At 64.5% G+C, this 57,252-nt stretch carries 50 protein-coding genes and 2 tRNA genes (1 of these 52 only partly in view); 30 read left to right on the top strand and 22 right to left on the bottom strand.

The window, feature by feature from the left end:
• The 4 genes from Y882_RS01465 to Y882_RS01450 all read left to right on the top strand — a co-directional run.
• Positions 1–20, top strand: the 3' end of a protein-coding gene (locus Y882_RS01465) for a tetratricopeptide repeat protein (protein ID WP_046970092.1). It extends 1,030 nt beyond the left edge of the window; 20 of the gene's 1,050 nt are visible here — the last part of the coding sequence; its start codon lies off the left edge, out of view; its stop codon occupies positions 18–20.
• A complete protein-coding gene (metX, locus tag Y882_RS01460; RefSeq protein ID WP_046970091.1) occupies positions 17–1,120 on the top strand; it encodes a homoserine O-acetyltransferase MetX in 1,104 nt (367 codons plus the stop codon). Before Y882_RS01465 ends, metX begins: the two co-directional genes overlap by 4 nt.
• A gap of 68 nt (positions 1,121–1,188) precedes the next feature.
• Complete coding sequence (locus Y882_RS01455) at positions 1,189–1,767, top strand: cysteine dioxygenase family protein (RefSeq protein ID WP_046970090.1); 579 nt, start codon at positions 1,189–1,191, stop codon at positions 1,765–1,767.
• Between the two features lie 25 nt (positions 1,768–1,792).
• Positions 1,793–1,878: transfer RNA gene (locus Y882_RS01450), tRNA-Leu, on the top strand.
• 209 nt (positions 1,879–2,087) lie between these two features.
• Here Y882_RS01450 and Y882_RS18695 read toward each other — a convergent pair.
• Both Y882_RS18695 and Y882_RS01440 read right to left on the bottom strand, forming a co-directional pair.
• Positions 2,088–2,861: a class I SAM-dependent methyltransferase gene (locus Y882_RS18695; protein ID WP_052949579.1), complete on the bottom strand. Its 774-nt coding sequence runs from the start codon at positions 2,859–2,861 to the stop codon at positions 2,088–2,090.
• A 168-nt stretch (positions 2,862–3,029) separates the two neighbouring features.
• Entirely contained in the window at positions 3,030–3,746 is a 717-nt protein-coding gene (locus Y882_RS01440; protein WP_162207379.1) for a DUF2968 domain-containing protein, read from the bottom strand.
• 341 nt (positions 3,747–4,087) lie between these two features.
• Here Y882_RS01440 and Y882_RS01435 point away from each other — a divergent pair, with 341 nt between their 5' ends.
• Both Y882_RS01435 and Y882_RS01430 read left to right on the top strand, forming a co-directional pair.
• Complete coding sequence (locus Y882_RS01435) at positions 4,088–4,309, top strand: hypothetical protein (RefSeq protein WP_046970089.1); 222 nt, start codon at positions 4,088–4,090, stop codon at positions 4,307–4,309.
• Between the two features lie 49 nt (positions 4,310–4,358).
• On the top strand, positions 4,359–4,538 hold the full coding sequence (locus Y882_RS01430; protein WP_046970088.1) for a hypothetical protein: 180 nt from the start codon (positions 4,359–4,361) through the stop codon (positions 4,536–4,538).
• Positions 4,539–4,584: 46 nt separating this feature from the next.
• On the opposite strand, the gene Y882_RS01425 is transcribed toward Y882_RS01430, so the two are convergent.
• Both Y882_RS01425 and Y882_RS01420 read right to left on the bottom strand, forming a co-directional pair.
• Entirely contained in the window at positions 4,585–5,103 is a 519-nt protein-coding gene (locus tag Y882_RS01425; protein WP_046970087.1) for a 2'-5' RNA ligase family protein, read from the bottom strand.
• A gap of 136 nt (positions 5,104–5,239) precedes the next feature.
• Entirely contained in the window at positions 5,240–5,560 is a 321-nt protein-coding gene (locus Y882_RS01420) for a hypothetical protein (protein WP_046970086.1), read from the bottom strand.
• A 1,099-nt stretch (positions 5,561–6,659) separates the two neighbouring features.
• Here Y882_RS01420 and Y882_RS01415 point away from each other — a divergent pair.
• The gene (locus Y882_RS01415) at positions 6,660–7,301 is read left to right on the top strand and encodes a response regulator (RefSeq protein WP_046970085.1); all 642 of its coding nucleotides are present in this window, start codon (positions 6,660–6,662) and stop codon (positions 7,299–7,301) included.
• A 41-nt stretch (positions 7,302–7,342) separates the two neighbouring features.
• Positions 7,343–7,690: a hypothetical protein gene (locus tag Y882_RS01410; RefSeq protein WP_046970084.1), complete on the top strand. Its 348-nt coding sequence runs from the start codon at positions 7,343–7,345 to the stop codon at positions 7,688–7,690.
• Between the two features lie 197 nt (positions 7,691–7,887).
• Here Y882_RS01410 and Y882_RS01405 read toward each other — a convergent pair.
• Positions 7,888–7,964, bottom strand: a tRNA-Arg gene (locus tag Y882_RS01405).
• Positions 7,965–8,079: 115 nt separating this feature from the next.
• Between Y882_RS01405 and amaB the strand changes: the two genes are divergently transcribed.
• The 6 genes from amaB to murB all read left to right on the top strand — a co-directional run bounded on the left by amaB (position 8,080) and on the right by murB (position 13,287).
• The gene (gene amaB, locus Y882_RS01400) at positions 8,080–9,615 is read left to right on the top strand and encodes an L-piperidine-6-carboxylate dehydrogenase (RefSeq protein WP_046970083.1); all 1,536 of its coding nucleotides are present in this window, start codon (positions 8,080–8,082) and stop codon (positions 9,613–9,615) included.
• A gap of 93 nt (positions 9,616–9,708) precedes the next feature.
• Complete coding sequence (locus Y882_RS01395) at positions 9,709–10,038, top strand: hypothetical protein (protein ID WP_046970082.1); 330 nt, start codon at positions 9,709–9,711, stop codon at positions 10,036–10,038.
• Positions 10,039–10,115: 77 nt separating this feature from the next.
• Complete coding sequence (locus Y882_RS01390) at positions 10,116–10,424, top strand: DUF4190 domain-containing protein (protein ID WP_046970081.1); 309 nt, start codon at positions 10,116–10,118, stop codon at positions 10,422–10,424.
• A gap of 25 nt (positions 10,425–10,449) precedes the next feature.
• On the top strand, positions 10,450–11,217 hold the full coding sequence (locus tag Y882_RS01385; RefSeq protein WP_046970080.1) for a class I SAM-dependent methyltransferase: 768 nt from the start codon (positions 10,450–10,452) through the stop codon (positions 11,215–11,217).
• Positions 11,218–11,219: 2 nt separating this feature from the next.
• Complete coding sequence (locus Y882_RS01380) at positions 11,220–12,257, top strand: quinone-dependent dihydroorotate dehydrogenase (RefSeq protein WP_046970079.1); 1,038 nt, start codon at positions 11,220–11,222, stop codon at positions 12,255–12,257.
• Between the two features lie 10 nt (positions 12,258–12,267).
• On the top strand, positions 12,268–13,287 hold the full coding sequence (gene murB / locus Y882_RS01375; protein WP_046970182.1) for a UDP-N-acetylmuramate dehydrogenase: 1,020 nt from the start codon (positions 12,268–12,270) through the stop codon (positions 13,285–13,287).
• A 184-nt stretch (positions 13,288–13,471) separates the two neighbouring features.
• Here murB and Y882_RS01370 read toward each other — a convergent pair whose 3' ends face one another.
• Positions 13,472–14,704 (bottom strand): MFS transporter, encoded by a 1,233-nt coding sequence (locus Y882_RS01370; RefSeq protein WP_046970078.1) that lies wholly within the window; start codon positions 14,702–14,704, stop codon positions 13,472–13,474.
• A gap of 127 nt (positions 14,705–14,831) precedes the next feature.
• On the opposite strand from Y882_RS01370, the gene Y882_RS01365 reads away from it, so the two are divergent.
• From Y882_RS01365 to Y882_RS01355, 3 genes are all read left to right on the top strand, one after another.
• Entirely contained in the window at positions 14,832–15,614 is a 783-nt protein-coding gene (locus Y882_RS01365) for an AraC family transcriptional regulator (RefSeq protein ID WP_046970077.1), read from the top strand.
• Between the two features lie 312 nt (positions 15,615–15,926).
• A complete protein-coding gene (gene ppk1, locus Y882_RS01360) occupies positions 15,927–18,107 on the top strand; it encodes a polyphosphate kinase 1 (protein WP_046970076.1) in 2,181 nt (726 codons plus the stop codon).
• A gap of 186 nt (positions 18,108–18,293) precedes the next feature.
• Complete coding sequence (locus Y882_RS01355; RefSeq protein WP_046970075.1) at positions 18,294–18,617, top strand: hypothetical protein; 324 nt, start codon at positions 18,294–18,296, stop codon at positions 18,615–18,617.
• Between the two features lie 146 nt (positions 18,618–18,763).
• Here the strand turns inward: Y882_RS01355 and Y882_RS01350 are convergent, their stop codons facing one another.
• Complete coding sequence (locus Y882_RS01350; RefSeq protein ID WP_046970074.1) at positions 18,764–19,321, bottom strand: NADPH-dependent FMN reductase; 558 nt, start codon at positions 19,319–19,321, stop codon at positions 18,764–18,766.
• 330 nt (positions 19,322–19,651) lie between these two features.
• On the opposite strand from Y882_RS01350, the gene Y882_RS01345 reads away from it, so the two are divergent.
• Positions 19,652–21,388, top strand: a complete 1,737-nt coding sequence (locus tag Y882_RS01345) for a GGDEF domain-containing protein (RefSeq protein ID WP_052949575.1) — start codon at positions 19,652–19,654, stop codon at positions 21,386–21,388.
• Between the two features lie 76 nt (positions 21,389–21,464).
• On the top strand, positions 21,465–21,899 hold the full coding sequence (locus Y882_RS01340) for a VOC family protein (RefSeq protein WP_046970072.1): 435 nt from the start codon (positions 21,465–21,467) through the stop codon (positions 21,897–21,899).
• Between the two features lie 13 nt (positions 21,900–21,912).
• On the opposite strand, the gene Y882_RS01335 is transcribed toward Y882_RS01340, so the two are convergent.
• Positions 21,913–22,797: an AraC family transcriptional regulator gene (locus Y882_RS01335; RefSeq protein WP_052949573.1), complete on the bottom strand. Its 885-nt coding sequence runs from the start codon at positions 22,795–22,797 to the stop codon at positions 21,913–21,915.
• A 196-nt stretch (positions 22,798–22,993) separates the two neighbouring features.
• Here Y882_RS01335 and Y882_RS01330 point away from each other — a divergent pair, with 196 nt between their 5' ends.
• The 5 genes from Y882_RS01330 to Y882_RS01310 all read left to right on the top strand — a co-directional run bounded on the left by Y882_RS01330 (position 22,994) and on the right by Y882_RS01310 (position 28,685).
• Entirely contained in the window at positions 22,994–24,919 is a 1,926-nt protein-coding gene (locus Y882_RS01330) for a CocE/NonD family hydrolase (protein WP_046970071.1), read from the top strand.
• Between the two features lie 107 nt (positions 24,920–25,026).
• A complete protein-coding gene (locus tag Y882_RS01325; protein ID WP_244466152.1) occupies positions 25,027–25,695 on the top strand; it encodes a TetR/AcrR family transcriptional regulator in 669 nt (222 codons plus the stop codon).
• A complete protein-coding gene (locus Y882_RS01320; protein WP_046970070.1) occupies positions 25,692–26,660 on the top strand; it encodes an HlyD family secretion protein in 969 nt (322 codons plus the stop codon). Before Y882_RS01325 ends, Y882_RS01320 begins: the two co-directional genes overlap by 4 nt.
• A 7-nt stretch (positions 26,661–26,667) precedes the next feature.
• On the top strand, positions 26,668–27,597 hold the full coding sequence (locus Y882_RS01315; protein ID WP_046970179.1) for an ABC transporter ATP-binding protein: 930 nt from the start codon (positions 26,668–26,670) through the stop codon (positions 27,595–27,597).
• A complete protein-coding gene (locus Y882_RS01310; protein ID WP_046970069.1) occupies positions 27,594–28,685 on the top strand; it encodes an ABC transporter permease in 1,092 nt (363 codons plus the stop codon). The genes Y882_RS01315 and Y882_RS01310 overlap by 4 nt, the downstream gene beginning before the upstream one ends.
• Positions 28,686–28,736: 51 nt before the next feature.
• Here Y882_RS01310 and Y882_RS01305 read toward each other — a convergent pair whose 3' ends face one another.
• The 9 genes from Y882_RS01305 to Y882_RS01265 form a co-directional block, all read right to left on the bottom strand.
• Positions 28,737–29,231: a DUF3761 domain-containing protein gene (locus tag Y882_RS01305; protein WP_046970068.1), complete on the bottom strand. Its 495-nt coding sequence runs from the start codon at positions 29,229–29,231 to the stop codon at positions 28,737–28,739.
• Positions 29,232–29,493: 262 nt separating this feature from the next.
• Positions 29,494–29,907, bottom strand: coding sequence for an RcnB family protein (locus Y882_RS01300; RefSeq protein WP_046970067.1), 414 nt, complete (start codon positions 29,905–29,907; stop codon positions 29,494–29,496).
• Positions 29,908–30,173: 266 nt separating this feature from the next.
• On the bottom strand, positions 30,174–31,682 hold the full coding sequence (locus tag Y882_RS01295; protein ID WP_082120888.1) for a chemotaxis protein CheW: 1,509 nt from the start codon (positions 31,680–31,682) through the stop codon (positions 30,174–30,176).
• Positions 31,683–31,696: 14 nt separating this feature from the next.
• The gene (locus Y882_RS01290; RefSeq protein ID WP_046970065.1) at positions 31,697–32,173 is read right to left on the bottom strand and encodes a chemotaxis protein CheD; all 477 of its coding nucleotides are present in this window, start codon (positions 32,171–32,173) and stop codon (positions 31,697–31,699) included.
• Entirely contained in the window at positions 32,166–33,011 is an 846-nt protein-coding gene (locus Y882_RS01285) for a CheR family methyltransferase (RefSeq protein WP_244466150.1), read from the bottom strand. Before Y882_RS01285 ends, Y882_RS01290 begins: the two co-directional genes overlap by 8 nt.
• A complete protein-coding gene (locus tag Y882_RS01280; RefSeq protein WP_046970064.1) occupies positions 33,011–34,708 on the bottom strand; it encodes a methyl-accepting chemotaxis protein in 1,698 nt (565 codons plus the stop codon). Before Y882_RS01280 ends, Y882_RS01285 begins: the two co-directional genes overlap by 1 nt.
• A 284-nt stretch (positions 34,709–34,992) precedes the next feature.
• Positions 34,993–36,615 carry an alpha/beta hydrolase gene (locus Y882_RS01275; protein WP_046970063.1) on the bottom strand — a complete coding sequence of 541 codons (1,623 nt, stop codon included), beginning with the start codon at positions 36,613–36,615 and terminating at the stop codon, positions 34,993–34,995.
• A gap of 90 nt (positions 36,616–36,705) precedes the next feature.
• Positions 36,706–37,980, bottom strand: coding sequence for an alpha/beta hydrolase family protein (locus tag Y882_RS01270; RefSeq protein ID WP_052949571.1), 1,275 nt, complete (start codon positions 37,978–37,980; stop codon positions 36,706–36,708).
• 71 nt (positions 37,981–38,051) lie between these two features.
• A complete protein-coding gene (locus Y882_RS01265; RefSeq protein ID WP_156171296.1) occupies positions 38,052–39,707 on the bottom strand; it encodes a serine hydrolase in 1,656 nt (551 codons plus the stop codon).
• A gap of 137 nt (positions 39,708–39,844) precedes the next feature.
• On the opposite strand from Y882_RS01265, the gene Y882_RS01260 reads away from it, so the two are divergent.
• A complete protein-coding gene (locus tag Y882_RS01260) occupies positions 39,845–40,633 on the top strand; it encodes a phosphatase PAP2 family protein (protein ID WP_046970062.1) in 789 nt (262 codons plus the stop codon).
• Positions 40,634–40,761: 128 nt separating this feature from the next.
• On the opposite strand, the gene Y882_RS18690 is transcribed toward Y882_RS01260, so the two are convergent.
• The 5 genes from Y882_RS18690 to Y882_RS01235 all read right to left on the bottom strand — a co-directional run bounded on the left by Y882_RS18690 (position 40,762) and on the right by Y882_RS01235 (position 46,180).
• Entirely contained in the window at positions 40,762–41,286 is a 525-nt protein-coding gene (locus Y882_RS18690) for an Ivy family c-type lysozyme inhibitor (RefSeq protein WP_052949569.1), read from the bottom strand.
• An 86-nt stretch (positions 41,287–41,372) separates the two neighbouring features.
• Positions 41,373–43,640 (bottom strand): thiamine pyrophosphate-dependent enzyme, encoded by a 2,268-nt coding sequence (locus Y882_RS01250; protein WP_046970061.1) that lies wholly within the window; start codon positions 43,638–43,640, stop codon positions 41,373–41,375.
• Between the two features lie 191 nt (positions 43,641–43,831).
• Positions 43,832–44,326, bottom strand: a complete 495-nt coding sequence (locus Y882_RS01245; protein WP_244466148.1) for a nucleotidyltransferase family protein — start codon at positions 44,324–44,326, stop codon at positions 43,832–43,834.
• Complete coding sequence (locus Y882_RS01240) at positions 44,323–44,862, bottom strand: GNAT family N-acetyltransferase (protein WP_046970059.1); 540 nt, start codon at positions 44,860–44,862, stop codon at positions 44,323–44,325. The genes Y882_RS01245 and Y882_RS01240 overlap by 4 nt, the downstream gene beginning before the upstream one ends.
• Before the next feature lie 148 nt (positions 44,863–45,010).
• Positions 45,011–46,180 (bottom strand): acyl-CoA dehydrogenase family protein, encoded by a 1,170-nt coding sequence (locus Y882_RS01235; protein ID WP_046970058.1) that lies wholly within the window; start codon positions 46,178–46,180, stop codon positions 45,011–45,013.
• A gap of 261 nt (positions 46,181–46,441) precedes the next feature.
• Between Y882_RS01235 and Y882_RS01230 the strand changes: the two genes are divergently transcribed.
• The 5 genes from Y882_RS01230 (at position 46,442) to Y882_RS01210 (ending at position 56,734) form a co-directional block, all read left to right on the top strand.
• The gene (locus Y882_RS01230; protein ID WP_046970057.1) at positions 46,442–47,317 is read left to right on the top strand and encodes a DMT family transporter; all 876 of its coding nucleotides are present in this window, start codon (positions 46,442–46,444) and stop codon (positions 47,315–47,317) included.
• Positions 47,318–47,624: 307 nt separating this feature from the next.
• Positions 47,625–48,854, top strand: coding sequence for an efflux RND transporter periplasmic adaptor subunit (locus Y882_RS01225; protein ID WP_046970056.1), 1,230 nt, complete (start codon positions 47,625–47,627; stop codon positions 48,852–48,854).
• 19 nt (positions 48,855–48,873) lie between these two features.
• A complete protein-coding gene (locus tag Y882_RS01220; protein WP_046970055.1) occupies positions 48,874–51,984 on the top strand; it encodes an efflux RND transporter permease subunit in 3,111 nt (1,036 codons plus the stop codon).
• The gene (locus tag Y882_RS01215) at positions 51,981–55,274 is read left to right on the top strand and encodes an efflux RND transporter permease subunit (RefSeq protein WP_046970054.1); all 3,294 of its coding nucleotides are present in this window, start codon (positions 51,981–51,983) and stop codon (positions 55,272–55,274) included. Before Y882_RS01220 ends, Y882_RS01215 begins: the two co-directional genes overlap by 4 nt.
• Positions 55,271–56,734, top strand: a complete 1,464-nt coding sequence (locus tag Y882_RS01210) for an efflux transporter outer membrane subunit (protein WP_046970053.1) — start codon at positions 55,271–55,273, stop codon at positions 56,732–56,734. The genes Y882_RS01215 and Y882_RS01210 overlap by 4 nt, the downstream gene beginning before the upstream one ends.
• The last annotated feature ends 518 nt before the right edge of the window (positions 56,735–57,252 follow it).

Here is a 57,252-nt window from a genome sequence, read left to right as displayed (position 1 = left end):
TCGACAAGGTTCACGAATGACACACGACGCCCGCCGCTACTGCGCCCTCCCGTCGCCCTTCGCGATGAAACGGGGCGGCGCATTGCGCGAGGCGCGCGTGGCGTACGAAACCTGGGGCGAGTTGAACAGCGCGCGCGACAACGCCGTGCTTATCCTCACCGGCCTCTCGCCCAGCGCGCATGCCGCGTCCAACGCGGAGGATCCGTCCGACGGCTGGTGGGAAGCGATGATCGGCCCGGGCAAGGCGATCGATAGCTCGCGTTGGTTCGTCATCTGCGTGAACTCGCTCGGCAGCGACAAGGGCTCCACCTGCGCCCGGTCGATCAATCCGGCGACCGGCGAACCCTATCGCCTGGATTTTCCCGAGCTGTCGCTGGAAGACGTGGCCAACGCCGCACACGTGGCCGTCACAAGCCTCGGCATCGACCAGCTCGCGTGCCTGATCGGCTGCTCGATGGGCGGCATGAGCGCGCTGGCCTACATGGTGCTGCACCCGGGCAGCGTGCGCGCGCACATCAGCGTGGACACGGCACCGCAGGCGCAGCCGTTCGCCATCGCCATCCGCTCCTTGCAGCGCGAAGCGATCCGGCTCGATCCGCATTGGAACAACGGCCGCTATGCCGATGACGACTATCCCGTCGACGGCATGAGCATCGCGCGCAAGCTCGGCGTGATCACCTACCGCTCCGCGATGGAATGGAATGGCCGCTTTGCGCGCATCCGGCTCGATCCCGAGCAACGCGACGACAATCCGTTCGGTCTGGAATTCGAAGTGGAGTCCTACCTCGAAGGACATGCGCAGCGTTTCGTGCACACCTTCGACCCGAACAGCTACCTCTACCTCTCGCGCGCCAGCGACTGGTTCGACATGGCCGAGTACGGCAACGGCAACGTGATGGAAGGCCTCAAGCGCATCAGCGTGGAAAAGGCCATGGTGATCGGCGTGAGCACCGACATCCTGTTCCCGCTGGAACAGCAGGAGCAGATCGCCGACGGCCTGCGCGCGGCCGGCGCCGCGGTGGAATTCGTGGCGCTCAATTCGCCGCAGGGGCATGACGCATTCCTGGTTGACATCCCCAACTACAGCCGTGCCATAGGCGGCTTCCTCGGCGGACTCTGAACGGGCCGCCTGCGGCGCCCCGCCGGCACTGCTAAGATGGCCGCGTAGCACGAACCTCGAGAATCACCATGCTTACCCTGGACTTCCCCGGCTCCCGCAAGCTCATCGACGCCATCGACGCGGCTGTGTCGCAGGACACCACCCGCGCCGTCACCGACAGCCTGCGCAACAGCCTGTGCAGCCTCATCCGCAGCCAGCAGGTGAAGCTCCCCGATTGCGTCTTCGAGACCGCCGAAGGCCGCTATGCCCGCCGCGAGCTCTACCGCAGCGAAGACCACGGCTATTGCGTGGTCGCCATGACCTGGGGACCCGGCCAGGGCACCCCGATCCATGACCACTGCGGCATGTGGTGCGTGGAAGGCGTCTGGAGCGGCGCGCTGGAAGTGGTCCAGTACGAGCGCCTCGCCGACGAAGACGGCAACTACTGCTTCCAGCCCGTGGGCTCCATCCAGGCCGGCCCCGGCTCCGCCGGCAGCCTGATCCCGCCGCACGAGTACCACACCATCCGCAACCCCAGCGACGACGCCGTCGCCGTGAGCCTGCACATCTACTCGGGCGCCATGACCCACTGCGCCGTGTTCCAGCCCCTGGGCCACAATCAGTACCAGCGCTCCGACCGCCAACTGGGGCTCGACCCGGTCCACTGAACCCGGCATAATGCGTCGCTGCAATGCCGGTGTGGCGGAATGGTAGACGCGGTGGACTCAAAATCCACTGGCAGCGATGTCGTGTAGGTTCGAGTCCTATCACCGGTACCAGATTTGAAAAGAAAAGGCCCGACTATGTCGGGCCTTTTTTTTGACTTGATGGCGATCTGGCTGCGTTGGGGTTTGCGATCGCCGGCCGGCGCACTGCCGCGACTACCGCCGCGCGGAATCGCGCGATGCCATTCAATCAATCCATGCAGAAGTGCACTCCGACCTCGCTTTCGTCCTGTGCGAAAGCGAGGGCGTACCAAAGCAAAAATCTATCCTGAGCGCTTCTGAGCGGCCACTATCAGGCTGGATCCAAACGCCTGGGGCTTGAGCGTGGCGATGCGATGCACTTCAGGCTGCAGCAGCAGAGTCAGCGCGCGGCTTGAGAGGCCGTTGTCCGTGCCGTGCTCGCGCGACGCCTTGGCTTCGGTGGTTTTGGGGCGAATGCCAAATCGATAGGGAATCGACCGGAAGGCGAGGATGGGAAGGACCAGGGCCCCGAAGAAGTAGCTGATGAATTTCACGTCGAAGTGCGGCGCCAGGAGTGAGGCGTAGTTGTCCGACGTATAGCGTCGAAAGTGCCCTGCTTCATCGTCTGCGCCCGACCACATCCAGGTATGTGCCGGCACCGTCGAGAAGAAATAGCCACCGGCGCTCAGCGATGCCGCAATCTGTCCCACAAAGGCCGCGTCATCCTCGATGTGCTCGACGACATCGAACGCGCCAACGGCGTCCAGCGGGCCAAGTTCCGGCGCTGCATCGCTCAACGTGCCACAGACGACTCGATGAATGCCACGGGCCTGAGCCATGCGCGCACCATCTGGACCGGGTTCGACCAGGACAACATCATGCCCGTCATCCTGAAGACGACGGGCAACGAATCCGTTGCCGCCGCCTACATCGGCGAAGTGCGAACCCTGCGCAAATCGAGATACGAGTGCCGAGATGCATTCGTTCCTGTGCTTGAACCAGAACGAGTGATCCTCGACCTGCGCGCAGGATGCATTGCCGTGTTCGGGGTAGGAGATGTCGGAGTGCTCGCTCATCGTCCTAGGCTAAATTAACGGGTCGCCAAGTCAATCCCGAGCCGAAACCAGGGCCAGAGCCCCCCCGCTGATTGGAACTCTGCCGATGTCTCAGGCGACCCAAAGCAAGAGAAATCGTTTCAGGGGCAATTTGTCAGGATGATGGCCAATGCCAATCGCCACGTCTGCTCACTTCTTCCGCAACCCCACCCATCCCCCACGATACCGCGGCAACTGCGCCGCACACGTCGAGTGCAGCTGCCCGATCTGGCGGAACGTGCGGTTGGCGTAGAGCTGCGCCTGCAGGCGCGCGGCGTCGAGTTGCTGGATGCTGTGGCGCAGTTCGGTTTCGCGGTCCATCGCACGTTGCTTTTGCGCGGCGTTGCGTTGGATGTTGACGCGCAGGCGCTCTGCCCTTGCTTCGGACTCGGCGATTACACGCTGCAGCTGCCTGTTGGCGGCGTCGAGCTGGACGCGGCGCACTTCGCTGCGGGCGCGGTGATTGGCCTGCGCCACGAATTCTTCAAAGGCCCTCTCGGCGGCGTCGAAGTCGGAGGACTTCATCGCTCGCCACAACAGGTCATCCATGTAGATGGTGGCGTAGAACTTCAGCGTTGCGGCGTGGAACAGGAGTCGGACGGAGTGGCTGAAGCTGTGCAGTTCACGCACTTGCGTCACCGTGTCCTGGTACACCAGCGCTTCGACTTCTTCGACGTCCGCCACTTCGACGACATCGCCTTCGGTGTCATGGCGCGTCCAGACGGGATGCGCCAGATCTGGGACCGCAGGGTCGCCATGGTCGTGGACGGCCATCGCGTCGCCAGGCGCGTCGGCGCTGACGATGTCGTCCTCGTCATCGCTGCGAAACACCACGGCAAACTCCCTCATCGATGATGTTTCACTCATGACTGCCTCTGTGCACGACGGCGTGGCGCGGGACCACCGACCCACTCCTGGCTTCGCTTGAGGAAGACCAGGCCTACCGCCAACAAGCGGCTCCATGCTCGCTCGCGGCATCGCCATTGGACGGGGACCCATGCTAGCGAGGTCGGCTGGCACGAATACATCAGACGCTTCTTGAAACGCCGCGCCGGGTACGGGCTGAGGGGTTCCGCCTTGCACCGATACGCGTGGAGTCATCCCATCAGCCCACAAGGTCCGGCCAACAGCCTGCCCTGCCGAATCATTCACACGCGGCGCAGCCAAGGAGAGTAGTGTCAGGTCGAAGGGCTGCGGAGGACGCGATCATGGCTGAGGTCGCCGGCATGACCAGCAATGGTTTCAATTACACGGCGGAGTATCTCGGCGCCGTGCACGACAGCGTGTACTGGTCGGCTACGTTCCGCCTCAACGGCATTTACCGCGGCATGCGCCACGGCAGGGTTTTCGAGGTTTCCGAACTGTCGAGCACGGAACTGCAGGTCGCCATCCAGGACGACATCGAAGATACCTGGGTCAACGAACACTAAATCGGCGGTCACACGCCACTCTCACGCCATCCAGGTATCCCTCGTCACCATGTGGACGTGCATACGCTGCCAATCCGAGCTGACGGCCAAGGACACCCTGCCGTCAATCGACAGCTTTGGCGTGTATTTCATGTGCCCGGTCTGCGGCAGGCGCAACAGTCTTCGCAACATCGGCCGCCGCGCACAGGATGTGCCGCTGGTGCTCGCACCGCTGGACGAAGCGGACTAGCTCGACGTCGGCCCTGCCTGGGCATGCCTTGAAATGCATGCGCGGATCAATGCAGAAAGGGAAACTCCCCTGCCCCATGCCAGCGCCGATGATCGTTGACGAGCAACGACAGCGATTCGCACCAGCCGTAGACGGGGCCATGATCGGCCAGCCGTGCTTCCAGTTCGTTGATCAGCGCCGCCTTCTCATGCTGCACATGCCGTGCGACCGAGAGATGGGGAACAAAGTCGGGAAAGGCGCCGCCGCCCTTGGGATGATCGGGAAAGGCGCGCTCCAGCGCGTTGGCGATCTGGGCGATGGGTTTGGCGGGCTCGGGCGCCAGCCACACGACGGAAGGAAACGTATCCACATGCGCCAGGCGAAACATTGGCGCGGGGATCTCCGCCGCCACCTCGCGCAAGCGCGCCAGCAGGGTCGGCGTGAGCAGTTCGCTGTCGATGAAGGGATAGATCAGGGTGATGTGCGCCCCGAGGCCACGACGCGCGGAAGGGTCGTACTGATCGCGGAAGCTGCCGATCAGCGGCTCGGCCTCGGGCACCATCAGCGCTAGCAGGGTACGCGCCATGAGTGGCCCGTCGCCTTCCTCTCGTCCGGCGGATCGCCGTGTCTGCGCATTATGGCGTGCGCACCGAGGGGAACGACACTCGGCCGTTGGGCCATGCGATGGCCAGGGTTCCACGTGATGCCGCAGGCAAGCCCGATCAGTGCCGGCCGCCACCGCAGGCGCGCTTGAGCGGCACGCTCGAGGTGACTGGCACCGGCGCCCATGTCATGGGCTCCAGCCCATCGTCACCCTGCAGTTCGCGGGCGAACGCCACGCCCTCTTCTTCGCCCGCCTGCATGGCGAGCTCAGGACTGTCGAAGCAGGCCGCGGTCTCACCGCTGGTCAGCGCTTCCCAATCCGCGCGATTCATCCAGGGGGAACGGAACAGCGTCCACGTGCCAGTCCAAAGGGTTCCGCCATCGCGCACGATTTCGAACAGGTCGCCCTGCACCAGGTAAATGCCGACGAGTACCGCCATAAGAACTCCCTTTCGCGCCCTGCGCCATGCGGGGAACCGGCGGTGGGGCGCCGGCAACATGGAACGCTGAAATCGTTATGCGAGACCAAAGCTTACGCATGACTTACATTCAGCGAGCGTGGCAAAGGTCATGCTTTCCAACCGCATGTTTTTGCGAGGTTTTTGCGATGCACCAGGAGGGAGACTTTGCACCAGACCGCGCCCGGCATGCGCCGATCAGCGGCCTGGAACAAACCGCCAGGCGGCTAAGTGCCCGCCGTGACCTCAGCCATGCTGCGAGACAACATCTTTCGGCGTCGGGATCGATCACCCACCGTCGCGTCCGGGCATCAACCTCAGGGATGGCAGTCGTAGCGCAGCAAGGTCCACACGCGTTGAGTGAACTGTCAGACCAGGCTGGGCGAAACGCTGCAGCCCCACCTCGACGAGCGCCATGCGAAGGCGTTCGAGATTTCGATGCAGGCGGACAGGTTGGAGCCGGTCAGCAGCCTGTAGTGCTCGTTGTCCAGCCAGGCATAGAAGCACTGAGGTTGTAGTCGCCGCCACTGCAACAGAGCTTGTCCTTGCAGACCACGCGCAAGAGGCCGCCATCCAATTCGCCGCGGAAATCCGTGCGAAAAATGCATTGCCGATAGAGCTTCACGGGCCTGCTTCTGTAGACGCCGACAGCAACAGGAACGGCGATGAGTCGCCGCACTCCCGTCTCGACGATTTCACGCTAGGCCTGCGCCGGGAAACACCCGATTGCCGCATCTGGCTGATCTGCATCGAGCGTGGCCGCCGCGCCCGATGCGCGCGCGTTGATGAAGCAGCCGGCAAGCTAAGTAGATTTTCGCTATGACGTAACAGTCGCGATCGGACTTAGAATGGCAGCGCTTCCCCTCGCTGCGCGGGGTGCATGCCACTGGCCGATGCCTCGCTGATGTCCAGGCGTTCGCGTCTGCATCGAACACTTACTCACGATAGAAGACGTGACAAGCTTCATGAGCGCCATCTGAAGACTACAAGCGTGGCGTAGGCTCAAACCTACAATGCATTAGGCATCTAGCAGCTACCCTAGCCCAGCTCTACAGACACAGACACTCGGGACGGGCACACCGTGACCCTTCGCATCATCCTCGCTGACGACCATCCCATTTTTCGCAGCGGCGTACGCGCCCTGCTGGAAAACCATACGACGGCCAAAGTGGTGGCCGAGGTCGGCTCGCCGGTCGAGCTGCTCGATGCCGTGGACAAACATCCCTGCGAGCTGTTGATCACCGACTTCAGCATGCCCGGCGGTCAAATGGCCGACGGCCTGCAGATGCTCGGCATGATTCGCCGTCGCCGCCCCGAGCTGCCGGTGGTGGTACTGACCATGGTGAACAACGGTGGCGTGCTCAAGGCGATCCTGGAAACCGGTACGCGCGGCCTGATGAGCAAGACCGATGCGCTTTCGGAGTTGACGCTCGCGGTGCAGGCCGTCACGCATGGACGTCTGTTCCTGAGCACCAGCATCAGCCAGGTGCTCGATGATGGCGGCGCGGGTAGTCCGGCCGACGGCCATCCGGCCCTGTCCAAGCGCGAAACCGAAGTGCTGCGCCTGTTCGCTTCGGGCTTCACCGTGACCGAGATCGCCGGTCAGCTCAACCGCAGCGTGAAAACCATCAGCCGCCAGAAGATGGATGCCATGAACAAGCTGGGGTTGAAGAACGACCTGGACGTGTACGCCTACGCACGCGAGCACGGCATCCTCGCCTGATCCGACCAGGGCGCACCAAGGCCCGCCCGCTTACTGGCGACATGGCACGTTCCTTGATTGCGCTTGGCTTGAACAAAGGCGCCTCGAAGAACCAGACACTCGATGAGGACCTCGCGATGGCATCGCCATCGCCCACCGTTTGGCCGTTTCGCGGGCGTCAGGGGCGCCCACGCATGAACATGAATTTTTGCGTCGTGGATGAGACAGAGCACGAACTTCAGGTGCTTTGTGAAGTGGATCAGCTGCCCGGCCGGGTGGCCTGGCGCGCCCACATCTACGGCACGGTCTGCGCCCAGCAGGAGCTCAGCGGCGAAGCGATGGACCACGATGCGGTGGCCGGCCACGTCCAGGCCGAGGTGCTCGACCGGGGCATTTTCGCCAAAAACTGACCTACAGCGTCATGGCGCTGACCTGGAGTGACATCCGCAGGAGGCGCGCACGCTGCACTGCCGCATGCACTCATTGACCGCGCCGATCGCCCTCCCGACCAACGCCAGTTGGCCCGCCGCTGGGCTCGTCCAGGCCCGCGGTGTGAGCCCTAAAAGCAAAGGCCGGCGTCACCGCCGGCCTTTGTGCATCTGCGTCTTGGTGCCCCCGATACGATTCGAACGTACGACCTTCCCCTTAGGAGGGGGACGCTCTATCCAGCTGAGCTACGGGGGCAACGGGCGGAATTCTGGCATGGAACGGGGGGACGGCGCGAACCCGTTAACAGGCCCCTGCTAGAATGGCGGTTTTATTCCCGGCGCCTTCCCCGCGCCCCGGTCTGGAGTGAAGCATGTCGCACGAAATTCTCACCGCCCTTGGTCTTGGCCAGTCGCATTCGGGCACGTACCTGGGTCAGGGCGAGTGGTCCAAGACGACCGACGCCGGCACCCTGCATCCGGTCAATCCCGCCACGGGCGAAGTGATTGCCTCGGTGCACGCATCCAGCGCGGCCGACTACGAAGTGATCGTCAAGCGCGCGCAGGAAGCCTTCAAGGTGTGGCGTACCACCCCGGCGCCGCGTCGCGGTGAAGCGGTGCGTCTGTGCGGTGAAGCGCTGCGCAAGCACAAGGACGCGCTCGGCTCGCTGGTGGCGTTGGAGATGGGCAAGATCAAGCCCGAAGGCGATGGCGAAGTGCAGGAGATGATCGACATCGCCGACTTCGCCGTGGGCCAGAGCCGCATGCTCTATGGCTACACCATGCACTCGGAGCGTCCGGGCCATCGCATGTACGAGCAGTACCAGCCGCTGGGTCTGGTCGGCATCATCAGTGCGTTCAACTTCCCGGTCGCGGTGTGGGCGTGGAATGCGTTCCTCGCGGCCATCTGCGGCGATATCTGCATCTGGAAGCCGTCGCCGAAGACGCCGCTGTCGGCCATCGCCAGCATGAAGATCTGCAACGACGCGCTGAACGAAGCCGGCTTCCCGGACATCTTCTTCCTGTTCAACGATGCCGGCACCGATCTGTCGCAGGCCTTCGTGGACGATCACCGCATCCCCCTGATCAGCTTCACCGGTTCGACCAAGGTGGGTCGCCAGGTGGGTGAGCGCGTGGCCAAGCGCATGGGTCGTTCGCTGCTGGAGCTGGGCGGCAACAACGCCATCATCCTGGACGAGAGCGCCGACCTGAAGCTGGCGATTCCGGCCATCGTGTTCGGCGCCGTCGGCACCGCCGGCCAGCGCTGCACCAGCACGCGCCGCCTGTTCGTGCATGAGTCCATCATCGGCGACGTGACCGACAAGCTGGTCGCCGCGTACAAGCAGGTGGAAGGCAAGATCGGCGATCCGACGCTGGCCACCACGCTGATGGGCCCGCTCAACAGCCCGGATGCCGTGAAGGCCTACCTCGCCGCCGTCGAAAAGGCCAAGGCCACCGGCGGCAAGGTGCTCACCGGCGGCGCTGCGCTCAGCGACCGCAAGGGCAACTTCGTGCTGCCGACCATCGTCAGCGGTGTGAAGAACAGCGACGACGTGGTGCAGACGGAAACCTTTGCGCCGATCCTCTACGTGATGCCGTTCAAGACGCTGGACGAAGCCATCGAGCTGCAGAACAGCGTGCCGCAGGGCCTGTCCTCGGCGATCTTCACGCAGAACCTGAAATCGGCCGAGCAGTATCTGTCGGCGGCAGGTTCGGACTGCGGCATCGCAAACGTCAACATCGGCACGTCCGGTGCGGAAATCGGCGGCGCCTTCGGTGGCGAGAAGGAAACGGGCGGCGGTCGCGAATCCGGTTCGGACGCATGGAAGGTCTATATGCGCCGCCAGACCAACACCATCAACTACTCCAACTCGCTGCCGCTGGCGCAGGGCATCAAGTTCGATCTGTAAAACCGCAGTACCGGTGCATCCCGGCGAAAGCCGGGATGCACGCACCGCCAGGAAGCAAGTGCACGCGTAACGGCATCGACGACAGGAGTTGTGATGATGGAAAACGCACAGGTGGTTCAAGCGGCACCGACGTATAGTTCGCTGGCGATTTTCAGCTTGGTGTTTACCGTGCTCGCCTGGACGGTGCTGCCCGTGATGGGCTTGGCCTTGTCCGGGCTCAATCTGTACATCATGTTCGCGATGCCGCTCAGCGGTTCCGTGATCGCCTCGCCAAGCGCCTGGATCGCGCAGCGGCAGATTCGCCGCTCTGGCGGCTCGATTCGCGGCGAGGGACTCACCAAGGCGGCGAGCATCATGGCGTACGCGCAGTACACGCTGTTTGGATTGCTGGTCGCGTTCTTCTTCCTGCAGATGCGCCATTGACGGAGCGGCGCGTCTACTATCAGCCGACAGCCGATCAGCCACCGTGTTTCGTCCATGACCTCACAGGGAGTGCGTCCATGAGTTACCAGCCCGCTGCTTATCGATCGACCAACACGCTCGCCATCGTCAGCCTCGTTGCCGGTATTGCCTCCTGGACCGTGCTTCCCTTTGTGGCAGCCGTCATCGCCATCGTTTGCGGACACCTGGCACGCAAGGAAATTCGCCTTGCTCCGCCGGGCACCGTGGAAGGCGATTCACTTGCCGTCATCGGCCTGGTGATGGGTTACCTGCAGCTGGCGCTGATCGTCCTGGCCTTGCTGCTGTTCTTCAGTCTTGCAGCCCTCGGCATCGGGCTCTTTGCGCATTTCTTTCCCTGGCACGGTTGATGTCCCGTGCGGTAACGGTGCAATCATGACCGACCAGAAGCCCACCGAACGTTTCAGCGACCGCGTCGCCGACTATGTGCGGTTTCGACCCGACTATCCGCTGGCCATGCTGCAGTGGCTGCAGAGCGAGTTCGGTGTCACCCCGCAGTGGCTGGTGGCGGACATCGGCGCGGGTACCGGCATCTCCAGCAAGCTGTTCCTGGATGGCGGCTATCACGTGATCGCGGTGGAGCCCAATGCACCGATGCGCGCTGCGGCCGAGAGCTGGCTGGGCGATGACTCGCGTTTCAGCACCGTTGATGGGCATGCGACCGCGACCGGTCTCGACGACGCCAGCGTCGACCTCATCGTCGTGGCGCAGGCGTTCCACTGGTTCGACCAGGCGGCCGCGCGCGCGGAGTTCCAGCGCATCCTGCGTCCGGGCGGACTGGCGGCGATCATCTGGAATTCGCGCCGCTTGGTCGGCTCGCCCTTCCTTGAAGGCTACGAAGCGATCCTCAAGCAATACGGTACCGATTACACCAGCGTCGCCGAGCGCTATGGCGACGAACCGACGCTGCGTGCGTGGTTCGGCGAGGGCTATCTGGGCATGGGCCGTTTCGATCACGGCCAGCGCCTGGACTATGAAAGCCTCAGTGGACGATTGCTTTCATCCTCGTATGCGCCACGCGAAGGCCATCCCAATCATGAAGCCATGATGCACGCCTTGCGCGAGCTGTTCGATCGCAGCGCGATCAACGGGCGCATCGGTTTCGACTACGACACCGTCATCTACGTGGGCCAACTTTCCTGACTATGTATGACCTCATTCGCCCATTGCTGTTCGCGCTGGATGCTGAAACCGCGCATCGTGCGACGCTCTATGGCCTCGACGTGGCCCATCGCAGCAACTTCATCCAGCTGGTGGCTAAGCTGCCGCAAGAGTTGCCGACCACGGCGTTTGGCATCCGCTTTCCCAATCCGGTCGGCCTTGCGGCCGGGCTGGACAAGAATGCCGATCACCTCGATGCGCTGGGCGCACTGGGCTTTGGCTTCGTGGAAGTGGGCACCACCACGCCGCGTCCGCAGCCGGGCAACGACAAGCCACGCATGTTCCGCCTGCCCAAGTACGAGGCGGTGATCAATCGCCTGGGCTTCAACAATGCCGGCGTCGATGCGCTGGTGCGCAATGTGCAGAAGTCGAGCTATCGCGGCGTGCTCGGCATCAATATCGGCAAGAACAAGGACACCCCCAACGACAAGGCGGTGGACGATTACCTGTTCTGCCTGGAGCGCGTCCATGCGCTGGCCAGCTACATCACCGTGAATATTTCCTCGCCCAACACACAGGGCCTGCGCGACCTGCAGGAAGAAGCCACCCTGCGCCGCTTCATCGAGACCCTGCGTGAAGCACAGGAGCGCCTGGGCTCGCAAAGCGGTGCGCGCAAGCCGATGCTGTTGAAGATCGCTCCGGACCTCAGCGAAAACGAGCTTGATGCGATCGCCGACGTGCTGCTGGCCGCCAAGGTGGACGGCGTGATCTGCACCAATACCACCATCGACCACACCGCCGTCGCCGACGATCCGCAGGGCAATGAAACCGGCGGCCTCTCTGGCAAGCCGCTGTTCGCCCGCTCCACCGCCGTGCTGCGCGGCATGCGCCAGCGCGTGGGCGACCAGCTCGCCATCATCGGCGTGGGCGGCATACTCGATGGCAGCGATGCTGCGGAGAAGATCAGCGCAGGCGCCTCGCTGGTGCAGCTGTATTCGGGCATGGTTTATCGCGGGCCCTCGCTGATCGCCGAATGCGTGAATGAAATCCGCCGTCAGCAGGAAACCACCCATGCCGGTTGAACGTATCGATATGGGCGGCTACACGCTGATCGAAAATGCTCCGTTGGCCACGCGCAACACGCTGCGCGTCAACGCGCGGGCGCGTCTGCTGGCGGAGATCAACGACGCCTCCAAGCTGACCGAACTGCTGGAATTTCCGGCCGTACGCAACGGCAAGCTGCTGGTGCTGGGCGAAGGCAGCAATATGCTGTTTACCGGCGACTACGACGGCACCGTGCTGGCCATGGCCACGCGCGGCGTGCAGGTGGAACAGGATGGCGACGTCGCCCGCATCGCGGTGGCCGCCGGCGAGCGCTGGGATGATTTCGTGCGCTGGACGCTGGGCCAGGGCTACGCCGGATTGGAAAACCTCATCCTGATTCCTGGCACCGTGGGCGCCGCGCCGATCCAGAACATCGGCGCGTATGGCACCGAGGTGGCGGAATTCATCGACAGCGTGGAAGCGTGGGATACGCAGGAGCGTCGCGTGGCCGTGCTCGATCGCGCCGCCTGCGCCTTTGCCTATCGCGATTCGGTGTTCAAGCATGAGCCTGGTCGCTACATCGTCACCGCCGTGCGCTTTGCCCTGCCCCGTTCACGCGAACTGCGCACGGACTATGCGGGCATTGGCGAGGAACTCGTGCGCATGGGCGTGGACAAGCCGGCACCGTTCCACGTGGCCGAGGCCGTGGTGCATCTGCGCACCAAGAAGCTGCCCGACCCCGCGGTGATCGGCAACGCCGGCAGTTTCTTCAAGAATCCCTTGATCGATGCAGCCCAGGGCGAGGCGCTCAAGCGCGAACATCCCGAGCTGGTGTCGTGGGTGGGCAGCGATGGGCGATGGAAGCTCTCCGCTGCCTGGCTGATCGAAACCAGCGGCTTCAAGGGCATGCGCGAGGGCGACGCCGGCATCTCCAATCGCCATGCGCTGGTGCTGGTGAACCATGGCCGCGCCACTGGCGGCGAGCTATGGGCGTTTGCGCTGAAGGTGATCGAGGGCGTGCGCGCGAAGTTCGGCGTGACGCTGGAGCCGGAGCCGGTTGTCGTTTGACGACCGTGCAGCCCTCCCCTGTGGGAGGGCACCCTGTGCCCGACAAACCTACAGAGCGCAACCTTCACCGCCCCGCTCCATTGTAGGAGCGCACTTGTGCGCGACCGCGGCCCCACATCGTCCCGCACTACCGACCCGTCGCGCACTGGGTGCGCTCCCACAGAGGTGTAGCGCCCGCGCACGCTCAGGCCGGCTTGCGCTCCAGATTCGGCAAGAACGCCGTAATGATGCCGATCAACGGCAGATAGGCGCACAAGCCGTAGACATACTCGATGCCGCGCGCGTCGGCGATATGTCCCAGTACTGCCGCACCAATGCCGCCCATGCCGAACGCAAAGCCGAAGAACAGGCCCGACACCATGCCCACGCGGCCAGGAATCAGCTCCTGCGCGTAGACCAGGATGGCCGAGAACGCCGAGGCCAGGATCAGGCCGATGATCACCGTGAGCACGCCCGTCCAGAACAGGCTGGCATGCGGCAGTAGCAGGGTGAACGGCGCCACGCCGAGGATCGATGCCCAGATCACCCACTTGCGTCCGATGCGATCGCCCACCGGACCGCCGATCAGCGAACCGGCCGCCACGGCAAACAGGAACACGAACAGATGCGTCTGCGCACTCTGCACGGACACGCCGAAGCGGTGCATCAGGTAGAACGTGTAGTAGCTGCTGAGGCTCGCCAGATAGAAATACTTGGAGAAGATCAGCAGCCCGAGGATCAGCAGCGACCAGGCCACCTGGGCCTGGGTCAGCACGATATGCGACGCCCGCTTGGCCTTGGCCTTGCCGCGCACGGCGTGGTGATCGCGATACCAGCGGCTCACCTGCAGCAGCACCACGATGGCCAGCAGCGCGGCGAGCGAAAACCACGCCACGCTGCCGCGGCCATGCGGCACGATGATCCATGCCGCCAGCAACGGACCCAGCGACGCACCCGCATTGCCGCCGACCTGGAACAGCGACTGCGCCAGGCCATGACGACCGCCCGAGGCCATGCGCGCCACGCGCGAGGATTCGGGATGGAACACCGAGGAGCCCGTGCCGACCAAGCCCGCAGCGATCAGCAGGACGGTGAAGTTGGGCGCCGTCGCGAGCAGCAACAAGCCGCACAGGGTGAAGCCCATGCCCACCGGCAAGGAATACGGCATCGGCTTCTTGTCCGTGATCAGGCCCACCGCCGGCTGCAGCAGCGAGGCGGTGATCTGGTAGGTCAGCGTGATCAGGCCGATCTGCGCGAAGTTGAGGTTGAAGCCACTCTTGAGGATCGGATAGATCGCCAGGATCAACGACTGGATCATGTCGTTGAGCAGGTGCGAGAAGCTGATCGCACCGAGGATCCTGAACTCGGTGGCGTGTTCGGTGGCAGGGCTGGCGGGCGGCGCGGCGGCCAACGGCATGTCTTCGACGCGGGTTTGCATGGGGACTCGTAAGGGAACGTCTGCGGCAGGACGACGCGGTTGCGCCGCCGGGAACGCCACCTTAAAGTGGACGCGCCCGGCCCGCACACGCAACTGGGTCAATTTCTGTTGAAAATGGGCCAAGCCTATGCGTAACGCCCGTGCGGAAAGCTTTGACCAGACGCCCCGCGACGTGATCGCGACGGGCAACGACTATCCCCCGCATTACGTGCTGCCCCCGCATTCGCATCGCCGCGGCCAGCTGCTGTATGCCTCCACAGGGGTGATCACCACCATTACAAGCGAAGGCAGCTGGGTGGTGCCGCCACGGCGCGCCCTCTGGATCCCGCCCGGCGTGTCGCACGAGGTGCTGATGGCCGGCCCGGTGTCCACGCGCAGCGCTTACGTCACGCCCGAGGCCGTCGAGAACGCCGGCCTCGCATCCCGCTGCCAGGTCATCAGCGTCTCTCCCCTGCTGCACGAATTGCTGATGGAAGCGGTGGACCTGCCGGCCGAATACGATCTGGACGGCCGGGATGGACGTGTGATGGCGCTGCTGCTCGATGAAATCCGCCGCATGCCGGTGCTGCCGCTGAGCACGCCGCTGCCGCGCGAAAAGCGTCTCGCCGCGCTCTGCCGACATCTGCTGGAACAACCCTCGCAGGAAGTGAAGATCGACGACATGGCGCGCCGCGCCGGCATGAGTCGGCGCCATTTCACGCGCACCTTCCGCGACGAAACCGGCATGAGCTTCACCGCCTGGCGGCATCAGGCCTGCCTGCTCACGGCGTTGACGCGACTGAGCAACGGCGAGGCGATCACGCAGGTGGCGGTCGACCTGGGCTATGGCAATCCCAGTGCGTTTACCGCGGCATTCCGGCGCGTGCTGGGGATGGCGCCGAGCCGGTATCTGGCCACGCCGCTGGGATAAACCGGCACGCTGACCATCACTGCGGGAGCGCACCCTGTGCGCGACGGGCGTGCGGCGACGTTGCTACGGAGAGGCACGCCCGTCGCGCACAGGGTGCGCTCCCACAAGAGCAGAGGGTCGTGGGCATCACGGCTCCATAACATCCGACTATGCACTGTCACAGGTTCGTCAGATGCGATGGGCAATATGTCGGTCATATGACAGCGCATTCCGCGCTTTCCTGCCATGGCCCGGTCGCAATTGGCGGCTTACCATGCTTTCCATTCGCGGATTGCGCAGCCCGCTCGCGCCCGCCCATCGAACGGTGAACCGATGAGTACCGATGTCGTCCGAACCAGTGCAGAGCGCGACGCCGCCATCACCGAACAGGTGCCTGCCGCCCCCGTCCAGGCGCCCGCCGCCAGCGCTGCGCCGGATTTGAATGATCCCGCCCTGTATATCAATCGCGAACTGTCGCAACTGCAGTTCAACATCCGCGTGCTCGAGCAGGCGCTGGATGAAAGCAAGCCCATCCTGGAGCGACTGAAGTTCCTGCTGATCTTCTCCAGCAACATGGATGAGTTTTTCGAGATCCGCGTGGCGGGCTTGAAGAGCCAGATCGCCTTCGACCACGAAATCGTCGGCTCCGACGGCGTGGCGCCGCGCAAGGCGCTGGCCGAGATCAGCGAGATCACGCATAAGCAGATCGAGCGGCAATACGCGATCCTCAACGACAACATCCTGCCGGAGCTGGCGCGCAACGGCATTCGCATCGTTCGCCGCAACGAGTGGTCGCACAAGCAGAAGATGTGGGTGCGCCGTTACTTCCGCCACGAAGTCGCGCCGTTGGTGACGCCGATCGGACTCGATCCCACGCATCCGTTCCCGCTGTTGGTGAACAAGAGCCTCAACTTCATCGTGCAGCTGGAAGGGACCGATGCGTTCGGCCGCGATTCGGGCCTGGCCATCGTGCCGGCACCGCGTGTATTGCCGCGCCTGATCAGGCTGCCCGACGACGTCAGCGAAGGTGGTGAGAACTTCGTGCTGTTGTCGTCGATCATTCATGCGCACACCGAGGAACTGTTCCCCGGCATGTCCGTGCGCGGTTGCTACCAGTTTCGCCTGACTCGCAATGCCGACCTCACCATCGACCCCGAAGACGTCGAAGACCTCGCCCGCGCATTGCGCGGCGAACTGTATTCGCGCCGCTTTGGCGATGCCGTGCGGCTGGAAGTGGCGGACAACTGCCCGAGCGAACTGACGGATTATCTGCTGCGTCAATTCGGCCTGACTGCCGCCGAGATGTACGAGGTCAATGGCCCGGTAAACCTGGCCCGCCTGTTCGGCCTCATCACCAAGACGCTGCGGCCGGAACTGCAATACCCCACGTTCACCCCGTCCATCCCCAAGGCATTGAAGAAGGCCGAGGACCTGTTCCAGGTCGTGGGTCGGCAGGATGTGTTGCTGTTGCATCCCTACGAGTCGTTTGCGCCGGTGGTGGATCTGCTGCATCAGGCGGCGAAAGACCCGAGCGTGCTGGCGATCAAGCAGACGCTGTACCGCAGCGGTGCGAACTCCGAGATTGTCGACGCGCTGGTGGATGCGGCGCGTTCGGGCAAGGAAGTCACCGTGGTGATCGAGCTGCGTGCGCGCTTCGATGAGGAGTCCAATCTCACGCTGGCGTCGCGTCTGCAACAGGCCGGCGCCATGGTCATCTACGGCGTGGTCGGCGTGAAGACGCATGCCAAGCTGATGCTGATCCAGCGTCGCGAAGGTGAGGAACTGGTGCGTTACGCCCATCTGGGCACCGGCAACTATCACACCGGCAACGCACGCCTTTACACCGACTACAGCCTGCTCACCTCCGACCAGGCGCTGTGCGAGGACGTGCACAAGCTGTTCAGCCAGCTCACCGGCATGGGCAAGCTGCTGCAGATGAAGAAGCTGCTGCATGCGCCGTTCACGCTGAAGAAGACGCTGCTGGAATTGATCGCGCGCGAAACCGCGCATGCGGCGGCGGGCAAGCCGGCGCAGATCATCATCAAGGTCAACGCAGTCACCGATGCCAAGATGATCCGGGCGCTCTACAAGGCCAGCATCGCCGGCGTGAGGATCGACCTGATCGTGCGCGGCATGTGCTGCCTGCGTCCGGGTGTGCCGGGCATCTCGCACAATATCCGCGTACGTTCCATCGTGGGGCGTTTCCTGGAGCACAGCCGCGTGTACTGGTTCCTCAATGGCGGCGATGAGAAGTTCTATCTGGCCAGCGCCGATCTGATGGAACGCAACCTGGATCGCCGTGTGGAAACCGGCTTCCCGGTCGAAGGCAAGAAACTGCAGAGTCGCCTGAAGAAGGAGTTGGAGCTCTACCTCTCCGACAATTCCAGCACCTGGGTGCTGCATCCGGACGGGCGCTATTCGCGCAGCCGCCCGGGTGCGAGCCAGACGCCGCGAAACGTGCAGACGCAGTTGCTGGAGAAGATCTGCGGCTCGGGGGCCAGTGCGGATATGTGAGTTGCGGGGATGCTGCTCCGCAACGTCGTGTAGGCCTAACCGCCAAGGTGGCGACTTAAGCCGCGCAGCAATCGAAGTAGTTCACTGTCATCACTGACAAGTCTTCGCTTACTTCGCGGCAGGCCGCGGATTCGTATGGTGGTTCCGATATCCATCGGCCATTCCGGCCGGCCACCGGAGCCCTCCATGCGCAAATTCATCGTCGCCATTGTCTTGACCACCTTGGTCGCACACGCCTACGCCCAGAGTCAGCCTCAGGGCGGCCAGGATCGGAATGGGAATACAACCGCCCGGGTTCCCTGCCTGACCGATGAGAGCGGCGCCCATTGCGCCGGCGCGGCGACTGCCTCGGAGGCAGCCACGGGCAATCTCACGCCGCTGTATGTCGGCGCAGGCGTGATTGGTGCGGCAGTGATTGCTGGCGCCTTGAACGGCGGCGGCGATGGCCATCATGACCCGGCCAGCGGCAGCGGCGGCGGCGGCACCAGCGGAACCACCGGGACGCACTGATCCCGACGAGCATAAGGTCCCTCGCGGTCGGTATCGGTCGATCCCCTGCTACCGGCCACCTCTCGAGGTGCGCCTGCGCCGGCTGCGCCGCCCTTGTTCTGGCAGGGGCGGCGCAGTTCGTTTGGCCCTCAGGAATCGGACAGGACCTAGCGGTGACGCTTTATCCAGGCGACATAGCGATCGACGAAACCCTGCAGGAATTTCCGCGTGCCCTCGTTGGCGATCGAACCGTCTTCGGCGAACAAGCCGTCCTTGGCATGGATGAACACCTCGGGCTGGGCCAGCGTGGGCACGTCGAGATAGGCCAGCACGTTGCGCAGATGCTGTTGCGCCATCGCACCGCCCTGGGCGCCCACCGAGACGCCGATCACCGCCGCCGGCTTGCCCGCGAATGAATTGGTCCCCCACGGGCGCGACGCGATGTCGATGGCGTTCTTGAGCACGCCGGGAATCGAGCGGTTGTATTCCGCGGTCACGAACAGCAGCGCGTCGGCGGCGCCGATCTCCTGCTTGAGACGCTTGCCTTCAGCGGGGTAATCGTCATCGAAGTCCTGGTTGTACAGCGGCAGGTTGTCGATGCGGATGTGCTCGAAGCTCAGCTCCGGCGGAGCGAGCTGCTCCACGGCGCGCGCCAGCTTCAGGTTGAAGGAATCCTTGCGCAGGCTGCCCACCAGAACCGCCACGCGAATCTTGTCGTTGCTCATGCCCTAGCTCCCAGAGAATGGAAATGGAAGTCGCCGAAAGACATAGAGCATGGCATCGCAGCCGGTGAAACCCTCGTGATAAACCTTGTCACACGGTCGCTGTGGCCTTGTGGCATGATGGACTTATAGCCTTCCATACTGCCCTATCGGCTTCGGCGCGACGGGGTCCAACGAGGCACCGCCAGCCATGGCGGCCTCCGCAAATCGCATGGACGATGCCCTGCCCGCGCCACCGGTAACGCGGGTTTCCGCCCACAGGATTGACCGGATCGGCCGTAAAGCTGCGCGCCACTCCCAACCACGGAGTGCGCGAAGAAGGGGGACCGGTACATGGTTGGGCCACTCGCGACCATCGCGACGCGTCGCTACGGGCGGATGCTGGGCATCCTCGCCCTGCTGTTGTTCGCCTGCTCGGTGCATGCCGCGACCGCCCTGACGGGCGCCGCGCGGGAAGTCATGCCCGGCGACACGCCGCAGTCGGTGCTGGACGCCTACCATCGGGGCGAGTTCGCCAGCTTCGATCCTAACCTGCTGCAACGCTTCTCCCGTCGCGGGCTGGGCACCTGGGTGGTGCTGCAGCCGCAGCCACCGTTGGTCAGCGAGGAACGGGTGCTGTCCGTGTACCCGCCGCCGATGGCGCCGGTGACGCTGTTCAATACCGACGGCAGCACCTTGACGATGTCCCTCGACGATTTTCTTGCCAGCGCGCACGGCAACGGCCGCCTGGCCTACCGCATCACCGCGGACATGCCGGCCTCGGCGCCCATCCTGCTGAAAATCGAACCGGGCACGGTCAACCATGCCGTGGCCAGTTTTCATCTACAGCCGTGGAACGAATACCTGCAGACCGATGCGCAATGGCTGGCCTTTGCCAGCGCCTGTTTCGCCGTGATGGTGGCCATGTCGCTGATGGCGCTTTGCCTCGCACTAATGCTTCGCGACAGCACGTTCGCCTGGTATGCCGGCTACGTGCTCTGCTATGCGTTGATCCAGGGCATGCAGACGGGTTACCTGTTCCATCCGCTGGAGCTGACCTGGCTGGCCGGCGCGGCGCCGATGATCGCTTCGTCGGCGATGGCCTTGTCGCTCGCCTTTGCGGCCATGTTCGTCTCGCGCTTCTGCGAGTTGCCGCGCTATGCGGCGATCCTGCAAACGCCGACCGTGGCGCTGGCCGTAGGCATGCCGCTGGTGGTGCTGCTGGACAACAGCCAGGTCGCGGTGCTGCAGCAAACCGCCCAGGTGCTGGTAACGCCCTTGCTGGTGATCGGCACGCTGTTGCTGCTCAGCGCCACCGTGGTGGCCGCCATACAGGGCTCGCGCCCGGCCTGGTTCTTCCTGGTCGGCTGGACGCCGCTGCTCGCGCTTACCGCGCTGTACAGCTCGCAGATGACGGGCGTGCTGTCGGATATCCCCTGGCTGGGCGATGCCTGCCTTGCCGCCGGTGCCTTCGAAGCCATCGTGCTGTCCTTGGGCCTCGCCGATCGCGCCCTGATGATGCGGCGCGACCGCCATATGGTGCAGGAGCTGGCCGATAACGACGCGCTCACCAATGTGCTCAACCGCCGCGCGTGGACGGAGAGCATGCAAAAAGTATTGGGCAATTGCGGCGCGCAACCGATCGCCCTGCTCTTCCTCGACCTGGATCACTTCAAGATGCTCAACGATCGCCAGGGCCATGCAGCCGGCGACCGCGCCCTGGTCGCCGTGGCCGACGCCTTGCGCAGCGAATTGCGCCCGCACGACCTGTTGGGGCGCTATGGCGGCGAAGAATTCGTCGCCATGCTGTTCGGTGTGGAACAGAACCAGGCCATGCAGGTGGCCACACGCCTGTGCCGTCGCGTCTATCGCCTGGAGATTCCGGTGAACCAGACTGGCCTGGTGCTCAGCGTGAGTATCGGCATCGCCATGCGCACGCACGAGGACACGGTCGACACCCTGGTGGAGCGCTCGGATCTGGCCATGTACCGCGCCAAGCTGGCCGGCCGCAACCGCGCCCGCCTGGACGAGAAACTGGAAGGCGTGCGCCGCAGCTGGCCCCGTGCGGTGGAGAACGACCGCAGCGCCTGAGCGTCACTCGGAAAATCGACAAGACATGGCCGCCCGACGGGGTACGCTCGGCCCATCCCTGTCACGGAGCACGCCCATGAGCACCCCGCACGCCGCCGGCAGCACCATCATTCCCTGCTTGCGCTATCGCGATGCACACGCCGCCATCGATTGGTTGTGCAAGGCGTTCGGTTTCCACCAGCAGGCCGTCTACGAGGATGACCAGGGCGGCGTGGCCCATGCGCAGCTGACCTATGGCAACGGCATGCTGATGCTTGGCTCGGTCAACGACAACGAGTTTGGCCGCCGCATGGTGCAGCCCGACCAGGTCGACGGGCGCGAGACGCAATGCCCGTGCGTGATCGTCAAGGACTGCAAGGCGCACTACGAACAGGCCAAAGCCGCCGGCGCCATCATCGTCGACGAGTACGCCGAGAAGGAATACGGTGGCGCCGGTTACGGCTGCCGCGACCTGGAAGGCCACCTGTGGTGGTTCGGCAGCTACGACCCGTGGGCCGAGGCTGCCGGATGATCCACGCGCCGGCTCAGCAGCGCGCGACCGGCAAATAGACGTCCGCACGCAAGGCGGCTTCCGGCACTTCCTCGGGATCGTCGAGAAAATGCCGGTACGGATCTTCATCGCGCAGCACGTAGCCGCTATCGGGCAACCAGTGGCCGATCAGGCGATCGGTCAACCCGCCCAGTGCATCGTAGGAGCCCACGTGGCGCCAGCGCGCCCACAGGCCGCCGCCCAGTTGCAGCGGCTGGGTTTCCGAGTCGCCCAGCACCTCGTTCCCCTCGAAGGCCAGCGCACAATCGAAGCTGCCGTGGTCGAACCGCGCGTCCGGGCCGCCGTCGTGGGCAATCCCGTAGATGCCGGTCAGACGCTCCAGCAACGCACGCTCGGCGGCCCAGGCGAATAGACGTCCATAGGCCTGATCCAGTTCGCGATGCGCGCCTTCATATCGCGTGGCCACGACGCGGAAAGGCTCGACCGAGACGACTTCGACCTCGAAGGCCTGCTCGACCGCTTCCTGCGTGGCGGGGCGACGAAGACGCTGCATCGCTTCGTGCAGTCGTCCCTGCTGCCCGCGCAATTCGCTGGGCGTGGCATCGAAGGCCTGCCGGAACGCGCGTGCAAAGGCCTGCGGTGTTTCGTAACCCACCGCCAGCGCTGTCTCGGTGACGCGCTCGGCGGGCTCGGCCAAGAGCTGCAAGGCGCGCAGCCAGCGCAGGCGCGCCACGGTCTGGCCGATCGTCTCGCCGGCGAGCGCACGGTAGATCCGATGAAAATGGAACGGCGAAAGATGGGCCGCGGCCGCCAGTTGCGCCAGCTCGGGCAGCGCTTCGCCCTGGGCCACCGCCGACTGGAGCATGGCGACCACGCGATCGATGCGTTGCAGATAGTCCTGACGCGTATGGGTTTTCATGACTGGGCTTCCTCTGGGAGTGGGCACAGTGTGGTCGGCGCCTGCGGCGGCAGCGTTCCCATTCTTGCGCCATTGGGCATCGTATAGGCAGGAAGTCATGGTGGGAGCCTGGGTGCTACTCGCTTACAGTCCCCCTGGGGCCCCATCCACTCACTATGCCGGAACAGCTGTCGCCAGCTGTTCGCCTGGAGGATTCATGCATATCCGCCGTACCATGCTCGCCGTCGCTCTCGCCGCTGCCGGCGCCACGTTGGTCCACGCGCAAACGACGCCGCTCACGCCGGATATCACGTCCAAGGCCTTCATCGCCGACACCGCCGGCTACGACTACGTGAAGCGCGACGTGATGATCCCGATGCGCGACGGCGTGAAGCTGCACACGGTGATCGTGGTGCCCAAGGGCGCGCACAATGCACCGATTCTCCTCACGCGCACCCCGTACGACGCGAGTGGTCGCGCCGAGCGTTTCACTTCCCCGCATATGGACGCCACGCTGCCGCAGGGTGACGAAGTGTTCGTGCACGGTGGCTATATCCGCGTATTCCAGGACGTGCGCGGCAAGTACGGCTCCGAAGGCGACTACGTGATGACGCGCCCGCTGCGTGGCCCGCTCAACTCCAGCGACGTGGATCATTCCACCGACGCCTACGACACCATCGACTGGCTGGTGAAGAACCTGCCCGAGTCGAACGGCCGCGTCGGCATGCTCGGCTCCTCCTATGAAGGCTTCACCGTGGTGATGGCGCTGATCCATCCGCATCCGGCGCTCAAGGTGGCCGCGCCGGAAAGCCCCATGGTCGATGGCTGGATGGGCGACGACTGGTTCCACTACGGCGCGTACCGCCAGACCAACTTCGACTACATCTACGGCCAGACCGGCAAGAAGGACGGCAAGAAAGGCGGCGTGCCACGCGTGGGCTACGACGACTACAGCAATTTCCTCAACGCGGGTTCCGCCGGCGATTACGCGCGGGCCAATGGCCTGGAGCAGCTGCCGTTCTGGCGCAAGCTCGACGAACACCCGGCGTACGACGCCTTCTGGCAGGGTCAGGCGCTGGACAAGATCATGGCCGAGCAGCCGCTCGCCGTGCCCACCATGTGGCTGCAGGGTCTGTGGGACCAGGAAGACATGTGGGGTGCGATCCACAGCTACGCCGCCACCGAAGGCAAGGACAAGGGCAACGACAAGAACTTCCTGGTAATGGGTCCGTGGCGGCATAGCCAGGTGAACTACGACGGCCGCTCGCTCGGTCCGCTGCAATGGGATGGCGACACCGCCCTGCAGTTCCGCCGCGATGTGCTCAAGCCGTTCTTCGATCAATACCTGGTGAGCGGAGCCCCGAAGGCGAACACGCCGCCGGTGCTGATCTACAACACCGGCGAAAACCATTGGGACCGCTACAAGTCGTGGCCGCTCAGCTGCGACAAGGGTTGCAGCAACAAACCCAAGTCGCTGTATCTGGGCAGCAACGGCTCGCTATCGTTCAATGCGCCCGCGGCCGATGCGGCGAAGTACGACGAATACACCTCCGACCCGGCCAAGCCCGTGCCTTACCAGCCGCGTCCGGTGCATTTCGCCGATCACGACGCCTGGACGCGCTGGCTGGTCAGCGACCAGCGTTTCGTGGATGGACGTCCGGACGTGCTGACCTACGTGAGCGAACCGCTGACCGCGCCGCTGCATATCGGCGGCGCGCCGCAGGTGAACCTGTATGCCTCCACCAGCGGCACCGACAGCGACTGGGTGGTGAAGCTGATCGACGTGTACCCGGATACCGTGCCTTCCAACCCGGACATGGGCGGCTATGAACTGGCTGTGTCGCTGGATATCTTCCGCGGCCGCTACCGCACCAGCTTCGAACATCCGCAGGCGCTCACGCCCGACCAGCCGCTGCTGTACGCGTTCGGCCTGCCCACCACCAACCACGTGTTCCAGCCCGGCCACCGCATCATGGTGCAGGTGCAGTCGAGCCTGTTCCCGTTGTACGACCGCAATCCGCAGACCTTCGTGCCGAATATTTTCGATGCGAAGCCGGCCGATTACCGCAAAGCCACGCAGCGCGTGTGGCATACGCCGGGCACGGCCAGCTCGATCAGTTTGCCGGTGGTGCCCAACGGCTGATCGGCCGCTCACCCCGCTCCCAAAGGCCGGCTTATGCCGGCCTTTCTTGTTTGGAAATACCTATATCTTCCAGCCACTTGAAAATTAATTAAAGCTATGATTAATTGATGGACATGACGACCAAGCCCAGTCCTCCGAAGTTCGCCGGCCGCCGCACTCCGGGCCGCCCCACCACGGACAGCCCCGATTTGCGTGCCAGCCTGATCGAGGCGGCCCTCGCCTGCTTCGTGCGCGATGGCATCGCCGCGACCTCGTTGCGCAGCATCGCCAAGGAAGCCGGCGTGACGCCCGCCATGCTCAACTACTACTTCGGCAGCAAACCTTCCCTGCAGAACGCCGTGTTCGAGGAACGCCTGCTGCCGGCGGTCATGAGCCTGCGGGAAATGCTGAGCACGGCGGGCGATGACGTGCACGCCATGGCCAGGCAATTCGTGCATGGCGTGCTCGGCCTGGTCGAGGCCTACCCGTGGTTCCCCTCGTTGTGGGTGCGCGAAGTGCTGTGCGAAGGCGGCGCCCTGCGCGAACTCCTGCTTGCACGCATCGGGCCCGAACTGCCACAGATGCTGGCCCGCCGTTTTGCCCAGGCGCAGCAACGCGGACAGATCCATGCCTCGCTCGATCCGCGCCTGATGGTCGTATCCCTGATCGGCCTGACCCTGTTCCCGGCGGCCAGCGCGCCGATATGGCGGCAGATGTTCCAGGCCGACCTGGGCACTGAAGTGCTGGTCCGCCACGCGATCGCGCTGCTCGAACATGGCATGGGAGTGGACCCATGAAGAACCATCATCGTCTGCTCGCCACCCTGCTCGCTTCGCTGCTGCTTGCTGGCTGCGAAGGCTCGCCGCCGCAGACGCTGGGCACGGTGGAATTCGACCGCATCACGCTGCCGGCGCCTGCCGCCGAGCACATCGTGAAAATCGACGTACGCGAAGGCCAGTACGTGCCCGCCGGTACGCGCATCATGCAGCTTGAAACCACGCGTACGCAGGCCGCGCTGAACTCCGCACGCGCCGACCTGCAGCAACAGCAGCAGGCCTTGCTGGAGCTGCAGCGCGGTCCACGTGAAGAGCTGATTCGCCAGGCGCGCGCGAACCTGGCGGGCGCACAGGCGCAGTCCCGCGACGCCAATGCCTACTACCAGCGGCTGTCGGCACTGGGCACGCAGCAATTCATCTCCGCGGCGGATCTTGACCGCGCGAAAGCTTCGGCAGGCAATGCCGATGCTGCCGTCGCGGCCGATCGTGCGGCGCTCGATCAGCTGGTCAACGGATCGCGCGTGGAAGACGTCGCCCAGGCACGCGCCGCGGTGGCCGCGGCCACCGCTACTGCCGCCTCGCGCGCGGTGGACCTGGACAAGCTCGACCTGACCGCCCCGCGCGATGTGCGCGTGGACAGCCTGCCCTACAAGTTGGGCGACCAGGCCCAGCCCGGCACACCACTGGTCATCCTGCTCGCCAGCGATACGCCGTATGCGCGCGTCTACGTGCCCTCGGCGCTGCGTCCATCGATCAAGGTGGGCGATCAGGCAATCGTCAAACTGCACGACGGCAAGCGCGAATTCCATGGCACGGTGCGCATGATCCGCAGCGAGCCCACCTTTACGCCGTACTACGCACTGAGTGGCGACGACGCGACGCGACTGAGCTATCTGGCGGAGATTGCCCTGGGCACCGATGCCCGCGATCTTCCCCAGGGTTTCCCCGTCGCCGTGGCGTTCCCAGGCAAGTCCAGCCATGACTGACAACGCCATCCATGCGCAGGGACTGACCAAGCGCTTCGGCGCGCTGGTGGCGGTGAACAGCGTCAACCTGGACGTGCCGCGCGCCTGCGTGTATGGCTTCCTGGGTCCCAACGGCTCGGGCAAATCCACCACGATACGCATGCTGTGCGGACTGCTGACGCCCAGCGAAGGCGAGATCGACGTGCTGGGTTTGCGCATACCCGAACAGGCCGAGGCCTTGAAGCGGCGCATCGGCTATATGACGCAGAAGTTCTCCCTGTTCGACGATTTGTCGGTGCGCCAGAACCTGGAATTCCTCGCCACCGTGCAGGGCATGTCACGCCATGCGACGCGTGCACGCGTGGACGAACTGCTGCAGCGCTATCGACTGGACGATCGTCAGCAGCAATTGGCCGGCACCATGAGCGGTGGGCAGAAGCAGCGACTCGCGCTGGCCGGCGCCATCGTGCACAAGCCCGAGCTGCTGTTCCTGGACGAACCGACCAGCGCGGTCGATCCCGAGTCGCGCCGCGACTTCTGGGAAAAGCTGTTCGAGCTGGCCGATGCCGGCACCACCATCCTGGTGTCTACGCACTACATGGATGAGGCCGAGCGCTGCCATCGCCTGGCGATCCTCGACACCGGCAACCTGGTGGCCGACGGTACGCCCAAAGAACTGACCGATACGCTGCGCGGGCGCACCTTTGTGATCCGCGCCAGCTCCCCTCGCCAGGCCAAGGCAGCGCTGGATGAGCGGCCCGACGTGCTGAGCGTGGCCCAGATCGGCAACGAGCTGCGCGTGCTGATGCGCGAAGACAACGTGACCGTGGAAACCCTGCGCCATGCGCTGAGCGAAGTCGATGCCGCCATGGATGTCGAAAGCGTCGCGCCCAACCTCGAAGATGTCTTCGTCGCCGCCACGCGCAAGCTCGCCCGACCAGAGGAGCAAGCGGCGTGAATCTGCGACGGCTGTGGGCCATCATGGTCAAGGAGCTGCGCCAGATGCGGCGCGATCGCGTCACGCTCGCCATGATCATGGGCATGCCGATCCTGCAGTTGCTGCTGTTTGGCTACGCCATCAATCTCAACCTGCGCAATCTGCCCGCAGCAGTGGTGGATCAAGCCCAGACGGCGGGATCGCGCGCCGCTGTACAGGACATGCTGGCCAGTGGCGTGATCGAGCTGAAAGCCAGCGCGCAGTCGCCTCAGCAACTGGTCGACCTGCTGCGCGAGGGGCGCATCAGCGTGGGCCTCGCCGTGCCGCCGGATTTCGAGCGCCGCAAGCTCGATGGGCGCGAAGCGATCCAGGTGATGGTCGATGGCAGCGACAACGTCGTGCAGTCCGCCGCCGCCCAGCTTGCGCTGTACCCGCTCAATCAGCCGGACAATTTCCACGCGCGTGCGCAAACGCCGATCAGCGTGGTGAGTTTCTACAATCCGGAACGGCGCTCGCCGGTCAACATCGTGCCGGGGCTGATCGGCGTCATCCTCACCATGACGATGGTGCTGTTCACCGCCGTCGCCATCGTGCGCGAAACCGAGCGCGGCAATATGGAGTTGCTGATCACGACACCGGTCAGCCGTACCGAGCTGATGATCGGCAAGGTGTTGCCGTACGCGGCGATCGGCCTGGTGCAGACCACTGTCGTGCTCTTGCTGGGCGTGTGGCTGTTTCGCGTGCCCATCCGCGGCAGCCTGTGGGACGTCTACCTGGCTTCGGGCCTGCTGATCCTCGCCAATCTCTCGTTGGGCCTGTTGATTTCGACGCGTGCGCGCTCGCAGTTCCAGGCGATGCAGATGACGTTCTTCGTCTTCCTGCCGTCGATCCTGTTGTCGGGTTTCATGTTTCCGTATGCCGGCATGCCGTTGCCCGCACAGTGGATTTCCGAGGCCTTGCCGCTGACCCATTTCATGCGCCTGATTCGCGGCATCATGCTGCGCGGCGCCGACCTGGGCGATCTGTGGCACGACGCGCTCGCGCTGCTGGCGTTCATTGCGGTCATGCTCACGCTGGCCATTCGCCTGTTCCACAAGCGGCTGGATTGAACACCAACGGAAGAGGCCCGCATGCGCGGGCCTCTTTCAGGTGACGCCAAGTTACTGCGTACAAGCCTTGCCGTGATCCCCGTGATAACCCTTGGCCTTCGCATCGGCCTCGCTCATGTACGAGCCCGACTTGGTCTTGCCGTACCACTTGTCGCCCTGGCAGTGGTAGACCTTGCTGCTGTCGTTGACCCACACCATGCCCGGACCGCCACCTGGCGCGGCATTGGCCGGCGGCTGCGGCCCTGCAGGCTTGGCGGCGGCTGCCGGCGCGGCCGCCGTGCTCTTGGGCGCCATGCTGTTGCTGGCCGGCGCAGGTGCAGCTGCAGGTGCTGCTGCAGCTGCCGGCGCTGCCGTGGCTGCTGCGGTGTACCACTCCTTCACGCCCTGATGGCCCGAGCAGGCACCCTTCTTGGTGGCGTGGTTGGTGTAGCTGCCATCCTTGCACTGGCCGGTCGAACCGGCGGGTGCGGCGGACTGCTGGGCGTAGACGGCCGGCCCGGCCAGAAGACCCGCGAACAAAACGGCGATCAGACCATACGATTTCATCTTCGATCCCTCCTGCGAATGTCGCCTGCCTGATGGGCGAATGCCCGGCGTGGCTGGCATGTCCCGGCGTCATCCACATCGACCGCTTCACTGTCGATGCATGACGCTCCCCAAGCGCACTGGCGCCTGCGCAAGCAATATGCGCCTGCCCCGTGACGCCTGATCACGCTGCCGGAAATGGCGTTCATCTGGCGTGATGCTGTTTCGCAACTTCATACGACGACGGACCGCATCGCGATGCACACGATGCGGTCCGCGACCATCAATGATTGATGACCAGGTCGGCGATCACGCCCGTGGCCACGGCCACCAGCAGGAAATCGCCGGTATCGCTGCGCACCCACACGTGTTCCGGCGGCGGCGGAGCGAGGTGATAGGAGTGATAGTCCACGTAGTAGCGACGGTCGTGGTAGTACTCCTCGGGCACGCGGCCGCCGCGGTGATACCAGCCTTCGTGGTTGCCGCGGTCGTGCACGATCACGTAGTCGTGGCGATCGTGGTCGCGATCGTAGCCGCGGTCGTGGTCGTGGTCCCGGTCGTGACCCTGATCATGATGATCGTCGTGGCGATCCTGATCGTGCTGGTCATGGTGGTCGTCGTACTGAAACGGTGCGGCTGCAACGGTGGTGGAGGCCATCACGGCGCCAAGCATCAGTGCGAACAAGGTCTTCTTCATGCGAACTCTCCAAGGGGTAGCGCCGTGGATCTGGCGCGCCCCCTGGCGCACGTTTCCACGGCGGCGCCATGATGTGATTCGCAACGATGCACGATGGGTGAATTCGTTCGCAAAACGGTGCGCTTGCGCCACGCAAGTTCATGCGTTGATGCAGCGTTAGGTTTGGGTGCTGCGATGCATCACCCATCCCGTTCGAATAAAAGAAGCCGTCCGTGGCCAGCCCCTGCTCCATAACCGCAGATCAAGGGACATCCAAACACTTCAACTCAATGCACCATGCGGCTGCTCAGTCGCTGCTTGAGCGGCGCTGCATCAAGCAGCAGCAGGGTGCGGTGATCAGGCAGCTCCACCACCTCGCGCATGTCGTTGCGCAAGTCCTGGTCGATCTGGTTGCGCAGCACGCCGGGCACGCCGATCTTGTCCGCCGCGTCGATGGTCACGATGTTCTCGATCGCATCCACGATCAGGCCGAACTTCTCCTCATCGTTTTCCACCACCAGTACCTTGGCGCCGTCCAGATCGGCATAGCCTTTCATGCCGTAGAGCGCACGCAGGTCGATGATGGTGATCAGCTTGCGGCGCAGATTGAGCATGCCGCGCACATAGTCCGGCGCGCCCGGCGGTTGCATCACGTCCGGCGGAAAGTCGATCACCTCGCGCAGCTGGTCGATGCGCATGCCCATCAGCTGGTCGAGCTTGAACGTCACATAGGTTTCGCGCACGCCACCGCGACGCTTGCCCTGTCCGCGGTCCGCCGCCGATGCGAGGGCGTACAACTCGCGATGGCCTTGGGTGAGGTCGGCGACGGCGGCATCGCCCAGCAGGGCCGTCTCGTCGATCAGGATGATGTCCGGCGCGCCCTCGCGGCTGATGCAGCCGGTGAACAGCTGCGGCCGATCCGCATTGAACGAAGGGATGGCCAGCAGCTCCTCGTCGCGATAACCGACGATGCTCTCCACATCGTCCACCAGCAGACCGACATCCATCGCCTGCTGGCGGATCACCACGATGCGGCGCGGATCCTCGAAATCGTCGCAGGCCGCGGTCGCCGCAGTCGCGCCGGGCAAGCCAAGGAAACGGGCGAAATCGACCACCGGCACCGTGTTGCCACGCAGGTTGAGCAAGCCTATGCACAAGTCGCTGGCCAGCACCGACTTGAGCAGCTCGGGCACGCGGATGATTTCGTGGATGGCGCCCATCGGCAGGGCGAGGCGCGTGTCGCCGACGCGGAAGGACACGCCCTGGCGACGCTGCCCCATGGCCGCGCGCTGCCTCGCGGGTTCGGACGCGACGCTGTCTGCCCTGGGCAGCGGCATGTCGTGCAGTTGCTGGAGCGCATCCACGCTCAGTATCTGCAGGATGCGGTTGCCGCCATCGAGCTTGAGCGCACCGCCTATCAGCGACCTGCCATCGCCGTCGTTGAAGATCACTTTCTGATCGCCCGTCACGCGCAGGATCTCGCCGGTGGCGTCGAACAGCAGGCCGATGCGTCCCTGGCGGAATTCCACGATGGCGATCTTCGACGCGGCGCGCGTTCCGTTCCCGGGCAGCTTCAACAACTGGCCCAGATCGACGATGGGTATCAGGCGACCGCGAAGGTTGAACAACCCAAGCAGATAGCTGGGTGCCAGCGGCACCTGGGTGACCACGGCCGGAAAAGTCACCACTTCCTGCACCGCCGTCACCGGCAGTACGAGTTCGGTATCGCCCAGGTGGAACGAACCGAACAGTTCGGTGGCTTCCTGGCGCATCGGTGTAGTGATGGATGTGTCCATGGCATGGCTCCGGTTCACGTCGTACGGCCGATGGTTTTGACCACGTAGTGGTGTTGCGCGCAATCGATCACGAGCTGGCGGCCGTTTTCGCCGCCCACGTCCAGGTGCACGAGCTTGATCCGGGTCTGGCCGATCAGCTGCTGCGCCATGCGCGCGTTCTGCTCGCCGATCAAGCCGTGCCGCGGCGCCTTGACGTGCTGCACCATGCAGGCGCCGCCGACGATCACGGCTTCCACTTCGTCCTGCCGGGCACGATCGAGCTGCATCATCGACAACAAGGTGGGCACGGCGCCGGTGACGTACTTGGCGCCCTCGCCGGCCGACTCCTGCGGCGACTCCGGCAACAGGCAGTGCGCCATCCCGTAGATGCCGCGGCGACGCCACAGCAGCCCGATGCCTACGCACGAGCCCAGGATCGCGCGCAGCACGTCGTTGCCGCTGCCTATCCTCACCTCGCACATGCGTACCTGGATATCCTCCCCCTCAGGCATGCATGCGTTCCTGTCGGCGATAGATCAGCGGCTGCTCGAAGTCGAAGCCGACGTTGAGCCGGGTCAGCGATTCCGATTCGCCGATGATCAGCACGCTGCCGGGCGACATGGCGCGGCGCACGTTCTCCAGCACGCTGCACTGCCCTTCCTCGTCGAAGTAGATCAGGACATTGCGCAGCAAGGTGATGTCGAAGCGGGCGGCGCCATCGAGGCGTTTGTGCAGGTGATGCTCGCGGAACACGATATGCGAGCGCAGTGTGGGCGAGGCCAGATAGCCATCGCTGCTGGGCTGGAAATACTTGGCGAACCACTCGGGCCTGGCGCGCTTGAGACCTTCGATGCTCTTGCCCTGGTAGTAGCCCGTCTTGCCCACCGCCAGCACCTGGCTGGCAATGTCGGTGGCGAGGATCTGGTACTTGAAGGCCGGATGATGCTCGCGAAATTCCTCGCACATCATGGCCATCGAATACGCCTCTTCGCCGGTGGACGCCGCCGCCGACCACAACTGCAATGTGGCGCCGCGATGCTCGCGGAACCATGCCGGTAGCAGTTGCTGCCAGAGCTGGTCCCAGATGCGTGGCGTGCGGAAGAACGAGGTCTCGTTGGTGGTCACCAGGTTGATGAAGGCCGCCACTTCGCCCGGCTGCGCATCCAGCACCGCGAGATAGTCGCGGTACCGGTTGAGCGACAGCGCCTGCAGGCGGCGGCGCAGGCGCCCCTGCAGCAAGGTCCATTTGCGGTCCGCCATATGGATGCCCGTATGGCGCTGCACTTTATCCAGCAAGGCGCGCTGGGTGGCCAGGTCGATCTCGCTCTCGATCTCCATCGGCGCGTTCATCAAACCACGAACCGCTGAACCGTCCGATTCAGTTCCTCGGCCCCTTGGGTAAGCGAGGTGGTGGAGCGGGCGATGGTGTCGCAGGCAGCGGCGGACTTCTCGGTTTCTTCGGCCACCTGCTGGATCGCCGCGCTTACTTCGCGCGCCGCCACCAATTGCTCGTCCGCGCCGCAGGAGATCTCGGAGATCGCCTGGGTGGTGCGGCCCACGCCGGCGACGATCTTCTCGAAGGCTTCGCCCGCCTGCTTGGAGATCTCGCTGCCCTGGGCCACGCGCTTGACCGACTCGTTGATCAGCTTGGAGATCTCCTTGGTGGCCTGCGAGGAACGTTCCGCCAGCTTGCGCACTTCGTCCGCCACCACGGAGAAACCCAGGCCGTGCTCGCCCGCACGCGCCGCTTCGATGGCGGCATTGAAGGCGAGCAGGTTGGTCTGGCTGGCGATCTCGCCGATCACCTTGATGATCTCGCTGATGTCTTCGGAGGACTTGTTGATCAGTTCCATCGACTCGATCGAGCGCGCGATCGCCTTGGCCCCGCGTTCGGCTTCCTGGTGGGTGTCCTTGGCGAGCTGGTCGGCGCTGCGCGAGTTGGTGGCGATGGAATTGATCGAGGCGGTGAGTTCTTCGATCGAGGCGTTCATTTCCTCCACGGTGGCGCCGAGCAGCTGCGCGCCACTGGCCACGCCGCTGGCGCGGCCGGCGATCTCCTGCGAGCTGCCGGAGAAGCCGCTGGCGTTGTCGACCACCTTGCCGATCACGCTGCGCAGGTCGCTCATCATCTGCTGGATGCCGTCGGCGAGCTGATCGATGGGTTCGCTGCCTTCGACGCGCACTTCGCCGGTGAGGTCGCCTTCCGCGGCCAGGCGTACCGTCTTCAGCAGCGCCTCGACTTTGCGCTGGTCTTCGGCGGCGCGAAGCTTCACGCTTTCTTCCAGTTCCACCTGCGCGGTCACGTCGGTGGCGAACTTCACCACCTTGCTGAGCCGGCCGTTGCCGTCGTAGATCGGATTGTAGGTGGCCTGGATCCAGATCACCCGTCCGCCCTTACCCAGACGCTTGTAGCGGCCCGCGTCGAATTCGCCGCGATTGAGCTTGGCCCAGAAGTCCGCATAAGCCTGGCTGGCCGTGTAAGCATCCTCACAGAACATGCGGTGATGGTGGCCCTGGATTTCTTCCAGTGCATAGCCCATCGCCTTGAGGAAATTATCGTTCGCGCTGAGCACGTGGCCGCCCAGGTCGAACTCGATCATCGCCTGGGCCTTGTCGATGGCGTTGACCTTGCCTTCGAATTCCGCCTTCTGCTGGCGATTGGCGGTCACGTCCGTGGCGAACTTGATCACCTTGTACGGCTTGCCGTTTTCGTCGAACACCGGGTTGTATGAGGCGTTGATCCACACTTCACGGCCGTCGCCGCCGATGCGCTTGTACTCGCCGCGGTCGAGCACGCCCTTGCCGAGGCTCTCCCAGAACTTCTTGTACTCGGCGCTGGCCGCGTAGGCCGGCTCGCAGAAGATGCGATGGTGCTGGCCGCGGATATCCTCAAGCGTGTAACCCATCGCCTTGAGGAAGTTGTCGTTGGCGTGGAGCACCTTACCCTTCAGATCGAACTCGATCACTGCCTGCACGCGATTCAAGGCTTCACTGACGGCGCGAAGCTCGTGCGGCACGAGCTGCAACTCCGGTGTCTCTTTTCCCATCGCCTTCTCCCCCGTTATTGAGACGCATCGACTGCGTTTATCTCGATTGCGTGAGGGATATCGGCGAGCGGGGGGACGGCCTTTAGGCCTTAAAAACCAGGGAAAACGCGCGAAAATCCAGAATGGCGTGAGATTGCTCTTGCAACTGATTCGGCCGCGCTCATTTCTCGATACCTGGATCGAGACAATGTGATGGCCATCACAAAGGATGGCCATCACATCGACGCTGATCCCGCGAACGGCCTATGGCGTAAGGCCTAGCATTTTCTTTCGGCGCGAGGGCCTCAAGGAGCCGCCGCGCGCTTCAAGTTCGACTGCGGACGCGCCACCGCATACATCTCCCAGGCAATCTGCTTGAGCAAGGCCGTGCGATCCGCACCGACCGCGTACAGGTCGAAGTGCGTCTTGTTGGGCAGGAAGCGGATGTCCGACTGCGCATGCAGTCCGTCGAGCACTGCCTTGAGACGATGCGCCGAACCATCCAGATAGAAGGTGTCGGCCGTGCCCACGATCAGGTGGATCTTGCCGTCCAGGTCCGGCGCCAGCTGCGGCCACTGGGCCTGCAGGCGATGGGCGATGTCGTAGTGGTCGCGCCAGTAGTCGACCACGTTGGCGTTGACGTCGCCGGTATCGCGATCGAACATCGCCAGCGGACGGCCATCGGCGCCGCGCGGCGAGAACACCCATTCGAACGACGCCATCTGGCCGCCGTAGCTGCCGAACACGCGCTCCAGCTGCGCGTACTGCTGGAACGAGGCGATCACCTTGCCCTGGTCGCGGACGAGCGGATAGGCGGCGCCTGCAGCGTTGCGATAGACGTTGGCATGCGTGGCATACAGATCGACGCCGGTGAAGTCATGGAAGTCGCTCGGATCGGGCGAGGTCGACCAGGTGCCACCGAAAATTTTCGGATAGCGCGTCTGCAGCCACAGCGTGGCCCAGCCGCCGGACGAGTGACCGTTGAGGAAGCGGCCGGACACCTTGGCGTCCATGCGATAGCTCGATTCCAGTTGCGGAATCAGCTCCTCGGTGAGCGCCTTGCCCCACGGCCCGTTGTTCACCGAGTCGACGAACTCGTGCGTGCCCGTGGGCAGGGATTCGTCCAGCAGCACCCAGATCATCGGCGGCATCTGGCCGTTGGACATCGCCAGCCAGGTATTGGCGACGACGCCGGCGAAATGATCCATGCCACCGCCGAAACCATGCGTGTAATACACCACGGGATAGGTCGCGCTGCCCTTGGCGTCGTAACCGGGCGGCAGCAGCACCAGGCCGCGCATATGGATCGGCCGGCCCCAGAAGGCGCTGAGCGCAGGACTGACGAAGTCGATGGTCTGCACGTGCTTGCGCGCTTCAGGCATCGCCTCGCGCGCGGCCGGATTGATCGAAGGCGACAGCGCCCACGGATCGGCGGCAGGCAACCGCGTAGCGAGCTTGATCGGCGGCAGGCCGGTGGCCGGCAGATGCACCTTCACCACGCCGCTGACCAGATCGCCCTCGCCGCGGCCGCCGTAGTTGTAGCTGTGGTTGCTGTCGAGCACGGCCTGCACGTAGTAGTCGCCGGGCGCCAACTTGCTGAAGGCCGCCGGATAGGCCTGCTGGTCGGCGTCGATGTCGACACCCTGCCCCGCCACCAGACGATTCACTTCGCGTGCCGCCACGTTGACCTTGTCGGGCTGGAGCGGATCGAGATCCACCTCCTGCACCTTGCCGTTTTTGGCGCCGGCCTCAGCGTCCTTGGCCGGCTCGGCGAACACCAGCAGGCGACCGGACGCCACGTCCGTGCCGGCCACCGCCAGGTCCACGTGGAAACGCTGCGCCACGCTGGTCTGGTCCGCGGCCACGCAAGTGGCGGTGGCCAGTCCCAGGCACAGCAGGACGGCAAGCTTCGATCGATGTGACAGCATGACTGACTCCCCAGTGGGTGATCCCTTTAAAACGAACCTTCAACGGAATCGCCGACAAAGTCCATCACCTTGGCTCACGGCAGCGAGGCGTCAGGGGATGCGCTCACCGGTGCCATAAGGCAGCGTGTCCTGCTGCCTGATCCAGTCCGCCAGCAGGCGGAAATAGCCATCAGTGATGCGCGTGACCCGACGGCTGCCGTCCGGGTTCTGCACGAATTCGTACATGCCGTGATCGGTGTGCGGGAACACATAGAGGTCGATCGGCTTGCCTTCGTGTTTGAGCGCAGCCAGTCGTTCGCGCGTGACGCTGCCCGGGGCTTCGCGGTCGTCGCCAGCGAGCACCCATAGTTGCGGCACGCTCAGCGAGCGGATGGCGGCGGTTGCGTCGTAGTTCCACAGGAGATTGAGATTGTCGTGGCGCGGCGCGCCGGTGCGGCGCAGGTCGGCTTCCGGCTCGGCCAGCAGCTCGCCGGTGAACTCGCCTTCGATAGTGTGCAGCCAGGCTTCGTTGGCGAACTTGCGCTTCACGGCGGCCAGCTGGTCGTAGCCGGCTGTGAAGTGCGAGGCCATCAGCGCGCCGGTGGCGTCGGTGACCTCGCGCGCCTTGGCGAGGGCGGCAGCGTCATAGCCCTTCTCGCGCATCTCCAGCACGACTTGCTGCTGGTCTTCCTCCAGCGGCGTCATCACCAGGCCGAAACCCACGGCCACATAATCGGCATGCGCCAAGGCCGCCGCGCGCGGCGCCACCCAGCCACCCTGGCTGCCGCCGAAGAAACCGGCACGCGAATAGCGGCCCGCCGCCAGCTTGCGCGCCTGATCGAGCGCGGCGGCGGCATCGTCGGCGAGCAATTCGAAGTTCTGCGTGTAATCGCCGCCGGAAGCACCGGTGCCGCGTTTGTCGTACGCAAACACGGCCAGGCCTTCGGCGGCGAACACCAAGGGGTAATAGCCGCCGATGCCGGGCGTCTTCTCCGAACCGTGCACAAAGACCACCAGCGGCGGCTTGCCGTTGAACTGCGCGGGCTCGATCAACACACCTGCCAGTTCGGTGCCGTGGCTGGTGAAGCGCGTCGGCGTTTCGCGCAAGGCCACTTTCGCCTGCGCGAGGTAACGTCCGTCGGGCTGACGCACACTCACCACGCCTTGTTCGCAGCGTACCGGCGCATCGTTGCCGTTGACGTCGCCGCGATGGCCATCGAGGAACGTATAGCGTTCCGGAGCACTTGCGCCGCCGGCTGTCGGATTGGAGATCACTACCAACGACTTGCCGGACTCTCCATATACGCCGTAATCGCACGTTGCCGGTGCGGCGAACGCGATCCCTGCCATCGAAAAAACCAGCAGACCTGCAACGTACCGTTTCATGCAACCAGCACTCCACCGTGGGGACGCCGCCACTATAGGCAGCGCCCCGCACGCATCGCCCCTGCTATTGGTCAGGGCGTGACGGAGGTCTTGGCCGTCTTGGCCGGCGACAGGCGCAGATCCTGGAAGTCAAAACTGAAATCGGTCAGCGGTGATACCGGCTCCATGCGCACCTCGCGGATCTTGCCGTCGGCATCCAGCGCATAGCTCACGAAGGCATCGGCATTGAGCGCGCGATCATCCCAGCGCACCATGAAGGTGTCGTGCTGCCACGGCGTCATGGTGCCCACCAGTTGCGCGGTCTTGGAGAAACGCATGCGCAACTTGCCGCTCTGCTGGCTCACCTCGATATCGCCGTACCACGGATCGTGGAAAGTCCCCGCATAGCTGGCCAACGGCAAGGTGGGCTTGCCGCTCTTGGCGCGCGCGGCTTCATGCTTGCTCCAGCTCTCGTCGGCATTGCCTTCGGACTTCTTCACCGCGGCGGCGTACGCTGCAGTCCAATCCTTCTTGTCCTTGCCCAGGTAAGCATCGAGCACGCGATACGTCACCGCGTTGAAGGCCGCACCCGATTCCTGGTTGGTAAGCACCACCACGCCCAGGTGAAGTTCCGGCACCAGGGTCACGCGCGACACCATGCCCGGCCAGCCACCGGTGTGCCACACCAGGCGTTGGCCCTGGTAATCGGAGAGGAACCAGCCTTCGCCATAGCCGGAGAAGTTCGGTCGCATGGCTTTGAGTTCCGGCACCGGCGGCTCGGAAATCTTCATCGGCGTGAGCATCGACCACATCTGCTTCTGGCTGTCTTCGGAGAACAGCGCCTTGCCGTCCGGCAGCTTGCCGCCGGCCAGTTGCACGTTCATCCACTTGGCCATGTCGTGCACGCTGGCGTAAATGCCGCCCGCGCCCGAGTTGTTCGACCAGGCCATCGGCGGCACCGGCTTGAGTTCGGTGAAGTTGAACTTGGCGTGGCCCATGGCCACGTCCATGCCGCTCTTGAGCTGGGTCATGTCGACCAGCGATTCGTCCATGCCCACCGGCGCGAAGATGCGCTGGCTGATGAAGTCGGCATAGCTCTGGCCTGACACCTGCTCGATCACCAGGGTGGCCACGGCAAACAGGATGTTGTCGTAGGCATAGGCGCTGCGGAAGCTGGTGGCCAGCGGCACATGGCGCAGGCGCTGCACGACTTCCTTGGTCGAATACGATGTGGGCGGCCAGTACAGCAGGTCGCCCGCACCCAGGCCCAGGCCGCTGCGGTGCGCCAGCAAATCGCGGATGCGCATCTCGCGTGTCACATACGGATCGGACATCTGGAACCACGGCAGATGATCGATCACGCGATCATCCATGCTGAGCTTGCCCTGTTCGGCCAGCATCTGCAGCGCTGCAGCGGTGAACGCCTTGGTGTTGGAGGCGATGGCGAAACGCGTGCGCGCATCGACCGGTTCGGGCTTGCCCACTTCGCGCAAGCCGTAACCCTGCTCCAGCACGATCTGGCCATCCTTGACGATGGCCACCGCGATGCCCGGCACGTCGAACTGCTTGCGCACGCCGTCCACGTAAGCAGTGAAATCCTGCAGCTGGGCCGGCAAGGCCGGCTGTGCGCTGGTGGCGATGGCGGCAGTCGGCGCGCTGGCCGAAGTCGTCTGCGCCCACACCGGCGCAGCCAGCGCCAGCAACGCCATGCAACCCGCCAGTCGCGGGGAAAACGTACGCAAGAACATTCGGCAGCTCCGCCACAGCAAAGCGCAACACTATCGCGGCTAGGGCTTGCTGATCCAGCACTGAAAGTCATGCTGGCGACCATCTCGACGCGGACTGCTGCAGCCCGGATCATGGGACGTTGCATCGAGGACTGCGCATGAACGACTGGGTTGAATGGATCGCCACACACGCCCTGCCCCTGTGGGCGGCGCTGCTGGTGGCCGCCTTGCTGGCAGGCGATCTTGCATGGCAATGGAATCGCCGGCACGGCGTGAAGACGCTGGCCGCCGGCGGCGAGCCGGTGGCGCTGCGCGGCCTCACGGCGTTCCTGCTGCTGGTGACGATGTGCCTGCTGTTTGCGGCCATCGCCATCGCGCTCAAGGAAGAGGCCACACGCTGGCTGCCGGCATTCGACGAAACACTGGCCGAAGACCTGCGCAGTTCCGTGCAGCCCGGCGCGCTGCGCTTGGTGGCGGCCGTGTCGCACCTGGGCGATCTCGGCTCGGTGGCGGCGATCACCGCGATGATCCTTGCTGCGCTGCTGTTCAAGCGCCAGCTGCGGCTTGCCGCCTGCTGGACGCTCGCCATGGCCGGCGTGGTGCCGATCAACAGCGGCCTGAAGGCATGGTTTGAGCGACCGCGTCCGCTGCACAACCATGGCTACCTGGTGGAACACGGCTGGAGCTTTCCCAGCGGCCACGCGTTCGGCGCGATGGTGTTCTACGGCATGCTTGCCTATGTGCTGTTGCGCCTGCTGCCGCACCGCTGGCATCGCTGGGTGGTGGCCGGCGCGGTGGCGATGATCAGCGTGATCGGCCTCAGCCGCATCGTGCTGCAGGTGCATTACTTCAGCGATGTGATGGCCGGATATATCAGCGGGATGGCGTGGCTGGTGGTGTGTATTGGGGGTGCGGAGTGGTGGCGGCTGCGAGGTGCGAGGACATAACCGGCACCATGCCCTTGTGGGAGCGCACCCTGTGCGCGACGGCCTCAGTTCTACCTAAGGCATCGAGGTCTTCGCGAAAACCAGTCGCGCACAGGGTGCGCTCCCACAGGATATTGCGAAGGCCGCGCTCAATTCGGCGAATACAGCTTCCGCCGCAACAACGCCTTCGACGCCTCATCGGGCGACCCCAGCCACAGCAAATCGTCGTTGGCCGGATCATTGCTGTCCGCATCGTTCAAGGCATTGGCCTTGCGCCGCGCGAACAGCCCGGACATGGCATGCGTGTTTTCATCGTAGAGAATCAGAATGCGTTCGGACGGACAGTCATGCGGCTTGCAGGCGGTGGCGAGCAACTGCGTGCGACCGTTCACGCTGACCTGTTGCGCCGGCGTCGCGACGCCGCCCTGGCTGGCCCAGGCCGGCAATTGATCGCCGCCGTATAGCGCAGCGAATGCCGTGGAGAAATCCGGGCGCTGCATCAGGTCGTAAAGATAGGTCAGGCCGCTGGCTGTGCCCGCACTGGTGGCAAGCGCGGGCGCCGATGTGCTGAGCGGGGCCGGCGGTGCGCCGGCGGCGGTCTTGCCTTCCGGTTGCTGCGAACAGGCGGCGCAGGCAACCAGCAGACCCAGCATCGCTACGTAGCGGTAATCCATGACAGCCTCCTCGCGTGGCCATGCACTCATGCCCGTCGCGATGGAGACGACGTGGCGCCGGCCGCCCGGCGCCACCATGACACCGGTCAGGCCAGCTTGCGGGCCGCGGCGACTACATCAGCATCGCCGGGCAAAACCAGCAAGGCCGCGCCGGCCAGTGGCGTGTAGGTGTCGGCACCTACGACGCGCTCCAGCGGCGTAGCCCCGCAGCCGCCTTCGACGATGGCAGTGATGATGCCCTCGCCCACGCCAGCACTCTTGCGACCTTCGTCCAGCACGATGATGCGTTTGGCGGACTTTGCCTGCGCCGCGATGAAGGCGTCGTTGAGAGGCGCCAGCCAGCGCAGGTCCACCACGCGTACCTTCCAGCCCAGCTCCGCCTCGATCGTGCGGGCGGCGCGCAAGGCCATCGTCACGCCGTTGCCGAAGGTGAACACCACCAGGTCGTTGGCGTCCTGGCCGTAGACGCGGCCTTCGCCCAGCGTCATGGCCTCGCCCGGCGCGGGATAGCCGAACTGCCACTGGCCATCGCCTGCCTCGTACAGATCCTTGGTCATGTACAACGCGATCGGCTCGAGGAAGGCGCATACGCGGCCATCGACCTTGGCCAGCGCCGTCATCGTGCGCAGCATGGTTGCGGCATCGTCGCCACGGCTGGGGCAGCCGACCACCAGGCCGGGGATATCGCGCAGCGCGGCAATCGAGTTGTCGTTGTGGAAGTGGCCGCCAAAGCCCTTCTGGTAACCCAGGCTGGCCACGCGCATCACCATCGCGTTGCGGAACTGGTCGTTGGAGAAAAATTGCAGCGAGGCCGCTTCGCCGCGGATCTGGTCGCAGGCGTTGTGGAAGTACGCCAGGTACTGGATTTCCGGCAGCGGCAGCATGCCCATGTTGGCATAGCCCTGCGCCAGGCCAAGGATGATGGTCTCGTCCAGCAGCGTGTTGAACACGCGGCTGCCCTTGAAGGTTTTGTTCAAGCCCTTGGTGACGGTGTAGACGCCGCCCTTCTGCGCCACGTCTTCGCCGAACAGCAGCGACTCGGGATACTTGGCCATGATGTCGTGCAACGCCTGGCCGATCTGGATCGCCAGATGACGCGGCGGCTGGTTTTCTGGCAGCTTGTCTTCGCTGCCGAAGGCGGCGAGGCGGCGATCCCGATAGTCGGTGCGCTCCGCTTCGGCCTTCACTGCTGCCGGCGTGTACGGCGCGAGCGGCTTCATCACCTGCTCCAGCGTGCTCAGGCGCGGGCGACGATCGGCATCCTCGGCCGCCTCGAAGCAACGCTTGCGCGTAGCCTCGTACAGCGCGAGCAGCGACTCCTTGGTGTACAGGCCCGACGACAACGCGATCTCCGCCGAACGCAGCAGCGGATCAGAGGCTTCGACGGCAAACAGTTCTTCCACGCTGCGCCACTCGATCTCGAAATCGGTGCCGGCATGCCCCATCACGCGCGTCGTGCGCAGATGCAGGAAGGTCGGGCGGCGCGTGGTGCGGCAGTGTTCCACCGCTTCCTGCACCTGTGCATAGCCTTCGGCCAGGTCCAGGCCGTCGGCGTAGAAATAATCGAGATCGGCGCGATGGCGGAAGTTGTTCGCCACCCAACCGTTGGGCGTCTTCACCGAGATGCCGATGCCGTTGTCTTCGCACACGTAGAGCACGGGCGCCGGCAGCTTCTGGTAGGCCGTCCATGCCGCCGCGTTGAACGCAGTCTGTGCGGTGGCGTGGTTGGACGAGGCATCGCCGAACGAGCAGATCGCGATGCTGTCTTCGGGAATCGGCAGCTTGTGGCCGATGCGTCGCGCCTGCTCGATGGCCACCGCAGTGCCGAGCGCCTTGGGCAGGTGCGAGGCGATGGTGGAGGTCTGCGGCAGCACCCACAACGGCTTGCTGCCCCACACCTTGTGGCGGCCGCCGGAAGCGGGATCTTCCATGCTGGCGGCAAACGACAGCGCCGAATCCATCACCGGATCCATGCCCGGCAGCTTGCGGAAACGCTCGGCCATGAAGCCGCCGGAACGGTAATGCAGGAAGGCCGGGTCGGTATGGCGCGTGAGGCGCGCCACCATCGCGTTGCCTTCGTGACCACTGGAGCCGATGGTGTAGAACACCTTGTTCTGCACACGCAGCACGCGCGCCATCAGGTCGAGATGGCGGCTGATCAGCTGCGATTCGAGCAGCTCGCGAAAACCCTGGCCATTGAGTGCGCTGCCCGGCAAAACCGGCGAGTGGCCGCCCAGCGGCGCCTGCACGTCGCCCTGCCAGAGCTGCACGAACTCGATGAAGTTCTGGTCGACGATCTCGGCGCGGTTGAAGCCTTTATGGCGGGCCGTGAGGGTGTAGGGGATGGCGGTCATGATGGCTTGAGGTCTCGTCAACGAGTGGCCGTTTGGACGGCTGAAATATGGATGGTCAAGCAAAGCAAAGAGGCGCGCTGTTGCTCCCTCTCCCCTGCGGGGAGAGGGCTGGGGTGAGGGGCCACGGTCGCGGCATGGCTGATTCGAAGCATGCTTCGTAGCTGCGTCATCGCGAGCACCCGCCCCTCACCTCAGTCCTCTCCCCGGAGGGGAGAGGAGGCTAGAGCGCGCAGGGTTTTCGCACGCTGTGCGTCCTTCTCACGTCCGAAACTTTCAAGTATGCGGATCTGATCTTCGAGCGACGGCACCGGCACGGCAAGGCCGTTGAGGCCTACCAGGGTGAGTCGTCCAGCTTCCACCAATTTCCAGCCATCGCCTTGATTGAGCTCCAGCCCGCCCATCACCTCGACGGGCGTACCGGGAAAACGAAAGCGTGCGAAATGCGAGCGGAAACGTTCGGCGTTGGCCGGTTCGTAGACCGGCTCGCGACGGTCGGCCCAGAGCGCCATCAACGTGTCGGCATCGTCACGCGATACCAGCAGGTCCACATCGGCCACGCTGACGTCCGCGCCGGCGAGCAAAGCCGCAGCGCTACCGATCACGCACCACGGCTGCGCACAATGCACATGCAGCTCCGGCACGATCTCGGCCAGCGTGGCGTACAGCGCGGGCGTGACATGACTCATGCGCGTCGACGCCATTCGTCGCGCGTCTGCCCCCAGATCTCGACCGGGGCGTCCTGGAAGGGCTCGGGCAAACGGCCGGGGCCACGCAAACGCGAGCCAAGCCTTGCCGCCAGCGCCTGCGACGGCGCATTGGCTGGATCGATATTGTGGATCACGTCGTCCCAGCCGAGCTGGTCGAAGGCGAAATCCATGCAGGCAATGGCGCCTTCCATCGCCAAACCCTTGCCCCATGCATGGCGCGCGAGCCCCCAGCCGACTTCACGGCCCGGCCAGCCTTCGGGGAACCATGGACCCATGCGACCGATCCAGTGCCCGGTGTCCTTCTCGATCACCGAGAACATGCCGAAGCCCTGGATGGCCCATGAACCGACCATGGTGAGGAAACCGCGCCAGGCCACGGCGCGCGGTTGCTGCCCGCCGATGAAGCGGGCCGACTCGGGGTCGGCCATGTTGGCCGCCCAGCGATCAAAGTCCTCGGCCTGCGGCGGACGCAGGACGAGGCGTTCGGTTTCGATGCGGATGGTTTGCCAGCTCATGGGTTGGCGATATCTCGCGTCACGTCTAATGACTCATCACCGTCATCCCGGCGAAAGCCGGGATCCAGCGCCTGAAGGCCGAACCAAAGTCGCTGGATTCCGGCTTTCGCCGGAATGACGAGCAGGGGCGTGTGGGCGTGCCCAATCCTCAGAACGCATTAATCCCCGTCAACTCACGCCCCACCACCAGCTGATGCACCGTCTCGGTGCCTTCATAGGTGATCACCGATTCCAGGTTCAGCGCGTGACGAATGGCCACGTGTTCGGTGGTGATGCCGGCGCCGCCGAGGATGTCGCGGCATTCGCGCGCGATATCGATGGCCATGCGGCAGTTGTTCCACTTGGCCATCGACACCTGGGTCGGCTGCATGTTGCCGGCGTCCTTGAGGCGGCCGAGCTGCAGCGACAGCAGCTGCGCCATGGTGATGCGACGGGCCATCTCGGCCAGCTTGATCTGGATCGCCTGGTTGGAAGCCAGCGGACGGCCGAACAGGATGCGGTCCTGGGTGTAGTTGAGCACTTCCTGCAGGCAGGCCTGCGCCGCGCCGATCGGACCCCAGGTGATGCCGTAGCGTGCCTGCGTGAGGCAGCCCAGCGGACCCTTCAGGCCCTTTACGTTCGGCAGGCGGTTGGCCTCGGGCACACGCACGTTGTCGAAGAACAGGCCCGAGGTCACCGAGGCGCGCAGGCTCATCTTCTTGTGCACTTCCTGAGCGGTGAAACCCTTGCTGTCGGTCGGCACGATGAAGCCCTGGATGCCGTCCTCGGTCTGCGCCCACACGATGGCGATGTGCGCAACATTGCCGTTGGTGATCCACATCTTGGCGCCGTTGATGACCCAGTCGCCGCCGTCCTTTTTGGCGTTGGTCTTCATGTTGGCCGGGTCCGAGCCGCCGTGCGGTTCGGTCAGGCCGAAGCAGCCGATGATTTCGCCCGCCGCCATCTTCGGCAGGTAATGCATTTTCTGTTCTTCGGTGCCGTACGCGTAGATCGGGTACATGCACAGCGAGCTCTGCACGGAGGCGAAGCTGCGCAGTCCCGAATCGCCGCGCTCCAGCTCCTGGCAGATCAGGCCGTAGCTGACGCCGTTCATGCCGGCGCAGCCGTACTTCTCCGGCAGCGTGGCGCCGAGCAGGCCCAGGCTGGCGATTTCAGGCACCAGTTCCTTGGGGAAACGGCCCTGGTCAAAGCAGTCCCCGATGATCGGCAAGACGCGCTCGTCGACGAAACGGCCGACGGTGTCCTGCACCATGCGCTCCTCATCGGAAAGCAGGGAGCGGACGTCATAGAGATCGAGGGGATTCAGGCGAGCGGGCATGCTTGAAGTTCCGTGACGTTGGGGACAATCCCCCATTCTAGCCCGGCCCAGGGGATGAATCATGGCGGGGTGCAGCAGGCCCGGGGTAGGCGTGCGGGACGGGCTGTGGGACCATGCATACTCCGCGTCCCAGCCCCGGCTGGGACGCCAGCGCCGTCACCCCTGCCGACTGGCCCCGGATCTCGCAGCACCGCCCGCGGCCTGCCGGGTCCCGCCTGATCGGGCACGACGGCCGGCATTCCGTCCCCCGCCGGATCGTCCATGTTCAAAGGTGTGTTACTCGGCTTTGCCTGCTACGCCGCCTACGCGATCAGCGATGCGTTCGTGAAGTCGCTGCATGGCACGTTGCCAGCCTATGAGGCAGTGTTCTTCGGCGCGGTGCTGATGCTCAGCGCCCTGCCCTTCATCCGCCATCCCGGCGATCGCTATCTTGATGTGTTCACCGCACGCAAGCCACACCTGTGGTGGATCCGCGCGATCACCGGCGCGATCTGCAACATTTCGGCGGTGATCGCCTTCACCGCCTTGCCGATGGCCGAAGCGTTCGCGCTGATCTTTCTGCTGCCGATCTTCGTGACCCTGCTGTCGGTGATCTTCCTGAAGGAACACGTGGGCTGGCGACGCTGGTCGGCGGTGATCGTGGGCTTCCTCGGCGTGCTGGTGGTGTTGCGACCGGGCTTCCGCGCATTGGGCGTGGGACATCTGGCGGCGATGTCCTGCGGCCTTTCCGGCGCGGTGTCCGTGGTGGCGTTGCGCATGGCCGGCCCCCATGAAAAGCGCATCAGTCTTTACGGTGCCGGTGTGATGGGTCCACTGGTGAGCGGCGGCGTGTTGATGCTGCCCAGTTTCATCTGGCCGAATCTGCATCAGTGGTGGCTGTTGGCGGGCTACGGTTTGCTCGCCGGACTTGCCGGTGTGCTGTTGATGCTCGCCACGCATCACGCACCCGCCAATCGCATTGCGCCGACCCAGTACAGCCAGATGCTGTGGGCGATCTTCTTCGGCTACTGGCTGTTCGGCGATCACCTGGATTGGCCCATGCTGATCGGCATCGCGCTCATTCTCGGTTCGGGACTCTTCACGCTGGTGCGCGAGGAAAAGGTCACGAACTGGTGGAAGCGCGCGCGCATGGTTTGATCGGCCCTAGATGAATATTTCTTAATCAAGCAAGCACGGACGTGCATCCTGTCGCGAGGCATCACCTGTCCGTGACAATGCTTGTGCCATCACTTTTTCCAGTGCATGACAGCCCAGTGCCCACGCGCTGCTGGGCACGGCCATGGCCGCGCACGCCCCTGCCCGGGTCAACCACATGGACCACGGATCGTTAGAAGTCAGTCAACACGACGTCACGGCGAAACTTCGTCGCCGCATCGTGCTCGCGAACAACGATACGAATGGTTGGTCTTGTGAATTGCATACTTGAGTTGCTGGGAGATGGTCGATGAGCGCCGACACGGCCCAAACATCCGGGCACCCTCGTAGGAAGCGTGGCGTACTGATCGCGGCCGTGATCATCGCGCTGCTGCTGGTGCTGATCGTGGTCCACATCCTCACCGGGCAAAAAGCCAAAACGGGTCAGCCAGCCCAAGTGGTGAGTGCCGCCACCGCCACGCTCGGCGATATGCCCGAAGTGCTCACCGCGCTGGGCACGGTCACGCCGGTGGCGACGGTCAATGTGCTGCCGCAACTGAGCGGTTACCTGACCGGCGTCGGCTACCAGGAAGGCCAGGATGTCGAGAAGGGCCAGTTCCTCGCGCAGATCGACCAGCGCCAGTACGAGATCAACAAGCAGCAAGCCGAAGCGCAACTGGCCAAGGATCAGGCCACGCTCGATCAGGCACGCGCCGACCTGGTCCGCTTCACCCAGCTGCATGAGCAGAAGTCGATCGCCGAGCAGACCTACGCCGATCAGAAATTCACGGTGGCGCAGAACGAAGCGGCGGTGAAGGCGGACAAGGCCGCCATCGCGCAGGATGAGCTGGACATCGCCTATTGCCATATCACCGCGCCGGTGGCCGGCCGCGTCGGCCTGCGCCTGGTCGACCCGGGCAACTACGTCACGCAGTCCACCTCGCCGGGCATCGTCACCATCACGCAGATGAAGCCGACCACGGTGCAGTTCACCGTGCCGCAGAATTCGCTGGGCAAGGTGCTGCAACGCGTGAACGGCGGCGCCAAGCTGCCGGTCACCGCCTATAGCAGCGACAACAGCAAGCAGGTCGCCAGCGGCACGCTGTACGCACTGAGCAACCAGATGGCCACCAGCACCGGCACGGTCACGCTGCGCGCCACCTTCGCCAACGACGACGAAGCGCTGTTCCCGAACGAATTCGTCAATGTGCAGATGCTGGTGGACACGCTGCAGAAGGCCGTGCTGGTGCCCACCTCGGCGGTGCAGAGCGGTGCGCCAGGCGATTACGTGTACTTGGTCAATGCGGACCAGACGGTGTCGGTGCACAAGGTGACGCCCGGCCCCAGCGACGGCAAGTCCACTGCCATCCTGGCCGGTCTTGCCGCCGGCCAGCAGGTGGTGACCGACGGCATGGACCGCCTGAGCGACGGCGCGAAGATCCGCATCGCGCAGCCGCATCCGGCCGGCGCCAGCAGCGCAGGCACGCCTGCCGCGACGCACACTGGCAAGCGCTCGCACGCCGCCAGCGCATCGTCGTGAGTCGCAGGCGCAAGATCCAATGAATATTTCCCGCCTGTTTATCCTCAGGCCGGTAGCCACCTCGCTGCTGATGATTGCCCTCGTGATGGTGGGCCTCGTGGCGATGAAGTTCCTGCCGGTGTCATCCCTGCCCAACGTCGACTACCCGACGATCCAGGTGCAGACGTTCTATCCAGGCGCCAGCCCGTCGGTGATGGCGACGACAGTGACGGCGCCACTGGAAGTGCAGCTGGGTGAAATCCCCGGCCTGCAGCAGATGACGTCCAATAGTTCGGCGGGTGCGTCGATCATCACGCTGCAGTTCGACCTGTCGCTCAATCTCGACGTGGCCGAGCAGAATGTGCAGGAGGCGATCAACGCGGCCAACAGCCTGCTGCCGTCCGGTCTGCCGGCGCCGCCGACCTATGCCAAGGTGAATCCGGCGGATCGTCCGATTCTCACCTTGGCCGTCACCTCCAACTCCATGTCGCTGCCGCAGCTGCAGGACGTGGCGAACAACCGCCTGGGTGCGAAGATTTCGCAGGTGCCGGGCGTGGGCCTGGTGACGCCGGCCGGCGGCAACGTGCCGGCCATCCGCATCGAGGCCGATCCCAAGAAACTGGCCGGCTACGGCCTCAATATCGACGACCTGCGCTCGCTGATCGCCAACGTCAACGTGAGCCAGCCCAAGGGCAACTTCGACGGCCCCGATCTCGACTACACGATCAACGGCAACGACCAGATCCAGAATCCGCAGGATTATCTCGACACCGTCATCTCGTACCAGAACTCGGCACCGGTCTATCTGCGCGACGTGGCCCGCGTCACGCAGGCCGCGCAGAACACCGAACAAGGCGCGTGGTTCAACAAGACGCAGGCGATCGTGCTCAACGTGCAGCGCCAGCCCGGCGCCAACGTGATCGCCACCGTCAACCAGATCATGAAACAGCTGCCGCAGCTGGAATCCACCCTGCCCGCGGGCATGAAGGTGGAAGTGGTCACCGACAGCACCGGGGTGATCCGCTCCTCGGTCAACGACGCGGCGTTCGAGCTGGTCCTGGCGGTGATCCTGGTCGTGCTGGTGATCTTCGTGTTTCTGCGCAATCTGCCGGCGACCATCATTCCCAGCATCTCGGTGCCGGTGTCGCTGATCGGCACGCTGGCGCTGATGTACGAGCTCAACTACTCCATCGACAACCTGTCGCTGATGGCCTTGATCATCGCCACCGGTTTCGTGGTGGACGACTCGATCGTGATGATCGAGAACATCGTGCGCTATCTGGAAGAAGGCAAGACGCCGTTGGAGGCTGCGCTCGAAGGCGCCGGCCAGATCGGCTTCACCATTCTCTCGCTGACGGTGTCGCTGATTGCGGTGCTGATCCCGCTGCTGTTCATGGGCGGCGTGATCGGCCGCTTGTTCAGCGAATTCGCGGTGACGCTGGCGGTGACCATCGTGCTGTCGGCGGTGGTGTCGCTGACCCTGGTGCCGATGCTGTGCGCGCGCATCCTCAAGGCGCAGGCCGATCGCCACCCCAGCCGCTTCGAACGCATCAGCGAGGGTTTGTTCGACAAGACGCTGGCGGCGTACAAGCGCGGCCTGCACTTCGTGATGGCGCATCAGACGGCGACGCTGCTGACCTTCCTGGCCACGCTCGCGCTCACCTTCGTGCTCTACATCATCATCCCCAAGGGCCTGTTCCCGGTGCAGGACGTGGGCGTGCTGCAAGGCATCAGCGTGGCGGACAACTCCGTCTCCTATGGCGTGATGGTCGATCGTCAGAAGCAGTTGGCCGATGCCATCCTCAAGGACGAGGACGTGGCCAGCCTCACCTCGTACGTGGGCATCGACGGCACCAATACCACGCTCAACAACGGCCGCTTCCTGATCAACCTCAAGCCGCGCGACGACCGTTCGTCCACTGCCGAGGAGATTTCGCGTCGCATCCAGCAGGAGGTGACCAGCATCCCGGGCATCAAGTTGTACATGCAGCCCGAGCAGGACCTGACGCTGGACACCACCATCTCGCCGAACCAGTACCAGTTCGTGTTGCGCGGGCCGAACCAGCAGGCCTTCCAGCAATATGTGCCCGAGTTGATCACGCGGCTGAAGGCCATCAAGTCGATCACCGACGTCACCAGCGATCTCAACAACGACGGCCTGGCCGTCAATGTCGAAGTGAACCGCCAGCTGGCGGCGCGCTACGGCATCACGGCCGCCACCATCGACAACGCGCTCTACGATGCGCTGGGCCAGCGCATCGTCTCCACCATCTTCGAACAGGCCAGCCAGTACCGCGTGATCCTGGTGGCCAAGCCGGAGAGCATTCCGACGGTGGAATCGCTGGGCGATCTGTATCTGCCCAGCCAGACGGCCAGCAGCGGCCAGGTGCCGCTCAAGGGCATCGCCACCATCAAGATCACCAAGTCGCCGCTGGTGATCAGCCATCTCTCGCAGTTCCCGGCCGTCACCGTGTCGTTCAACCTGGCCAAGGACGCCTCGCTGAGCAAGGCCGTGAAGGAAGTGAACGATGCCGAGGCGGCGGTGCATCTGCCGACCTCGATCACCTCGACCTTCCAGGGCGCAGCGCAGGCGTTCCAGGACTCGCTGTCCAGCGAGGTCTACCTGCTGATTGCCGCCCTGATCGCCGTGTATATCGTGCTGGGCGTGCTGTACGAGAGCTTCATCCATCCGGTGACGATTCTCTCCACCCTGCCCTCGGCCGGCATCGGGGCGCTGGTGGCCCTGATGATCGCCGGCAGCGACCTGGACGTGATCGGCATCATCGGCATCGTGCTGCTGATCGGCATCGTGAAGAAGAACGCGATCATGATCGTGGACTTCGCGCTCGAAGCCGAACGCGAACACGGCAAGCCGGCTGAGGAGGCTATCTTCGAGGCCTCGCTGCTGCGCTTCCGCCCGATCCTGATGACCACGCTCGCGGCGATGCTCGGCGCCTTGCCGATGCTGCTGGGTTCGGGCACGGGTTCGGAGCTGCGTCGTCCGCTGGGTCTGGCCATCATCGGCGGCCTGCTGCTCAGCCAGTTGCTGACGCTGTTCACCACGCCGGTGATCTATCTGTATTTCGACCGGCTCGCCCAGCGTTTCCGCCGCCAGAGCCTGCCTGAAGAGGCGGCTGGGGAAGGCGCGTGAACATCCCTGGCGTCTTCATCAAGCGGCCAGTGGCGACCACGCTGCTGGCCGTGGCGATCCTGCTGTCGGGCATGCTGGCGTATTTCCACCTGCCGGTGGCGCCGCTGCCGAATATCACCTTCCCGGTGGTGGTGGTGCAGGCGAGCATGGCGGGCGCCAGTCCCAGCATCATGGCCGCGACCGTGGCCGAGCCGCTGGAACGCCGCCTGGGCACGATTGCCGACGTCACCGAACTCACTTCCACCAGCACCGTCGGCTCGGCGCAGATCGTCATCCAGTTCGGCCTCAATCGCGACATCAACGGTGCGGCGCGCGACGTGCAGGCGGCGATCCAGGCGGCCCGCGCCGATCTGCCGACCACGCTGCGCAACAATCCCACTTACCGCGAGTTCAACCCCGCCGACTCGCCCATCATGGTGCTCGCGCTCACTTCCAAGACCCTGACCCGCGCGCAGCTATACGACTCGGCCGATTCGGTAATCCAGCAGCAGCTTTCGCAGGTGGATGGCGTGGGCCAGATCACCCTGGGTGGCAGCGCGCTGCCCTCGGTGCGCGTGGAGTTGGAACCGGATCAGCTCAACAGCTACGGCATCGGGCTGGAGGATGTGCGCGCCGCAATCAGCGCGGCGAATGCTGACAGCGTCAAAGGTCATATCGACCAGAACGGCCAGCGTTTCGAAGTGCTGTCCAATGATCAGATCAACAAGGCCGCGCCGTATCGCGACCTCATCGTCGCCTACCGCAATGGCTCGCCGGTGCAGCTGCGCGACGTGGCGCAGGTGCTCGATTCAGCGGAAAACCTGCGCAACGCCGGCCTCTACAACGGCCAGGACGCGGTGCTGGTGATCGTGTATCCGTTGCCGGGCAGCAATATCGTCAAGACGGTGGCGCAGATCCGCAAGTCGCTGCCGTCGATCGAAGCCACCCTGCCGCATAACGTCCACGTCGGCGTGGCGGTGGATCGTTCGCAGTCGGTGAACGCGGCGGTGAACGACACCGAACGAACGCTGTTCATGGCCGTGCTGCTGGTGATCGGCGTGGTCTATATCTTCCTGCAATCGCCGCGCGCCGTGCTGGTGCCCGCGGTGGCCTTGCCGCTGTCGATCGTCGGCACGTTCGGGCCGATGTACCTGCTGGGCTACAGCATCGACAACCTCTCGCTGATGGCCTTGACCATCGGCACCGGCTTCGTGGTGGACGATGCGGTGGTGGTGCTGGAGAACATCGTGCGCCACGTCGAAGCCGGCATGGACGTGCGCGAGGCTGCGATGGTCGGCAGCGCGGAAGTGAGTTTCACGGTGATTTCGATGAGCCTCTCGCTGATCGCCGTGTTCCTGCCGATCCTGCTGATGCCGGGCATCGTGGGCCTGCTGTTCCACGAGTTCGCGGTGACGCTGTCGATCGCCATCCTGTTTTCGCTGGTGATCTCGCTCACCGTGACGCCGGCGATGGCCGCCTTCGTCATCAGCCGCAAGTCCCTGCATTCCAAGGCGCGCTGGGCCGTTTGGTACGAGCGCCAGTTCGAGCGTTTCCGCCAGGCCTATGCGCGCTCGCTCACCGTGGTGCTCGATCACGCGCTCGCGGTGATGCTCACCCTGATCGGCCTGATCGTGCTCAACGTGGTGCTGATCCGGCTGGTGCCCTCGACGTTCTTCCCCGAACAGGACAACGGCATCCTCAACGGGCAGATCATTGCCGACCAGAGCATCTCCTTCCAGGCGATGCAGAAGAAGCTCGCGCAATTGCAGGCCATCGTGCAGAAGGATCCGGCAGTCGCCTCGGTGGCCGGCTTCACCGGTGGTCGCGCGCTCAACACAGCGAACGTGTTCATCGAATTGAAGCCGCTGGCCGAGCGCAAGATTTCCGCCGCGCAGGTGGTGGATCGCCTGCGTCCCAAGCTCAACGCGGTGTCGGGCGCGAAGCTGTTCTTGCAGGCCGCGCAGGACCTGCGTATCGGCGGGCGGCAATCGGCCTCCGAATATCAGTACACGCTGACCAGCGACGATCCGGAGGCCTTGTACACCTGGGTGCCACGCCTGGTGACGGCGCTGGGCAAGTACCACGACCGCATCACCGACGTGAATTCCGATCTGCAGCAGAACGGCTTGCAGCTGTATGTGAACATCGACCGCGCCACCTCGGCGCGCTACGGCTTCGCGCCCAACCAGATCGACAGCGTGCTCTACGACGCCTTCGGCCAGCGCACGGTATCGACCATCTACAACGAGCTGAACCAGTACTTCGTGGTGATGGAAGTGGCGCCCAAGTACTGGCAATACCCGCAGACGATCAACCGCATCCGCTTCAGCACCGCAGCAGGCAATGCGTCGGGCACGCAGCAGACGCAGATGTCCAGATCCATCGTGAGCGGCGTCACCGCCAGCACCACCAGCACCACGACGTCCAGCACCAACTCCCGCAACAGCGACGCCGAAGCCAACCAGCTCACCAACGCCATCGCCAATGCCAAGGGCGGCAGCTCCAGTGGCAGTGCCGACAGCACCTCGGCGGAAACGCTGGTGCCGTTCCCCGCGCTGGCTTCGTATGTGAGCAATCACACGGCCACCCAAGTGAATCATCAGGGTGGACTGGTGGCCGGCACCATCTCGTTCAACCTCCCGCCGGGCGGCTCGCTCAGCGACGGCCTGGCCGCCATCAGCGAAGCGGCGCAGGTGCTGGGCATGCCGGCTTCCATCCATGGTGCGACCGCCGGTGCGGCGCAGGTGTACGCGCAGTCCATGGGCACCATGCCGTTGCTGATACTCGCGGCGCTCGCGGCGGTCTACATCGTGCTGGGCATCCTCTACGAGAACACCGTCCATCCGATCACGATTCTCTCCACCCTGCCCTCGGCGGGCATCGGCGCGACGCTGGCCTTGCTGATCTTTGGCACACCGTTCTCGGTGATCGCGATGATCGGCATCATCCTGCTGATCGGCATCGTGAAGAAGAACGCGATCATGATGATCGACGTGGCCATCCATCTGCAGCGCGACGAGGGTCTGGAGCCGCGCAAGGCGATCCACGACGCCGCCGTGGTGCGACTGCGCCCCATCATGATGACCACCGCGGCAGCCGTGCTGGGCGCGGTGCCGCTGGCCATCGGCATCGGCCAGGGCGCGTCGCTGCGCCAGCCGCTGGGCATCACCGTGATGGGCGGCCTGATCTTCAGCCAGGTGTTCACCTTGTACACCACCCCAGTGATCTACTTGTACCTCGACCGGTTGCGCGCACGCCTGGCGCGTTGGTCCGAGAGCCTGCCGTGGAACCGATCGGACGCAAACGCATGAACAAGATCTTTCCCCGCAATCTACTAGCCGTTTCGCTGGCAACCCTGCTTGGCGGCTGCATGGTGGGTCCCGACTACCACCGCCCCCAGGTCAACGTACCGACGCAGTACAAGGAAATGCCCGGTTGGACCTCCGCCGCGCCTGCAGACGACGCGCCCAAGGGCGATTGGTGGAAGGCCTTCAACGATCCGCTGCTCGACGAGCTGGAGCCGCAAGTGGCGGTGTCGAACCAGACGGTGGCGCAGAGCTATGCGAACTATCAGGCCGCCGTCGCCGAGGTGCAGGTGGCGCGCAGTGCGCTGTTCCCGACCATCGGCATTACGGGTGGCGCAAGCAAGCAGCGCTCGTCTGCCGGCAATGCAGGCAGCGGCGTTGAGCACCTGAGTCCGGTGAGCACGTCCGGTTCGCTGGAAGGCAATGTGAGCTGGGCGCCGGACTTGTGGGGCAAGGTTCGCCGCACCGTGGAGGAGAACAAGGCCACTGCGCAGGCGAGCGAGGCAACCCTCGCCAATGCCACCTTGTCCGAACAAATCGCACTCGCCACGGCGGTCATCAACTTGCGCGTCACCGACGCCAACATCGACTTGCTACAGCAGACCGTCGACGCGGACAAGGAGTACTTGCGCGTCGTAGCCAATCAGGACAAGGCCGGCACCATCGCGCCCTCGGATGTCATCACGGCGCGGACGCAGCTGGAGAACGCGCAATCCAAACTGATCGCGTTGGGCGTAGCGCGTGCGCAAGACGTGCATGCCATCGCCGTGCTGGTCGGCAAGAACCCTGAAGAACTCGAGGTTCCGCACAACGCCACCCTGCCCACTCTGCCCCAGGTACCCGCTGGCGTGCCTACCACGCTGTTGCAGCGCCGCCCTGATATCGCCGTGGCCGAGCGCCAGATGGCTGCGCAGAATGCGGCCATCGGCGTCGCTATTGCTGCCTACTACCCGTCGCTCTCGCTTTCAGCAGCCGACGGATTCTCGCAATCCCCGCTCGCCGGTCTGCTGCATGTGGCCAACCATGTGTGGTCGCTGGGCGCTGACGCCAGCGAGACGATCTTCGACGCCGGCGCCCGCCACGGCGAAGTTGCCGCCGCCCGCGCGAATTACGAAGCCGCTGTCGCCAACTATCGCGGCACGGTGCTGGGTGCTTTCCAGAATGTGGAAGACGATCTCTCCGGCATCCGCATCCTCGCCCAACAAGCGCAAGTGCTCGACGCTGCCGTGAAGGACGCCACTCGCGGATCGGAGATTGCGTTCAACGAGTATCAGGCTGGCACCGTGGATTACACGACCGCTGCCTTGGCGCAGACGACGGAGTTGAGCACCAAGCAGGACGCGCTGAGCGTGCAGCAGCAGAGGCTCCTGGATGCGGTGTCGTTGATGGGCGATGTGGGTGGCGGCTGGTCCGCCGATGAGTTGGCGCATGCGCCGGCGGCGGCGACGGCAGCTGCGTCGCAATAGAGACACGTTTCAACTCAAGGCCTCGCTGGGGACCGGCGTTAGCCCTTCAGTCGTTGGCACGCTTGCTTGTCTGTGGGAGCGCACCCTGTGCGCGACCGGCACGCCGGGTGTACCGCTCCGTAGGTTTGTCGCGCACAGGGTGCGCTCCCACAAAAAGGAGCGGCCGGAGATTTTTCATCCGCGCCCACAGCACGCGCCCCCTTGTAGGAGCGCACTTGTGCGCGACCGCAGCGCGTGGGCGCGCCGCTCCGTTGGTTGGTCGCGCACAAGTGCCCTCCTACAAGAAACAGCCCCCAGCGGTGCAGGGCGTTGCCAGGCCCTTGATGTGGCTCTTGATCCCCGGGTCCCCGTATGACGCGGCGGGCGGGTGGAGGAAAGCCCGAAGGGTGGCCGCATGGATGCGGCCAGTTTTTCGACAGGACAGGGATGTCCTGTCGAAAAACCCCGGAACCCGCCCGCGCACCTGGAGGGCCGCAGGCCCGGAAGGCGCGTCATCCGGGGGGCCCTTTCTTTTGGTT

The organism is Dyella japonica DSM 16301 (assembly GCF_001010355.1).
GTDB lineage: Bacteria > Pseudomonadota > Gammaproteobacteria > Xanthomonadales > Rhodanobacteraceae > Dyella > Dyella japonica.
This window is presented reverse-complemented; position numbering and strand designations above follow the sequence as displayed.

Bases quoted from the DNA above. Each gene is read 5' to 3' on its own strand.
- Y882_RS18695 (WP_052949579.1), bottom strand. From the start codon at position 2,861: ATGAGCGAGCACTCCGACATCTCCTACCCCGAACACGGCAATGCATCC.
- Y882_RS01365 (WP_046970077.1), top strand. From the start codon at position 14,832: ATGCGTAACGCCCGTGCGGAAAGCTTTGACCAGACGCCCCGCGACGTG.
- Y882_RS01285 (WP_244466150.1), bottom strand. From the start codon at position 33,011: ATGAACGCGCCGATGGAGATCGAGAGCGAGATCGACCTGGCCACCCAG.
- Y882_RS01345 (WP_052949575.1), top strand. From the start codon at position 19,652: ATGGTTGGGCCACTCGCGACCATCGCGACGCGTCGCTACGGGCGGATG.
- Y882_RS01250 (WP_046970061.1), bottom strand. From the start codon at position 43,640: ATGACCGCCATCCCCTACACCCTCACGGCCCGCCATAAAGGCTTCAAC.
- Y882_RS01340 (WP_046970072.1), top strand. From the start codon at position 21,465: ATGAGCACCCCGCACGCCGCCGGCAGCACCATCATTCCCTGCTTGCGC.
- Y882_RS01295 (WP_082120888.1), bottom strand. From the start codon at position 31,682: ATGGACACATCCATCACTACACCGATGCGCCAGGAAGCCACCGAACTG.
- Y882_RS01355 (WP_046970075.1), top strand. From the start codon at position 18,294: ATGCGCAAATTCATCGTCGCCATTGTCTTGACCACCTTGGTCGCACAC.
- Y882_RS01225 (WP_046970056.1), top strand. From the start codon at position 47,625: ATGAGCGCCGACACGGCCCAAACATCCGGGCACCCTCGTAGGAAGCGT.
- Y882_RS01300 (WP_046970067.1), bottom strand. From the start codon at position 29,907: ATGAAGAAGACCTTGTTCGCACTGATGCTTGGCGCCGTGATGGCCTCC.
- amaB (WP_046970083.1), top strand. From the start codon at position 8,080: ATGTCGCACGAAATTCTCACCGCCCTTGGTCTTGGCCAGTCGCATTCG.
- murB (WP_046970182.1), top strand. From the start codon at position 12,268: ATGGGCGGCTACACGCTGATCGAAAATGCTCCGTTGGCCACGCGCAAC.
- Y882_RS01320 (WP_046970070.1), top strand. From the start codon at position 25,692: ATGAAGAACCATCATCGTCTGCTCGCCACCCTGCTCGCTTCGCTGCTG.
- Y882_RS01330 (WP_046970071.1), top strand. From the start codon at position 22,994: ATGCATATCCGCCGTACCATGCTCGCCGTCGCTCTCGCCGCTGCCGGC.
- Y882_RS01220 (WP_046970055.1), top strand. From the start codon at position 48,874: ATGAATATTTCCCGCCTGTTTATCCTCAGGCCGGTAGCCACCTCGCTG.
- Y882_RS01240 (WP_046970059.1), bottom strand. From the start codon at position 44,862: ATGAGCTGGCAAACCATCCGCATCGAAACCGAACGCCTCGTCCTGCGT.
- Y882_RS01395 (WP_046970082.1), top strand. From the start codon at position 9,709: ATGATGGAAAACGCACAGGTGGTTCAAGCGGCACCGACGTATAGTTCG.
- ppk1 (WP_046970076.1), top strand. From the start codon at position 15,927: ATGAGTACCGATGTCGTCCGAACCAGTGCAGAGCGCGACGCCGCCATC.
- Y882_RS01270 (WP_052949571.1), bottom strand. From the start codon at position 37,980: ATGAAACGGTACGTTGCAGGTCTGCTGGTTTTTTCGATGGCAGGGATC.
- Y882_RS01325 (WP_244466152.1), top strand. From the start codon at position 25,027: ATGGACATGACGACCAAGCCCAGTCCTCCGAAGTTCGCCGGCCGCCGC.
- Y882_RS01275 (WP_046970063.1), bottom strand. From the start codon at position 36,615: ATGCTGTCACATCGATCGAAGCTTGCCGTCCTGCTGTGCCTGGGACTG.
- Y882_RS18690 (WP_052949569.1), bottom strand. From the start codon at position 41,286: ATGGATTACCGCTACGTAGCGATGCTGGGTCTGCTGGTTGCCTGCGCC.
- Y882_RS01230 (WP_046970057.1), top strand. From the start codon at position 46,442: ATGTTCAAAGGTGTGTTACTCGGCTTTGCCTGCTACGCCGCCTACGCG.
- Y882_RS01265 (WP_156171296.1), bottom strand. From the start codon at position 39,707: ATGTTCTTGCGTACGTTTTCCCCGCGACTGGCGGGTTGCATGGCGTTG.
- Y882_RS01350 (WP_046970074.1), bottom strand. From the start codon at position 19,321: ATGAGCAACGACAAGATTCGCGTGGCGGTTCTGGTGGGCAGCCTGCGC.
- Y882_RS01305 (WP_046970068.1), bottom strand. From the start codon at position 29,231: ATGAAATCGTATGGTCTGATCGCCGTTTTGTTCGCGGGTCTTCTGGCC.
- Y882_RS01280 (WP_046970064.1), bottom strand. From the start codon at position 34,708: ATGGGAAAAGAGACACCGGAGTTGCAGCTCGTGCCGCACGAGCTTCGC.
- Y882_RS01410 (WP_046970084.1), top strand. From the start codon at position 7,343: ATGGCACGTTCCTTGATTGCGCTTGGCTTGAACAAAGGCGCCTCGAAG.
- Y882_RS01210 (WP_046970053.1), top strand. From the start codon at position 55,271: ATGAACAAGATCTTTCCCCGCAATCTACTAGCCGTTTCGCTGGCAACC.
- Y882_RS01455 (WP_046970090.1), top strand. From the start codon at position 1,189: ATGCTTACCCTGGACTTCCCCGGCTCCCGCAAGCTCATCGACGCCATC.
- Y882_RS01290 (WP_046970065.1), bottom strand. From the start codon at position 32,173: ATGCCTGAGGGGGAGGATATCCAGGTACGCATGTGCGAGGTGAGGATA.
- Y882_RS01440 (WP_162207379.1), bottom strand. From the start codon at position 3,746: ATGAGTGAAACATCATCGATGAGGGAGTTTGCCGTGGTGTTTCGCAGC.
- Y882_RS01430 (WP_046970088.1), top strand. From the start codon at position 4,359: ATGTGGACGTGCATACGCTGCCAATCCGAGCTGACGGCCAAGGACACC.
- Y882_RS01335 (WP_052949573.1), bottom strand. From the start codon at position 22,797: ATGAAAACCCATACGCGTCAGGACTATCTGCAACGCATCGATCGCGTG.
- Y882_RS01370 (WP_046970078.1), bottom strand. From the start codon at position 14,704: ATGCAAACCCGCGTCGAAGACATGCCGTTGGCCGCCGCGCCGCCCGCC.
- Y882_RS01435 (WP_046970089.1), top strand. From the start codon at position 4,088: ATGGCTGAGGTCGCCGGCATGACCAGCAATGGTTTCAATTACACGGCG.
- Y882_RS01245 (WP_244466148.1), bottom strand. From the start codon at position 44,326: ATGAGTCATGTCACGCCCGCGCTGTACGCCACGCTGGCCGAGATCGTG.
- Y882_RS01260 (WP_046970062.1), top strand. From the start codon at position 39,845: ATGAACGACTGGGTTGAATGGATCGCCACACACGCCCTGCCCCTGTGG.
- Y882_RS01425 (WP_046970087.1), bottom strand. From the start codon at position 5,103: ATGGCGCGTACCCTGCTAGCGCTGATGGTGCCCGAGGCCGAGCCGCTG.
- metX (WP_046970091.1), top strand. From the start codon at position 17: ATGACACACGACGCCCGCCGCTACTGCGCCCTCCCGTCGCCCTTCGCG.
- Y882_RS01390 (WP_046970081.1), top strand. From the start codon at position 10,116: ATGAGTTACCAGCCCGCTGCTTATCGATCGACCAACACGCTCGCCATC.
- Y882_RS01385 (WP_046970080.1), top strand. From the start codon at position 10,450: ATGACCGACCAGAAGCCCACCGAACGTTTCAGCGACCGCGTCGCCGAC.
- Y882_RS01235 (WP_046970058.1), bottom strand. From the start codon at position 46,180: ATGCCCGCTCGCCTGAATCCCCTCGATCTCTATGACGTCCGCTCCCTG.
- Y882_RS01380 (WP_046970079.1), top strand. From the start codon at position 11,220: ATGTATGACCTCATTCGCCCATTGCTGTTCGCGCTGGATGCTGAAACC.
- Y882_RS01420 (WP_046970086.1), bottom strand. From the start codon at position 5,560: ATGGCGGTACTCGTCGGCATTTACCTGGTGCAGGGCGACCTGTTCGAA.